This window comes from Microbacterium gawkjiense (assembly GCF_031932225.1).
Classification (GTDB): domain Bacteria; phylum Actinomycetota; class Actinomycetes; order Actinomycetales; family Microbacteriaceae; genus Microbacterium; species Microbacterium gawkjiense.
In genome coordinates, this window is sequence record NZ_JAUZVV010000001.1 from 675,460 (window position 1) to 732,451 (window position 56,992).

52 protein-coding genes and 1 tRNA gene (2 of these 53 running past the window's edge) are annotated in these 56,992 nt (G+C 71.0%); 27 read left to right on the plus strand and 26 right to left on the minus strand.

The features are described 5' to 3' along the window. The 4 genes in view from Q9S71_RS03295 to Q9S71_RS03310 are tightly spaced (at most 18 nt apart) and all read right to left on the minus strand, a layout consistent with a single transcriptional unit that may run on beyond the window. On the minus strand, positions 1-784 hold the 5' portion of the coding sequence (locus Q9S71_RS03295; protein ID WP_311860483.1) for a hypothetical protein. It extends 590 nt beyond the left edge of the window; the window shows 784 of its 1,374 coding nt (coding positions 1-784); its start codon is at positions 782-784; its stop codon lies off the left edge, out of view. Continuing rightward, the gene (locus Q9S71_RS03300; protein WP_311860484.1) at positions 781-1,827 is read right to left on the minus strand and encodes a LacI family DNA-binding transcriptional regulator; all 1,047 of its coding nucleotides are present in this window, start codon (positions 1,825-1,827) and stop codon (positions 781-783) included. The genes Q9S71_RS03295 and Q9S71_RS03300 overlap by 4 nt, the downstream gene beginning before the upstream one ends. 18 nt (positions 1,828-1,845) lie before the next feature. Further along, entirely contained in the window at positions 1,846-4,317 is a 2,472-nt protein-coding gene (locus tag Q9S71_RS03305) for a family 78 glycoside hydrolase catalytic domain (RefSeq protein ID WP_311860485.1), read from the minus strand. Next, complete coding sequence (locus Q9S71_RS03310) at positions 4,314-6,545, minus strand: beta-galactosidase (protein WP_311860487.1); 2,232 nt, start codon at positions 6,543-6,545, stop codon at positions 4,314-4,316. Before Q9S71_RS03310 ends, Q9S71_RS03305 begins: the two co-directional genes overlap by 4 nt. Positions 6,546-6,811: 266 nt before the next feature. Between Q9S71_RS03310 and Q9S71_RS03315 the strand changes: the two genes are divergently transcribed. The 3 genes from Q9S71_RS03315 to Q9S71_RS03325 are packed head-to-tail and all read left to right on the plus strand — an operon-like array spanning position 6,812 to position 9,826. After that, entirely contained in the window at positions 6,812-7,681 is an 870-nt protein-coding gene (locus Q9S71_RS03315) for a carbohydrate ABC transporter permease (protein WP_311860488.1), read from the plus strand. Then, the gene (locus Q9S71_RS03320; protein WP_311860489.1) at positions 7,678-8,499 is read left to right on the plus strand and encodes a carbohydrate ABC transporter permease; all 822 of its coding nucleotides are present in this window, start codon (positions 7,678-7,680) and stop codon (positions 8,497-8,499) included. The genes Q9S71_RS03315 and Q9S71_RS03320 overlap by 4 nt, the downstream gene beginning before the upstream one ends. Before the next feature lie 55 nt (positions 8,500-8,554). Next, positions 8,555-9,826 carry an ABC transporter substrate-binding protein gene (locus Q9S71_RS03325; protein WP_311860490.1) on the plus strand — a complete coding sequence of 424 codons (1,272 nt, stop codon included), beginning with the start codon at positions 8,555-8,557 and terminating at the stop codon, positions 9,824-9,826. 84 nt (positions 9,827-9,910) lie between these two features. On the opposite strand, the gene Q9S71_RS03330 is transcribed toward Q9S71_RS03325, so the two are convergent. From Q9S71_RS03330 to Q9S71_RS03345, 4 genes are all read right to left on the minus strand, one after another. Continuing rightward, positions 9,911-11,110, minus strand: coding sequence for a glycosyltransferase family 4 protein (locus Q9S71_RS03330; RefSeq protein WP_311860491.1), 1,200 nt, complete (start codon positions 11,108-11,110; stop codon positions 9,911-9,913). Further along, positions 11,107-11,919, minus strand: coding sequence for an ATP-grasp fold amidoligase family protein (locus tag Q9S71_RS03335; RefSeq protein WP_311860492.1), 813 nt, complete (start codon positions 11,917-11,919; stop codon positions 11,107-11,109). Before Q9S71_RS03335 ends, Q9S71_RS03330 begins: the two co-directional genes overlap by 4 nt. A 68-nt stretch (positions 11,920-11,987) precedes the next feature. After that, positions 11,988-12,323, minus strand: coding sequence for a hypothetical protein (locus tag Q9S71_RS03340; RefSeq protein WP_311860494.1), 336 nt, complete (start codon positions 12,321-12,323; stop codon positions 11,988-11,990). Between the two features lie 62 nt (positions 12,324-12,385). Continuing rightward, a complete protein-coding gene (locus tag Q9S71_RS03345) occupies positions 12,386-12,844 on the minus strand; it encodes a GNAT family N-acetyltransferase (RefSeq protein WP_311860495.1) in 459 nt (152 codons plus the stop codon). A gap of 87 nt (positions 12,845-12,931) precedes the next feature. On the opposite strand from Q9S71_RS03345, the gene Q9S71_RS03350 reads away from it, so the two are divergent. Further along, positions 12,932-13,135: a hypothetical protein gene (locus Q9S71_RS03350; RefSeq protein WP_311860496.1), complete on the plus strand. Its 204-nt coding sequence runs from the start codon at positions 12,932-12,934 to the stop codon at positions 13,133-13,135. A 13-nt stretch (positions 13,136-13,148) separates the two neighbouring features. Here Q9S71_RS03350 and Q9S71_RS03355 read toward each other — a convergent pair whose 3' ends face one another. Both Q9S71_RS03355 and Q9S71_RS03360 read right to left on the minus strand, forming a co-directional pair. After that, positions 13,149-14,534, minus strand: a complete 1,386-nt coding sequence (locus Q9S71_RS03355) for a cytochrome P450 (protein ID WP_311860497.1) — start codon at positions 14,532-14,534, stop codon at positions 13,149-13,151. 72 nt (positions 14,535-14,606) lie between these two features. Further along, positions 14,607-15,290, minus strand: a complete 684-nt coding sequence (locus tag Q9S71_RS03360; RefSeq protein ID WP_311860498.1) for a hypothetical protein — start codon at positions 15,288-15,290, stop codon at positions 14,607-14,609. 115 nt (positions 15,291-15,405) lie between these two features. Here Q9S71_RS03360 and Q9S71_RS03365 point away from each other — a divergent pair, with 115 nt between their 5' ends. From Q9S71_RS03365 to Q9S71_RS03400, 8 genes are all read left to right on the plus strand, one after another. Beyond that, positions 15,406-16,356 (plus strand): phosphodiester glycosidase family protein, encoded by a 951-nt coding sequence (locus tag Q9S71_RS03365; RefSeq protein ID WP_311860499.1) that lies wholly within the window; start codon positions 15,406-15,408, stop codon positions 16,354-16,356. A 3-nt stretch (positions 16,357-16,359) separates the two neighbouring features. Then, the gene (locus Q9S71_RS03370; protein WP_311860500.1) at positions 16,360-17,499 is read left to right on the plus strand and encodes a GtrA family protein; all 1,140 of its coding nucleotides are present in this window, start codon (positions 16,360-16,362) and stop codon (positions 17,497-17,499) included. Beyond that, positions 17,496-18,116: a DUF4956 domain-containing protein gene (locus tag Q9S71_RS03375; RefSeq protein WP_311285165.1), complete on the plus strand. Its 621-nt coding sequence runs from the start codon at positions 17,496-17,498 to the stop codon at positions 18,114-18,116. Before Q9S71_RS03370 ends, Q9S71_RS03375 begins: the two co-directional genes overlap by 4 nt. Further along, positions 18,113-18,916: a polyphosphate polymerase domain-containing protein gene (locus tag Q9S71_RS03380; protein WP_311860501.1), complete on the plus strand. Its 804-nt coding sequence runs from the start codon at positions 18,113-18,115 to the stop codon at positions 18,914-18,916. Before Q9S71_RS03375 ends, Q9S71_RS03380 begins: the two co-directional genes overlap by 4 nt. Continuing rightward, on the plus strand, positions 18,901-20,676 hold the full coding sequence (locus Q9S71_RS03385; RefSeq protein WP_311860502.1) for a carbohydrate-binding domain-containing protein: 1,776 nt from the start codon (positions 18,901-18,903) through the stop codon (positions 20,674-20,676). The genes Q9S71_RS03380 and Q9S71_RS03385 overlap by 16 nt, the downstream gene beginning before the upstream one ends. Before the next feature lie 76 nt (positions 20,677-20,752). Continuing rightward, positions 20,753-21,481: a response regulator transcription factor gene (locus Q9S71_RS03390; RefSeq protein WP_311860503.1), complete on the plus strand. Its 729-nt coding sequence runs from the start codon at positions 20,753-20,755 to the stop codon at positions 21,479-21,481. After that, positions 21,478-22,944: a sensor histidine kinase gene (locus Q9S71_RS03395; RefSeq protein ID WP_311860504.1), complete on the plus strand. Its 1,467-nt coding sequence runs from the start codon at positions 21,478-21,480 to the stop codon at positions 22,942-22,944. The genes Q9S71_RS03390 and Q9S71_RS03395 overlap by 4 nt, the downstream gene beginning before the upstream one ends. 76 nt (positions 22,945-23,020) lie before the next feature. Then, positions 23,021-24,262 carry a maltokinase N-terminal cap-like domain-containing protein gene (locus Q9S71_RS03400; RefSeq protein ID WP_311860505.1) on the plus strand — a complete coding sequence of 414 codons (1,242 nt, stop codon included), beginning with the start codon at positions 23,021-23,023 and terminating at the stop codon, positions 24,260-24,262. Positions 24,263-24,284: 22 nt separating this feature from the next. Here the strand turns inward: Q9S71_RS03400 and Q9S71_RS03405 are convergent, their stop codons facing one another. Together Q9S71_RS03405 and treS are read right to left on the minus strand one after the other, a co-directional pair. Continuing rightward, a complete protein-coding gene (locus Q9S71_RS03405; protein ID WP_422880328.1) occupies positions 24,285-24,584 on the minus strand; it encodes a DUF3072 domain-containing protein in 300 nt (99 codons plus the stop codon). A gap of 62 nt (positions 24,585-24,646) precedes the next feature. Further along, positions 24,647-26,932: a maltose alpha-D-glucosyltransferase gene (gene treS / locus Q9S71_RS03410; RefSeq protein WP_311860506.1), complete on the minus strand. Its 2,286-nt coding sequence runs from the start codon at positions 26,930-26,932 to the stop codon at positions 24,647-24,649. 447 nt (positions 26,933-27,379) lie between these two features. Between treS and Q9S71_RS03415 the strand changes: the two genes are divergently transcribed. Then, entirely contained in the window at positions 27,380-28,468 is a 1,089-nt protein-coding gene (locus Q9S71_RS03415; protein WP_311860507.1) for a hypothetical protein, read from the plus strand. A 74-nt stretch (positions 28,469-28,542) separates the two neighbouring features. Here Q9S71_RS03415 and Q9S71_RS03420 read toward each other — a convergent pair whose 3' ends face one another. Together Q9S71_RS03420 and Q9S71_RS03425 are read right to left on the minus strand one after the other, a co-directional pair. Then, entirely contained in the window at positions 28,543-30,417 is a 1,875-nt protein-coding gene (locus Q9S71_RS03420; protein WP_311860509.1) for an FAD-dependent monooxygenase, read from the minus strand. A 44-nt stretch (positions 30,418-30,461) separates the two neighbouring features. Beyond that, a complete protein-coding gene (locus Q9S71_RS03425; protein WP_217529728.1) occupies positions 30,462-31,844 on the minus strand; it encodes an MFS transporter in 1,383 nt (460 codons plus the stop codon). 111 nt (positions 31,845-31,955) lie between these two features. Here Q9S71_RS03425 and Q9S71_RS03430 point away from each other — a divergent pair, with 111 nt between their 5' ends. From Q9S71_RS03430 to Q9S71_RS03455, 6 genes are read left to right on the plus strand one after another with little or no spacing between them, the layout of a single operon-like run. Next, complete coding sequence (locus tag Q9S71_RS03430; RefSeq protein ID WP_311860511.1) at positions 31,956-33,446, plus strand: fumarylacetoacetate hydrolase family protein; 1,491 nt, start codon at positions 31,956-31,958, stop codon at positions 33,444-33,446. Beyond that, positions 33,428-34,126 carry a GntR family transcriptional regulator gene (locus Q9S71_RS03435; protein WP_311860512.1) on the plus strand — a complete coding sequence of 233 codons (699 nt, stop codon included), beginning with the start codon at positions 33,428-33,430 and terminating at the stop codon, positions 34,124-34,126. Before Q9S71_RS03430 ends, Q9S71_RS03435 begins: the two co-directional genes overlap by 19 nt. Before the next feature lie 22 nt (positions 34,127-34,148). After that, positions 34,149-35,660, plus strand: coding sequence for a 5-carboxymethyl-2-hydroxymuconate semialdehyde dehydrogenase (gene hpaE / locus Q9S71_RS03440; protein WP_311860513.1), 1,512 nt, complete (start codon positions 34,149-34,151; stop codon positions 35,658-35,660). Between the two features lie 28 nt (positions 35,661-35,688). Next, positions 35,689-36,837 (plus strand): 3,4-dihydroxyphenylacetate 2,3-dioxygenase, encoded by a 1,149-nt coding sequence (gene hpaD / locus Q9S71_RS03445; protein ID WP_311860515.1) that lies wholly within the window; start codon positions 35,689-35,691, stop codon positions 36,835-36,837. 17 nt (positions 36,838-36,854) lie between these two features. Then, positions 36,855-37,640, plus strand: coding sequence for a 2-keto-4-pentenoate hydratase (locus tag Q9S71_RS03450; RefSeq protein ID WP_311860516.1), 786 nt, complete (start codon positions 36,855-36,857; stop codon positions 37,638-37,640). After that, on the plus strand, positions 37,625-38,425 hold the full coding sequence (locus Q9S71_RS03455; RefSeq protein WP_311860517.1) for an HpcH/HpaI aldolase family protein: 801 nt from the start codon (positions 37,625-37,627) through the stop codon (positions 38,423-38,425). Before Q9S71_RS03450 ends, Q9S71_RS03455 begins: the two co-directional genes overlap by 16 nt. Positions 38,426-38,471: 46 nt before the next feature. Here the strand turns inward: Q9S71_RS03455 and Q9S71_RS03460 are convergent. Further along, positions 38,472-38,562, minus strand: a tRNA-Ser gene (locus tag Q9S71_RS03460). 145 nt (positions 38,563-38,707) lie between these two features. Between Q9S71_RS03460 and Q9S71_RS03465 the strand changes: the two genes are divergently transcribed. Then, positions 38,708-39,478, plus strand: a complete 771-nt coding sequence (locus Q9S71_RS03465; RefSeq protein WP_311860518.1) for a DUF429 domain-containing protein — start codon at positions 38,708-38,710, stop codon at positions 39,476-39,478. Between the two features lie 36 nt (positions 39,479-39,514). Here Q9S71_RS03465 and Q9S71_RS03470 read toward each other — a convergent pair whose 3' ends face one another. After that, positions 39,515-40,192 (minus strand): DUF899 family protein, encoded by a 678-nt coding sequence (locus Q9S71_RS03470; protein WP_311860520.1) that lies wholly within the window; start codon positions 40,190-40,192, stop codon positions 39,515-39,517. Between the two features lie 104 nt (positions 40,193-40,296). On the opposite strand from Q9S71_RS03470, the gene Q9S71_RS03475 reads away from it, so the two are divergent. Both Q9S71_RS03475 and Q9S71_RS03480 read left to right on the plus strand, forming a co-directional pair. Next, a complete protein-coding gene (locus Q9S71_RS03475; protein WP_311860521.1) occupies positions 40,297-41,673 on the plus strand; it encodes an MFS transporter in 1,377 nt (458 codons plus the stop codon). Positions 41,674-41,726: 53 nt separating this feature from the next. Next, a complete protein-coding gene (locus Q9S71_RS03480) occupies positions 41,727-42,680 on the plus strand; it encodes an L-lactate dehydrogenase (RefSeq protein ID WP_311860522.1) in 954 nt (317 codons plus the stop codon). A 6-nt stretch (positions 42,681-42,686) separates the two neighbouring features. Here the strand turns inward: Q9S71_RS03480 and Q9S71_RS03485 are convergent, their stop codons facing one another. Next, positions 42,687-43,337 carry a trimeric intracellular cation channel family protein gene (locus Q9S71_RS03485; protein WP_311860523.1) on the minus strand — a complete coding sequence of 217 codons (651 nt, stop codon included), beginning with the start codon at positions 43,335-43,337 and terminating at the stop codon, positions 42,687-42,689. A gap of 31 nt (positions 43,338-43,368) precedes the next feature. Beyond that, positions 43,369-44,064: an alpha/beta fold hydrolase gene (locus Q9S71_RS03490; RefSeq protein WP_311860524.1), complete on the minus strand. Its 696-nt coding sequence runs from the start codon at positions 44,062-44,064 to the stop codon at positions 43,369-43,371. A 146-nt stretch (positions 44,065-44,210) separates the two neighbouring features. Between Q9S71_RS03490 and radA the strand changes: the two genes are divergently transcribed. After that, positions 44,211-45,569: a DNA repair protein RadA gene (gene radA, locus Q9S71_RS03495; RefSeq protein ID WP_311860526.1), complete on the plus strand. Its 1,359-nt coding sequence runs from the start codon at positions 44,211-44,213 to the stop codon at positions 45,567-45,569. Between the two features lie 26 nt (positions 45,570-45,595). On the opposite strand, the gene Q9S71_RS03500 is transcribed toward radA, so the two are convergent. The 3 genes from Q9S71_RS03500 to Q9S71_RS03510 form a co-directional block, all read right to left on the minus strand. After that, entirely contained in the window at positions 45,596-45,997 is a 402-nt protein-coding gene (locus Q9S71_RS03500; RefSeq protein WP_217529765.1) for a dehydrogenase, read from the minus strand. Positions 45,998-46,290: 293 nt separating this feature from the next. Next, positions 46,291-47,010, minus strand: a complete 720-nt coding sequence (locus Q9S71_RS03505; protein WP_311860528.1) for a hypothetical protein — start codon at positions 47,008-47,010, stop codon at positions 46,291-46,293. 45 nt (positions 47,011-47,055) lie between these two features. Beyond that, positions 47,056-47,568: an amino-acid N-acetyltransferase gene (locus Q9S71_RS03510; RefSeq protein WP_253034521.1), complete on the minus strand. Its 513-nt coding sequence runs from the start codon at positions 47,566-47,568 to the stop codon at positions 47,056-47,058. 88 nt (positions 47,569-47,656) lie between these two features. Here Q9S71_RS03510 and Q9S71_RS03515 point away from each other — a divergent pair, with 88 nt between their 5' ends. Genes Q9S71_RS03515 through Q9S71_RS03525 form a run of 3 tightly spaced genes read left to right on the plus strand, consistent with a single transcriptional unit; the run spans position 47,657 to position 51,347 of the window. Then, positions 47,657-50,167, plus strand: coding sequence for a circularly permuted type 2 ATP-grasp protein (locus tag Q9S71_RS03515; protein ID WP_311860529.1), 2,511 nt, complete (start codon positions 47,657-47,659; stop codon positions 50,165-50,167). Then, positions 50,164-51,045, plus strand: coding sequence for a transglutaminase family protein (locus Q9S71_RS03520; protein WP_311860530.1), 882 nt, complete (start codon positions 50,164-50,166; stop codon positions 51,043-51,045). The genes Q9S71_RS03515 and Q9S71_RS03520 overlap by 4 nt, the downstream gene beginning before the upstream one ends. Positions 51,046-51,095: 50 nt before the next feature. Next, positions 51,096-51,347, plus strand: a complete 252-nt coding sequence (locus Q9S71_RS03525) for a hypothetical protein (protein ID WP_311860531.1) — start codon at positions 51,096-51,098, stop codon at positions 51,345-51,347. A 96-nt stretch (positions 51,348-51,443) separates the two neighbouring features. On the opposite strand, the gene Q9S71_RS03530 is transcribed toward Q9S71_RS03525, so the two are convergent. Genes Q9S71_RS03530 through Q9S71_RS03550 form a run of 5 tightly spaced genes read right to left on the minus strand, consistent with a single transcriptional unit; the run spans position 51,444 to position 56,405 of the window. Further along, positions 51,444-52,157 (minus strand): FadR/GntR family transcriptional regulator, encoded by a 714-nt coding sequence (locus tag Q9S71_RS03530; protein WP_311860532.1) that lies wholly within the window; start codon positions 52,155-52,157, stop codon positions 51,444-51,446. Then, positions 52,154-52,927, minus strand: coding sequence for a 3-oxoacyl-ACP reductase (locus Q9S71_RS03535; protein WP_311860533.1), 774 nt, complete (start codon positions 52,925-52,927; stop codon positions 52,154-52,156). The genes Q9S71_RS03530 and Q9S71_RS03535 overlap by 4 nt, the downstream gene beginning before the upstream one ends. A 19-nt stretch (positions 52,928-52,946) precedes the next feature. Beyond that, on the minus strand, positions 52,947-54,302 hold the full coding sequence (locus Q9S71_RS03540) for an aldehyde dehydrogenase family protein (RefSeq protein ID WP_311860534.1): 1,356 nt from the start codon (positions 54,300-54,302) through the stop codon (positions 52,947-52,949). Beyond that, positions 54,299-55,069 carry a gamma-glutamyl-gamma-aminobutyrate hydrolase family protein gene (locus tag Q9S71_RS03545; protein ID WP_311860536.1) on the minus strand — a complete coding sequence of 257 codons (771 nt, stop codon included), beginning with the start codon at positions 55,067-55,069 and terminating at the stop codon, positions 54,299-54,301. The genes Q9S71_RS03540 and Q9S71_RS03545 overlap by 4 nt, the downstream gene beginning before the upstream one ends. Beyond that, the gene (locus Q9S71_RS03550) at positions 55,050-56,405 is read right to left on the minus strand and encodes a glutamine synthetase family protein (protein ID WP_311860537.1); all 1,356 of its coding nucleotides are present in this window, start codon (positions 56,403-56,405) and stop codon (positions 55,050-55,052) included. The genes Q9S71_RS03545 and Q9S71_RS03550 overlap by 20 nt, the downstream gene beginning before the upstream one ends. A gap of 159 nt (positions 56,406-56,564) precedes the next feature. Between Q9S71_RS03550 and Q9S71_RS03555 the strand changes: the two genes are divergently transcribed. Continuing rightward, on the plus strand, positions 56,565-56,992 hold the beginning of the coding sequence (locus Q9S71_RS03555; protein WP_311860539.1) for an amino acid permease. 1,117 nt of this gene lie beyond the right edge of the window; 428 of the gene's 1,545 nt are visible here — the first part of the coding sequence; it begins with the start codon at positions 56,565-56,567; its stop codon lies off the right edge, out of view.

The window sequence follows — 56,992 nt, forward strand, 5'->3', positions numbered from 1 at the left end:
ACTCGTTGAGGTACACCGCAGGCAGGGACCGCCCGGCCCCGTGGAACAAGTCGCGCAGCGCGTCGAGCTGCAGGTGGTCGGCAGGGTGTGGGTCGTAGACGTGGTAGCTCGCGAACTGCAGATCGCCGGCCGGGATGCGTCCGTCACGCAGGAGGGGACCGATGCTGCCGAAATCGCCGCCTCGCCGATCCTCCCCTGTACCACCGACCCGCACGTGATGGTCGACACGACGGATCGCGCGCGACGTGTGGAGGTAGACCTCCACGGCGGCGGTTTCGGCCGTCGCGAACGCGCTGCCGTCGATGTCGATCATCGCCGGCGTGAGCGGTTCGTTGAGGATGTCGACCTCGTCGATGTGCGTCCCCCACCGCCGCAGGATCTGCTCGACGATGCTCTCCCACACGCGCCAGTCGACGGGGAGACCTGTCTCGCGCCCGTTGTGGGACAGCCACGGGGGCGTGTGGAGGATGTTCAGCTGCGTGCGCATGCCCGCATCCTTCGCCCGCGTCAGCCAGGAGAGCGCGCCCCAGTCCCAGGTGTCGGGATCGATGAGCGACGCATCACCCGACCTCCACTGCGCCAGGGTCGCGCGGGGATGCGTGTCTGCGAACAGACGGTTGGTGTGGATCGTGCCCCGCTGGAAGCGGATACCCGCCGCCTGTAGCAGCGGGTACACATCCGCGGCGTGGTCGCGTGACGGCTCGTTGGCGACGCCGAAGAGGAGAGGATTCGCATCGGTGTTGCTCGGCGAGCGGAAATCCACCCGAGCGCGGATTCCGCTCACCGTCGCGTCGAGTCTCGGAGCACGACGTCGGTCGCCAGGACCCGGGTACGAGCAGTGTCGCCCTCGATGGCTCCGAGGATCTCCTCGACCATCACGCGGGCGACGCTCGACACCGGCTGATGGACCGTCGTGAGGGCGGGCTCCGCCTGGGTCGCCGCCGACGAGTCGTCGAATCCGGCGACGGCGACGTCCCCGGGCACCGCAAGACCCGCCGCGTGGAGCGCATCGATGACGCCGAGCGCCAGGAGGTCGGAGGTGGCGAAGATGCTGTCGAGTGTCCGACCGCTCTGCAGGAGTTCCACGGCCGCCGCACGACCCGCAGCCCGGGAGTACTCCATCGCGGACTGGACGTGGATCGGCCCGTCGCCGTAACCCGCGGCGAACCCGCCGATGCGTTCAGCCGGCCCGGAGGTGTGCGGGTAGGCCGCGACGACGGCCGGATGCCGCAGTCCCGACGCGCGGAAATGCTCGCCCAGCGCGCGGGAACCGGTCTCATCGTCCGCATAGACCATCGGCAGACCGACCGACTCGCTGAAGGGATTGCCGCAGACGACGACGGGGAGATGCCCCTCCTGGAAGAAGGCGACGAGAGGGTCGATCGTCGGTTCCGCGGGCGAGATGAACAGCACACCGTCGACGTGCCCCGCACGGAGGTATCTCGACACCCGCTCCCGGGCGGGACCCGTCGCCGCTGTCAGGAGCACGAGCGAGTAGTCGGCATCCGCGAGGGCGTCGGTGGCTTCCTCGAGGATCAGCGCGTAGTTGGGATCCTCGAACAGCTTCGTGGGCTCCACACCCAGAACGAGCGCGACGCTCTGCGCGCGCTGGGTCACGAGGGACCGCGCGCGGGCATTGGGGACGAAGCCCGTCGACGCGACCGCGTCCATGACCCGCGCGCGGGTCTCGGGCTTGACCCAGTTCCGGTCGTTGAGCACACGCGAGACCGTGCCGATCGACACCCCCGCCCGTGTCGCCACGTCCTGGATCGTCACGGTGTTCTTCTGCCGCCGTCGTCGGGGTGCGGTGTAGACGGGGTCCGTCATGTCGTGTCCTTCCCGCCGTCAGCGCCGCTGCATCATCCTGGTGGTGGAGATCTCCCCCCACTGCCAGGGGCGGGCGATCTCCACCCTAGAGCCGGGTGGTGCCGTCACCGTCAGCTCCGAACCCCGCGCGCTCCTCTCCCACGCCACCTCGTACATCCCGAAGGGCGATTCGTAGCGCACGGCGGCTCGGTCGACCCCGGGCACCGTGGCGGGGTCGACGACGACCCGCCGCCAGCCGACGTCGTCCGGGTGCCGCCGCAGCCCGCCGACACGGCCGATGATCCATCCGTCGATGGCTCCGAGCATGAAGTGGTTCTGGGAGATGACGCCCGCCTCACCGTCGGAGCCGTGCCATGACTCCGGGAGCGCCGTCGCGCCGCGCGCGAGCTGGCGACCGTACCCCGGCACGTCGGTGCGTGAGATGACGTCCATCACGACATCGTCGCGACCCGCCGCGCTGAGGGACCGCACGAGCGCGGGGAGGCCGATCTCACCCACGGTGAACGAGTTCCGGGCCCGCTGGACGGCAGTCAGGAGCGCCGCCGTGAGGGAGGCGCGCTCTTCATCAGGGACTGCGCGCGAGTCGAGAGCGAGGGCGAGGGATGCCTGACTCCCGGAGCCCCAGGAGCCGGGGTCCTCGTCACGGAACTCCTGCCGCCACCTGCGCCAGACCCGGTCGGCGTGCGCCGAGTAGGCCCGGCGGGCGTCATCGTGGTGCAGGAGCCCCGCGAGCGCCGCGGCGCCGTCGAGCGCCTTCGCGTACCCCCATGTCGCCACCAGTTCGACGGGCGTCGACTCGTCGATCTCCACCCAGTCGCCGAGCCCGTGGCGCAGCAGCCCCGCCTCCTCCCGGGTCTGCAGATAGGACAGGTATCGCTGCGCGGCGGGCCAGGCCAGCCGGGCGGCGGCGACCTCGCCGTACTGCTCGTGCAGCCGCAGAGGCACCTCGACGATCGCGCGCCCCCAGTTGACGTCGTCGCGGAAGGCGGTGATGTCGCCCTTGTGCGGCCAGTAGTCGAAGACGACATGCTCGGGTGCGATGTTGGGGATGAGCCCCTCCGGCGTCTGCGCGGCGACCATCTGCCGCACGGCGTCGGTGAGATGCGCACGGACGTCGTAGCCGTATGTGAGCGTGTCGAAGCAGAGGTGCTGCTGCTCGAGCCAGCCGAGCTTCTCGCGGTGGGGGCAGTCCGTGAACGTGGTGAACATGTTCGACTGCACCGCGCGATCGACCGCACCGTGCAGGCGGTTCAGGAAGTCGGACGAACTCGAGAACCGCAGCAGGGACTCGTTCCCGGCTCGGAGAACCTGCCACGTCGCCGTGGTGCCGGCTGGAGCGCCCTCGACATCGAGGTACCGCCCTCCGTGATAGACGAATCGTGGCGACCACGACCGGCGCGCCGGTCCGAGGACGGCCCTGTCCCAGATGGGCGAACCGGTCGTCGACTGATCGACCCGACCGTCTGTCCCCCGGATCTCACCGGGGATGAGTGTGATCGTGGCCGCCTCGTCGCCGGGGACGGTGATCCGGGGCCGGCCGGCGGTGTTCACACCGAAGTCCCACTGCTGCTTCCCTCCCCGGTCGCGGACGGGGGTGCCGTCGAGTTCTGCCACGACCCTGACCGAGGGCGCGGCTCGCCAGTGGTGCGGCGGCGCGGCGACCTCCACAGCCGGCGTCCATGCATCGCCGCCCGGCCCGTCATCCACTTCCCCGCCGTACCAGTGCGCAACCGTCGTCCCCGACGACCGGGCGTCCCAGTCCGCGCTCGTGACGACGGTCTCCCGAGTTCCGTCGACGCGCCAGATCTGGATGAGTGCCCGCACCCACAGCGACTGATCGGTACGCAGGTACTTCGTGTAACGGCCCGGCAGATCCGGCAGGTAGGCCATCCCGCCGCCCAGTGCCAAGGCGAGTCGTCGTTCACCCGGCGGCAGGGCCTCGGTGATGTCCCACGTGACCGCGGGGGTACTCCTGCCGGGCTGCGCGTACCCGGGCTCCAACTCCCCCGCGATCGCCGTCCTGCCGTCGACGAGCGGGACGACGACTCCGTTGCCGGTGAACGACAGGAGCACGCGGGTGACCGTGTCGTCGATCAGCAGCGATGTCGCGAGCTCCGGCATCCCGACATCCGCGCGGGGGTCGACCCACGCGGGGTGGGTGATCGCGGCTGCGGCGCCCAGATCCCACACCGGGGCTTCGATCCGTGCGGCATCCGACCACTTGATGCCCCCCTCCGCCCGCGTGCCGACCTGCCAGTACACGACCTCGCCGTCGCTGAGGGGCTGCCGGGGCCACTCGAAGAAGGCGCCCGGCACCGGGTGCCCGGCAGCGGCGGGCAACTCGTCCGGGGAACCCGCGAGGCGAACGACGAACCCCTCGAGGTCGCCCGCAGCGCCGCCCACCCGCCACGACAGGGGCGGAGTCGGACTGTGGATGCCGACGGGATCGGTCCACCCGCCGGCTTTGAGAGCGTACGCGCGCGGCGTCATCGGTGTCGGCGTCGTTGATCGGCCGCCTGCGCCCTGACCGACGTCACCCCGTGGGAAGGGGCCTCGGCCAGCCTGCGGCGGGCGACCGGATGCAGCCAGACGGCCGCGTCGGGGTGGAAGCCCAGGACGTGGAGCGTCAACCGCGACGTGCCCGCCGGCACTCGGACGGTCCACGGCGTGCCGTCCCAGAAGCGGTCGCTCAGGATGACTCCGTCGGCGTGGACGACCGCGACGTCGCCGATCCAGTCGATCGTCACCTCGAGCGCGTGCGCACGCAGATCCGCAGGCACCTCCACCGTGTACTCGTCACCATCCTCGATGACGCGTTGGGTGCCCGGTGCCGCAGCCCGGCCCTCGCGCGCGCCGTAGGTCGCGGCGGGCCCCGCGCCCGTCGCTCCAGCGACGACGGCCAGGTCGCGCGCCGCGAGGACATCGGGGCCGGTGGGCTCAAGAGTGCGCACGCGGAGGCTGTCGAGGTCGAACCGGCGGACGGGGTCACCCGTCCGAGCCCACGCGATGACTCCCTCGGGGTCGACGTCGAGCTCGTCGCGACTCAGATAGAGCTGATCGTCGATCAGCCAGACGTCGAAGGTGTGCTCCGAGGCGAGGACGACGACGGCGTCGTCGCCGACGACCCACGCCCACGTCGAGCCCGTCGCCTCCCGCACCTCGCCTCCGATCTGGACGCGAGGCGGAATCCCCTCGTGCGCGAGCAGGACCAGCACCGAACCGCCACCGGGGCGGTCGAGGAGAGCCAGCGGACTCGCCGTGGCCCAATCGACGAGCGTCTGCCCTGCCGACAGGCCGAACGGGAAGCGCGCGACGGTGCCCCGCGGGATCCCGATCGGCTCATCCGGGAACACGAGGTCCCGTTCGGGTGTGCGGATGTGGAATCGGATGGAAGAGATGTCATCGAGCGTGTCGTGCGGCTGCTGCCAGTTCACGAAGACGACGCCGGTCGTGCCATCCGATCGCACCGCCCACCGCGGCGTGGACCCGTCGCGCACATCGCGAGGACCGGAGTCGGGGAGGGTCGACGGCATCTGCACGAGGTGAGACCCGAAGTGCCGGAGGAACGCGTGCTGGGTCCGCAGCAGAGCATGCGTGCGGGTGGGTCGACCGGCCGCACCGATGGGAGCGTGGAAGTCGTAGTCGTACTCCGGCATGTCGTTCGGATAGGCGGTCACCAACGACTCCTGCAGCCCGGGACCCGGGTTCAGACCTCCGGCGTACATGTAGTACCCCTGCCACGCCGAGCCGTTACCGATTTTCGCGTTGGCCACCGCGGCGATGTCCGCCGCGTCGAGGACCGGTCGACGGTGGTAGGCCGTGGCCATTCCCCCGCCCAGCTCGCAGGTCACGGCGGGGAACTCGTCACTCGGCGGTCGCCGATCCGCCGGGGCCTGCGTGTCGTGCGCAGCGCGGACGTCGGCACCGATGCCGGGATCGTCCCAGACGTGGGTAAAGAAGAAATGCTCGCGGAACGTGTCGTCCCACGGCGCATCGGCGTCGACCCAGAAGCCGTCGGCGTACCCGCCGAACATGGGCAGCACCTCGTGCGCGGGCAGCTGAGCACCGCCCCATGCCGTCGCCATGTACAGGGGGGCGACGAGCCCCGCCTCCACGGCCATGGTCTTCAGCGTCGTGATGTGGCCGGGCTGATCGTAGAGCTCGTTCTCGATCTGGATGCCGATGACCGGGCTTCCCTCTCCCAGGCGCCCGGCGAGCTGCGCACCGAGCGCCTCGAACCACGGCCGTACGAGCGCCAGGTAGGCCGGGTCGTCCGTCCGGTGCGCGACCTCCGCGTGCTGCACCCAATCGGGGAATCCACCGTTGCGCACCTCGCCGTGGCACCACGGTCCGACGCGGAGGATGACGTCCAACCCCGCGCGGGCGGCCGCGTCGACGAAGCCGGCGACGTCGCGGGTGTCGTCGAAGGCGGGCGGGTCGTCGGGACGCGGCTGGTGGTGGTTCCAGAAGATGTACGCCGCAACGGCGGTGAGTCCGCCGTTGCGCATCAGTCGCAGCCGCCGGTCCCACTCGCTCCGCGGGACGCGGGTGAAGTGGAATTCACCCGACACCGGGAAGTACGGGGCACCGTCCCGGGTGAGGTAGCGGTTGGTGAGGCCCGGGCCTGTCGAGGCGGCGGGTGTCATCGGATGCGGGCGAAGAGGCGTTGTCCACGGCTGGACCTCGGCCATCAGAGTCGTGGCGACAGTCGTTGTCACAGGGCACCCTTTCGTGCGGCGGTAGGCGTGGCCACCCTAACCTAAAACCGGTTTTAGTTTCTCGTTGACAAGCCCCTCGGGAACGTTCTATCGTCGCGGCTTGAAACGTTTTTAGTCCGCGCCATCGTGGTGCCGGTCGAGGGAGATTCGGTGCGAAGCATCCACTGTCCGTTCCAGGTCGCGTCGTGACCGTGCAGGTGGGCTCGTTGCCGTCCGCACGACAGGCGGAACCGTCTGCGCCCGGAGTGCGGAAGAAGCGGATGCCGGTGGCCACCGGCATCAGCCCGCCGTTCTGGTACGTCGTGCCGGCCCTCGCGCTGTACACGGCGATCGTGCTGTGGCCGAACGGTCAGGGCCTGTTCTACTCGTTCACGAACTGGGACGGCCTCGGCTCGGTGTGGGACGCGGTCGGCATCGAGAACTACACCCGCGTCCTCTCGGACCCGAACTCCATCCGCGCGATCATCAACACCTTCCTGCTCACGATCGTCGTGACGGTCGGGCAGAACGTCGTCGGTCTGCTCCTCGCCCTCGGCCTCAACGCCCCCATCAAGAGCCGCTACGTCCTCCGACTGGTGTTCTTCCTCCCCGTCGTGCTCACCCCGATCGTGGCCGGGTACCTCTGGCGGTATCTGCTGACCCCCAACGGCACCGTCAACTCCTTCCTCGAGAGCGTCGGACTCGGTGCGCTGCAGCAGAACTGGCTCGGCGACCCCGACATCGTCATCTACTCGATCTGCGCAGCGATCATCTGGCAGGGGGCGGGTTACTCGATGGTCATCTACCTCGCGGGGCTGCAGGCCGTACCCGCCGAGGCTCTCGAAGCCGCCGCCATCGACGGGGCGGGCTCGTTCCGCCGGACCTGGTCGATCACGCTCCCGCTCATCAACGGCGCGATCGTCGTGAACCTCCTGCTGACCCTCATCGCCAATCTGAAGCAGTTCGACACCGTCTTCGCCATGACGGAGGGCGGACCCTCGGGCGCGAGCGAGACGATGGCCACGCTCGTCTACAAGACGGCCTTCACCTATCTGCAGTACCCGAGCGCGCTCGCGCAGGGTGTCGTGCTCACGGTCCTCGTCGGCGTCATCGCTTTCGCCCAGTTCCGACTCACCCAGCGGAAGGCCCTCGGATGAACCGCTACACGACCCGCACGCTCGCCCTGGAGGTCGTCCTCGTCGCGGTCGCCGTGATCTTCATGATCCCGATGTTCGTGTTGCTCGCTGTGGCACTGCGTGATCCGAACGGGACCGAGGGATTCCTCGGCTTCACGTGGCCGCTCAACCTCGGCAACCTCGCGACGGCGTGGAACGAATCGGCGATGGGCCCCAGCATCGTCAACAGCGCCGTGATCACCACCGTGTCGGTGGCACTGATCATCGGCCTGTCGGCGACGGCCGCGTACACCCTGACCCGCCGACTGCAGCGGCTCTCGCGCGGCCTGTTCTACCTGTTCCTCGCGGGATTCCTCTTCCCCGGCCAACTCGCCATGCTGCCGCTCTACCTCAGCTTCGCCTCGCTCGGCCTGGTGGGGAATCCCCTCGCGGTGATCCTCATCAACGTCGGCGGCTTCCTGCCGTTCGCGATCTTCCTGTACTCCGCCTTCCTGCGCGACCTCCCCCGCGATTACGAGGAGGCGGCGACGCTCGACGGCGCGCGGTCGCTGCGGATGTTCTGGTCGGTCGTGTTCCCCCTGCTCCGTCCCGTGACGGGGACCATCGGCATCCTCACCGCACTCTCGGTGTGGAACGACTTCTTCACGCCCCTCCTCTACCTCGCGGGCAGCAGCAGCCAGACGGCCCCGCTGTCGGTCTACACCTTCGTGAGCGTCTACAGCGCCAATTGGCCGCTCGTCTTCTCGGCTCTGATCACCTCGGTCATCCCGATCCTCATCGCCTACTTCCTGATGCAGCGCTTCATCATGCAGGGCTTCGCATCAGGTCTCAAAGGCTGAACACTCCCGTTCCGCCGCTCCTGCACCACCACCCGAAAGGCACACCATGCTGTCATTGAAGACATCGACTCGCGCGGGCACTGCAGCCCTCGTGATCGCCGTGAGCGCCGCGGCGCTCTCGGCGTGCTCCACCTCGCCCGCAGGCACGGGAGGCGGGGGCGGGGACGCCCAGACGCTCACCGTCGGCACCAACGGCGGCAACGCGATGAAGTCGGTCATCGACGACTTCATGGCCGCGAACCCGGGCGTCAAGGTGGAGGTGCGCGACTCCCCCGAGAACTACCAGCAGATCACGGCGACACAACTGACCGGCAACACGGCGCCCGACGTCATCCAGGTCTTCCCCGGTACCGGCAACAACGTCAGCGTCAAGATCGCCGGCGACAAGGGCTTCCTGGCCGACGTCTCCGACGCCGGCTGGGCGGCGGAGATCCCCGACGCGGCGCGCGATCTCCTCAGCACCTCCGACGGTGCTCTCGTGGCGGTCCCGATGACGTTCTCGTCCATCGGCGGCATCTACAACCAGGGCGAGCTGGATGAGCTGGGCCTCGCCATCCCGACGACCTGGCAGGAGGTGCTCGACTTCTGTTCCGCCGCATCGGACGCCGGCAAGGTGCCCTACGGACTCGGCCTCGCCGACACCTGGACCACGCAGCTGATCCCCTACGCGCTGACGGCGACGCTCGTCTACGGCACCCAGCCCGATTTCGCCCAGCAGCAGGTCGACGGTACGGCCACGTTCGCCGACTCGGCGTGGGCCGATGCCCTCGACAAGTACCTCGAGCTGGACGACGCGGGGTGCTTCAACGAATCCCCGAACGGCACGCCGTACTCCGAGGCGCAAGACGGCATCCGCAGCGGTGACACGCTCGCGACGGTCAGCGTCGCGGCCGAGACGGCGGCCATCGCCTCGACCGGCCCCGACGACCTGCAACTCACCTACGCCGCGTTCCCGGCGACGGACAACGCGGAGGACACGTACCTCTCCGCGACCACCGGCCCGTCCTTCGCCGTCAACGCGAAGAGCCCGAAGCTCGATCTGGCGAAGAAGTTCCTCGATTTCCTCGCCAGCCCCGAGACGCAGATCGCCTACGCGACCTCGTACGGAGACACCGCCGCCCTGCCGGGCGACCTCACGCAGGACAGCCAGGTCGCCGAGCTCGTGAGCGGGTACGTCTCCGAGAACAAGATCTCGACGTGGCCCGACCAGCTCTGGCCCAGCACCACGGTCCAGCCCGCCATGTTCGACGGCGTGCAGGCTCTCTTCAGCGGTCAGGACACCGTCGACGGAGTCCTCTCGAAGATGGATGCCGCCTTCCAGCAGTGACCGGGGCCCGGGCGACATGCCGCACTCTCCGAAGGAGGGTGCGGCATGTCCGCGCTCAGCCCGGATCGACGCCTCGGCGCGGGCTCACGCCGCGACGACGGCACGCGAAAGGAGCCGGCCCACCGCCGCGCGGAGGTCGTCGGCGACCGGCGCGGGAGCGAACCGGTCGACGGCGGCCGCGGCCCGCGCTGCCCGTCTGCGCGCGGCGTGCGGATCCTCGATCACGTGGGAGAGGGCGACGGCCAGTGCGTCGGGGTCGGCGGGAGGGACGACCAGACTGTCGTCCCCGTCGGCGCAGAAGTCGTCGAACCCGCTGCCGCCGGTCACGATGAGCGGTGTCCCCACTGCCTTGACCTCGACGGCGACATTGCCGAAGCCCTCCCACCGGGACGGGCACATCACGACGTCGGCCGCCGCGATGGCCCCGTAGAGCTCCTCCCCCGCGACGTGACCGAGGAACGTCACCCGGTCGCGCGCCGCCGAGGGCACGCGCTCGAGCAGGGCCGCCCGCGAGGGCTCGAACCGGTCGTCGCCTCCGGCGCCCGCGAGCGCCAGCCGCGCGGCGGGATGCCTCGGCGCGATCCGCGCGAACGCGTCGACACCGTCGAGGACACCCTTCCGCCGTTCGATGCGCCCCAGGAACAGGACGGTCGGCCCGTAGGACTCGGGCCAGTCCGCCGGCGGCCCACTGACGGCAGCCGCGCGGCGGACCGCGGCGACGTCGACGCAGTTGCGGACGACCTCGACGGGCGGCATCCGGTTCCAGATCTGCGGGGCACGGGCGGCCATCGCGTGCGAGATCGCGACGATCCCCACGGAGCGCCGCACCTGCCGAGCCTCGAGGACCGCCTGGAGCACGACCGCCGGCCGGCTCCGTGCGGGCAGGTCCACGAGCCGCAGCCCGGAGATCTCGTGGGCGAGGCGGACGCCCGTCGCGAGGTTCGTCACCAGCGGGGCGTCCGACGGGAGCAGGGACCCGAGCCCCATCCACTCCGGCAGGAACACGCGGTCGTACGCCCGACTGCGGAAGACACGGCGCACCGCCCGGGCGCGGTGGACCAGGGCGGCGGCAGGCGGCATCCCTTCCGTCGGGACGACGATCAGCCGACGGATGCCGGGCGCCACCCTCGCCGCGACGGGACCGTCCGAGAACACCACGAGGTCGATCCCGACCCCCTGGGCCGCGAGCGCCGGCAACAGCGCAGCATAGTGCCGACCGATCCCGCCGGTGTAGGAGGTCACCCCCGCGTACTCGGTCGTCGCGACGAGCCAGCGCTCGGTCACCGGTACCGCCTCGGTACCGTCCAGTGGCGACCGAACTCGGTGTTGAACGAATCGGGGTGGAACGGACTGTCACCGCCGGCGGGAAGGCTCGTCAGCTCGCCGAACACGACGCGACCATCGACGTCGTAGAGGTCGACGCGGACGAAGTCGGTGCCCTCGGCGAGCGCCTCCGCGACGCGGATCATCTCGGCGAGCGCTGTTGGCCGGGGCGGTATGGGATCCGCCCACGGCGGGCCGCCGCTGAGGGGCAGGTGGGTCCAGTCGCGATCGAAGAAGTCCTGCGTGCGCCCGGCGAAGCGCCCGGCGTCCACCTGGACGTACTGCACCCGGCCATGGAAAACGAAGAGTTTGATGTCGTCGGGGATGCGGTCGGCCTCACCACCCAGCATCTCCTCGACGATGAGCCGGCGCGGCACCCGTCCGTACACCCACTCCCGGTTGGGGCCCTGCCCGTAGAGCTGACTGAGCCACTCTCCCGCGATGCGCACGAGGTGCCCGCGCGGAGCGTGCTCGGGCCGGACGTGGCGGTAGACCCAGCTGCCGTCCTCGGGCAGTCGCGCGTCGACCGGCGCCGTCGGCGACACGATGATCGCCGTCCCGCTGCCGTGAGTGGGCTTCAGCACGAACGCGTCGGGCAGCTCGAGCGAGAACAGGTCGTCCGGGCTCTCCAGGATGGTCGCGTCGGGAAGGTACTGCGAGCCGACGCGGTCGGCGACGTGGTCGCGCACCGCCGCCTTGTCGGCGAACGTGACGACCAGGGGCCGGTGATCCCGGAGCATCTTGTAGCGGACCTTCTCGCGGAAGGTCACCGGCCGCCGCGTCCGCCACAGCCGCCAGAGCCGGACGACGCGGCTGCGCTCCCGCCAGCGTGCGCGCCTCAGAACGACTCCTCGTACCAGGGGTCGTCCTCTTCGTACGGGTACTCCCCCGTCGTCTCCGGCGGGTGGAGCAGGCGGTCATTGCGGCTGAGGAGATCCATGACGGATGCCTCGTCGTCGAGGGATGATGAGGACCCGACGTGCGGCGTCGTGTACAGCTGGCTCGCGGGTCCGAGGAGCATGGAGGAGGTCGCCGGTCCCTCGGGCGTCGAGATGGGCACGGTGACGAGGTCGGACGTCCTCTGCTCGGCGAGGCTCCGCGCGTACCGCAGTACAGCGTCCGCGATCGCGTCCGTCGTGACGACGTAGCCATCGGAGTAGTGGAGCTCGAGCATTGCTCGATGGTGCCCGCCGATCGTCGCGGATCGATGGGGGTCGCGCCCCCGGCATCCGTCTCTTACACTGCGGCGTCCGCGGCGCGCGTCATCGGCACATGCGGGATGCGGTCCTCGATGTACGACGGGCCCGAGGTGACGAAGCCGAAGCGGCCGTACCAGCCGGCGAGGTGCTCCTGCGCGTCGAGGACGAACGGGCGCGCCGGGTCGAGGCCCGCCGCGTGGTCGATGGCACGCCGCATGAGGTCGGCGCCGACTCCACGGCCGCGCGCCGCGGAGCTCGTGACGACCCGGCCGATCCGCCACTGCTCGCGCTCGTCGAGCAGCCGCAGGGTGCCGAGGATCTCACCGCCCTCCTCCGCCCATCCGATGAGCGCACCGGGCTCGATGTCGCGGCCGTCGAGCTCGGGGTACGCCGCCTGCTGCTCCACGACGAACACGCTCACCCGCAGCCAGAGGATCCGGTAGAGGGTCGCCGGCGGGATCTCGGCGAGCGGGGACAGATGGATGCCGACGGTCACCGCTTCACGCTACGCGACAGGGCACCACACCCGCCGTCCGCTCGCAAGCCCCTGCCGCGAGCGGCGACACCGGCGGAGCGTGTCGGTATGAGTGAATCCGACGACATCCGACAGCCACTGGACCACCTGCCCAAGAAGGAGGACCGCGACCGCGCGATCGAGATCGAGGAGCCCTCCTACCCCGGAACGGACTCCCCGCACGGAGGTTCCACCGCATCGCCCGCCACGGCCGCCGAACCGGACGAGCCGAACCGTCACGGCGTGGCGAAGTTGCCTCCCACCGGCCGTTGAGCCCCTGCTCTGTCTAGTGACGGTGGAACGGGCAGCGCGCGCCGTCGGACGACCCCGCGGCCCGGACGCGCCCACCCGAGCGGGGCTTCGTCGGCATCCGTCGCTCGTTCACCTCGAGACCCGCGGGGAGGACCTCGAGTCGGGGGTTGCTGAGGGCGCTGATGGATGCCGCGAGTCCCGCGATGGCGAGCTTCTCGCCCGGACAGCGGTGGCCCGTGGCGACGTCCGCACCGCCGTGCGGGACGAAGGCCGCGACCGCCTCGTAGTCGTCCACGCCGAGGAAGCGCTCCGGGTCGAACACGTCGGGACGCTCCCAGGACCGGTCGTCCGTGTCCGTCCCGAGGATGTCGAGCACGATGCGACCACCGGCGCGCACCGTGCGACCGTCGACCTCGATGTCCTGTGTCGCGAACGCCGGCAGCATCGGGACGAAGGGCGCCGTGCGCCGGATCTCCTGAGCGAAAGCGGTCGCAAGCGGGCCGTCGACCAGTGAGGCACGCTCGGCGACCTCCGCGGCGATGCGCTCGCGCCATTCGGGCAGCTCCTGCAGCCGCTTCGCGGCGAAGGCGGTGAAGCGGGCGACGGCGATCATCGGGCGGAAGCTGTTCTGCAGTTCGATCCCCGCGAGACGCGCGCCGAGAAGCCGCCCGTTCCGGTCCTGGTGCCACGCCCACGCTGACAGCGCGGTGTCCGGATGAGCGTCGAGCCGGCCCGCGCGGACGGCGCGGATGAGCTGCTCGGCGTGGCGGTCCGACCAGCGTCGGTTCAGGGCGGACAGCACGTACTCGGGCGAGTAGGGCACGCCGAACCCGTCGACGATCTGCGCCTGACGCCGCGCCCACCGGGTCTTCGCCTCGCCGGTGCCGGGCAGACCCGCCCACCGCATGATCGCGCGGCCCAGGGCGCCGACGGCGGCGTCGTACGCCGACCGTTCCCCGCCGGCGATCCAGGCGTCGACCTCGTGCCGCCACTCCCGTTCGAGGTGCGGGCGCAGCCGCGCGACCTGATCGTCCTCGTAGAGCGCCGAGACGAAGGTGGCCTTGCGATGCCGGTGATCGTCCCCGTCGAGGCTGTGCACCGACTCATGCCCGAACAGCGTCTCCTGGATGAAGGGCGGCATGGCGCCGTGCCGCGCGACGCGCGCATCGTCGTAGAACGCCGCGACGCCCTCCGCGCCGCGGACGAGGAGCGCGTCCGAGAAGAGCAGGCGCATCGGTGCGGACCGCGCGCCGTCCGGCACGCGTCGCCAGATGCGCTCGCCGAACCGGTAGCCGCGGGTCAGCAGCGAGGCGGAGTCGTCGCGCCACGCCGGTCGCGCGACGACACCCCGGGTCGGGTCCGCGGTGTGGCCGGCGCGGGCGTCGGGAACGGGCGTCGAGATCTCATTGGTGGTCGACATGCTTCGACGCTCGCAGGGCTCACCCCGACGGGACAGGGGCCTGCGGCAGCGAACGGCGTATGGTAACCGGGGTCACTCGCAGTCGCCGGAAGGACCGTCGAAGTACCAGACGCCGCCCTCTGGCGCGGCCACGGTGCGGTCCACACCGAGGGCGGACAGCGTCACCTCGGGGCTCTGCGGCCGATACCCGGAGCAGGGCTCGTAGGAATCCGCATCCGCCTCATCCGCTTCGAGCAGGACGGTGAGGACCTGGCTGCCCCGCGCGGGAACCGTCAATTCGTCGACGGCGAAGACGGCGGCATCCTCGGAGTCGGCCAGCCGCACCTGACCGTTCGGGTTCACGAACAGGGGCTTCACGAGGGACAGGAACGATCCGCCCATCGACGGCAGCGCGACGGTGCGGACGTCGACGTCGCTCCACCCCTCGTTGACGACGTGCAGGCGCAGGCCGCAGGTCATCCCGGGCACGACACCCACCACCGGCTCGTAGAACTGCTCGTCCCCCGCGAGCGCATCCTCCTCGCGGGAGGCATCCGCGGCTCCGGAGGGGTGGAGGCCGACCTCGGCCCCCTCGCAGACGATCGGCCGCGCGTCGTAAACGACGCGCACGCCGCCAAGGGCCGACCGCGCGGCGATCTGCCACCCGAGCACGACGACCAGGACCGCGGCGACCACGATCGCGGTGACCACGACGACCCTCCGCTGCACGAAGGGTCGGGCACCGGCCTGCGCCGTGTCCGCGGTCTCGTCCGTCATCGTCCCCCCCTGGGCCGATCATGACACAGCCCGTTGCGCGTCGCCGCTGCGTCGTTAATCCCGTTCTCAGGATCGGTCAACATCCGCCCGACCTCGCGTCCGTACTCCTGGAGGCATGCCTCACACCACGGAACCGCGCCACCTTCGGACCGCCCTCATCGCCGGCGGCCTCACCGTCGCCCTCGCCGTCGGAGGGGCCACGGCGTGGGCCGCTGACCGCTTCCTCGTCGAGCACGTCGAGATCTCCGACGTCTCGGCATATGAGGCCGAGAACTCGGCCATCGAGCCGACGACGTCGGCGACGAACCCGGCGGGTGTCGTCGAGGGCGACACCTATTCGGACGGCGAGACCACCGTCACCGTGTCGCAGGTCGTCACCGGTTCGGGCGACGACACCCTCACGTACTACGTCGCCGATGTGGTCCTCTCAGAGGCCACCCGGTTGCGCTCCGCGTTCGCGAAGGATCAGTTCGGCGAGAACATCACCGAGACCACGAGCGGGATCGCCGAGGACAACGACGCCGTGTTCGCGATCAACGGCGACTACTACGGCTTCCGCGACACCGGCATCGTCATCCGCAACGGGGTCGTCTACCGCGATTCCCCCGCCCGCGCCGGGCTGGCCTTCTACGCCGACGGAACGGTGCAGGTCTACGACGAGACGGCCACGAGCGCCGACCAGCTACTCGCCGACGGGGTCTGGAACACCCTCAGCTTCGGCCCCGCACTCGTCGACGACGGCGCCGTCGTGGCCGGGATCGAGGACGTCGAGGTCGACACCAACGTCGGCAACCATTCGATCCAGGGTGAGCAGCCGCGCACCGCCGTCGGCGTGATCGACGACAACCATCTCGTCTTCGTCGTCGTCGACGGCCGCAGCGAGGGCTACAGCCGCGGAGCGACCCTCACCGAGCTCGCCCAGATCATGATCGACCTCGGCGCCGAGACCGCGTACAACCTCGACGGCGGCGGGTCGTCGACGATGTTCTTCGACGGCGAGGTCGTGAACCGGCCCTCCAACGGCGGCGAGCGCGGCACGAGCGACGTCCTCTACATCGCGGAGTGAGCCGTGATCATCCTCATCCCGGCCTACGAACCCGACGTCGCCCTGACCGACCTGGTCGGCGCGCTCACGATCTCCGCCCCCGGCATCCCGATCGTCGTCGTCGACGACGGCAGCGGACCCCGCCATGCCGCCGTCTTCGACGACGTCGCGTCGCTCGGGGCGACGGTCCTCGGACACGTGCGGAACCAGGGGAAGGGCGCAGCGCTGCGCACGGGGTTCGGGCACGCGATGAGCGCCTTCCCCGGACATTCCGTGGTCACGGCCGATGCCGACGGCCAGCACACGGTCGCCGACATCCTGAACGTCGGCGCCGCCACCGTCGCCGCGGTCGACTCCGGCGCGCCGGTGATGGTGCTCGGATGCCGCGACACCGGCCGACGCGGCAATCCGATGCGCAGCAGGCTCGGCAACGCGGCGGCGCGGGCGACGTTCCGTCTCGCGGCGGGATGGACCCTCTCCGACACCCAGACCGGGCTGCGCGGCATCCCGCCCGTCATGCTGCCCTGGCTGCTCGCTCAGCGCGGCGACCGCTTCGAGTACGAGCAGAACGTGCTCCTGCGCTGTCACCGCGACGGGTGGGAGACGTGCGAGGTCCCGATCGAGACCGTCTATGTGGCGGGGAACGCGTCGAGCCACTTCCGCCCCCTGGTCGACACCCTGCGCGTAGGGGTGCCCTTGCTGCTGTTCGCGGCCTCGTCGCTGTTCGCGTTCGCCGTCGACACCCTGCTGCTCCTCGTCCTGACCGCGGTGACGGGAGCCTTGATCCCGTCCATCGTCGCCGCCCGGGTCGTCAGCGCGACCGTGAACTTCGTCGTCAATCGGCACGTCGTCTTCCGTCGCGACGGTACCGGTGCGCTGCGCCGCCAGGCGACACGGTACGCGCTCCTCGCCGGCGCACTGCTGGCCTCGAACGTCGCCTGGATGACGATGCTCACCGCGGCCGGGATGCCGCTGCTCGCCGCCAAGCTCGTCACCGAGGCGGCGCTGTTCACGCTCGGCTACCTCATCCAGCGGAGCGTGGTGTTCGGCCGGAACCTGCGCGGTTCCCGCCTCGAATCGGCGGTCAATGCGCCTCTTAGGAACGGTGAAGGTGCCGCCACTCGAATGGAGATCGTCACCACATCCCCACGGAGGAACCCATGACCATCGCCTCGATCTCGCTCATCGCGATCGACCTCGCCGCCGCCCTCATCCTCAGCCTGGGGCTCTACTACCGACGCCACCGCCGCCGCGACCTGGTCGTCGCCTTCCTCGGGGTCAACGTCGGGGTGATGGCCGTCGCGACCGTCCTCGGCACCGCCGAGGTCGCGCTCGGACTCGGCCTCGGGCTGTTCGGCGTGCTCTCGATCATCCGGCTCCGGTCGTCGGAGATCTCGCAGCGCGAGGTGGCCTACTACTTCGCCGCACTGGCCACAGGCCTCATGGCCGGCCTCCCGACCACCGACATCCTGCCCGTCACCGGACTCATCGCGCTGATCCTCGTCGTGATGTGGGCGGCCGACCACCCGCGTCTGCTCTCCCGCAGCCGCCACCAAGTGGTGCGCCTCGACCGTGCCGAGGCCGACGAGACCGCGCTCCGCGCCCTGGTCGGGCAGCGGCTCGGCGGAGAGGTCACCTCGCTGACCGTGCAGGAGCTCGACCTCGTGAACGACACGACCACCGTCGACGTGCGCTACCGCATCGCGGACAACGATCGCCCCGCCCCCGACTCGACGGGGTCGCAGGTGGACGGCCGCCTCGCAGCCGGAGCGGTCCGATGAGCCCCGACGCCCTCGCCCGCTTCGACGGGGTGAGCCTCGAGGACATGGTGGCCGAGGCGGCACTCCTGGCCCGCGTCGACCGCAAGTACGTCGTGCCCCAGTCCGCACTGGACGGCCTGCTCTCGCGGGTCGACGAGCGCACCCGCGTCCTCGACATCGGCGGCGCCCGCCGATTCGCCTACGAGTCCGTCTACTTCGACACCCCCGACCTGCTGAGCTTCCACATGGCCGCGCAGCCCCGCCGCCGTCGATTCAAGCTCCGTACCCGCACCTACGTCGACACCCACGCCGCCTACCTCGAGATCAAGACGCGCGGCGCTCGTGGGACGACGGTCAAGGAACGGTCGGAGTACGACGTCGCCCAGCGCGCCGTCCTCACCCCCGAAGCCCAAGAAGAGGTCGCCGCCGCCTTCGCCACGATCGGCGTCGACAGCGGTCGCGTCGACGAGCTGGATGCCACGCTCGTCACCCGGTACGCACGTGCCACACTCCTCGCCCCCGACCAGTCGTCGCGGGCGACCATCGACACCGACCTGCGCTGGGACCGCCCCGACGGCTCCGGCTTCTCCCTCCCCGATCTGGCGATCGTCGAGACGAAGTCGCCGTCGTCGGCATCCGCCCTCGACCGACTGCTGTGGCGCGCCGGGCACCGTCCCGTCTCGGTCAGCAAATACGCGACCGGACTCGCCGCGATGAGCCCCGAACTCCCCCGCAACCGATGGGGACGCCTCCTGCGCGGCCCCTTCTCCCCCGCTACCACCACCATCCACACCGAGGAGCTGCCATGCGCCGCCGCCTGATCCTTCCTGCCGTCCCCCTCGCCCTCGCCGGCCTCGTCCTCGCGGGGTGCGCCGTCACCGGCGTCGCCTCGACCGACGCGAGCGGGACCACATCCACGACGGACGACTCCGCCACCGTCGCGGTCGCCGACATCGACTCCGACCTCGACCCGACGGCCGTCCTCGCCGCGAACGAGGACGCCACGGTTGTGGAGGATGACGAGTGGTCGGCGGGCGACGCGATCGACGTCACTCTCGAGGGATCGACCGCGACGGCGTCCGGCGACGGCGTGAGCGTCGATGGCGGCACGGTCACCATCTCGGCCGCCGGCGTCTACCGGCTCAGCGGCGACCTCGCCGGATCTGTCGTCGTCGCCGCACCCGACGACGCGCAGGTCGTCCTCATCCTCGACGGCGTCGACATCACGAACGACGACGGCGCCGCCATCTCGGTCACGACGGCCGACGACGTCGCCATCTCGCTCGCCGACGGCAGCGAGAACTCGGTCTCGGACGCCGCGAGCTACGACGACAGCGCCGCAGCGAACGCGGCGATCTACGCCGATGCCGACCTGACCATCGGTGGAACCGGTTCGCTCGTCATCTCGGGGAACGGCAACGACGGCATCGCCAGCACGGACGACCTCGCGATCATCGGCGGGACGATCACGGTGGATGCCGCCGACGACGCCCTCCGCGGCAAGGACGCCCTCGTCATCTCGGGCGGAACGCTCGACGTCACTGCCGGCGGCGATGCGCTGAGGAGCGACGACGACGAAGACGCCACGCGTGGGTACGTCTGGATCTCCGGCGGTGACATCACCGCCACCAGTGGCGACGACGGCATCGCCGCAACCACCGATGCCGTGATCACTGGCGGGACGGTGTCGATCAGCGCCGAGGGCGCGGCGGACGCCGGCTCGAAGGGCATCAGCGCGGGGGTCGTCGTCGCGATCGGCGAGGGCTCGGTCGACGTGTCCGCCGCGGACGACGGTCTGCATTCGGACGGCTCGATCGGGATCCTCGGCGGAACGGTCACGATCAGCGCGGGAGACGACGGTGCGCACGCCGAGGCGGCGCTGGAGATCGGTGGCGGCACGGTGACCGTCGGACAGTCGAACGAGGGACTCGAGGCGACCAACATCACCATCAGCGGTGGTGACGTCGCGGTCACGTCCTCCGACGACGCACTGAACGGCAGCGGCGACGCCGGCGCCGCAAGCGCCGACCAGGGCGGCATGGGGGGCGGCATGGCCGACACCGGTGAGACCATCACGATCTCGGGAGGCACCCTGACGGTGGATGCCGGCGGCGACGGCATCGACTCGAACGGCTCCGTGACCGTGACCGGCGGCGACATCGTCGTCTGGGGTCCGACCTCGTCCGGCAACGGCGCGCTCGACAGCAACGGGGGCTTCGATGTCTCCGGCGGCACGCTCCTCGCCGTGGGCAGCTCGGGCATGGCGGAGTCGCCCGACAGCGGCAGCGCACAGGCGTGGATCGCCGCGACCGTCAGCGGCTCTGCCGGCGACGAGATCCAGATCACGGATGCCGACGGCACGGTCGTCTTCTCCACCACCGCGGAGAAGGAGTTCCAGACCGTGGTGTTCTCCTCGTCCGACATCGACGCCGACGGCACCTACACGGTGTCCGCGGGCGGCGCGTCGGTCGCGGTGACGGCCGGTGAGGCCGTCGCCGGTGGGATGGGAGGCGGAATGGGCGGCGGCCCCGGAGGAGGCACCGCGCCCGACGGTGCCCCCGGCGCCGGCGCACGCTCCTGATCCCGCGACCGTGCGGTGTGCCTGTCCGGGCCGTCGCACGGTCGCATTCCCCCCTCGAAAACGGAAAGCTGATGCCATGAACGCCACCCGCCCGACTCCGATGACCCGCATCGACGGCTCCCCGATCCGCGTGCTGGTCGTCGACGACGAGGCGAACCTCAGCGATCTGCTCCGCATGGCGCTGCAGAACGAGGGCTGGGACGCCCGCACCGCCGCGAACGGCCAGGAGGCCCTCACCCTGGTGCGCGAGTTCGCCCCCGACATCCTCGTGCTCGACATCATGATGCCGGGCATCGACGGCATGGAGGTGCTGCGCCGCCTGCGCTCCGCCGGCAACGACGTTCCCGTCCTGTTCCTGACGGCGAAGGATGCGGTGGAGGATCGCATCGCCGGCATCAGTGCGGGCGGCGACGACTACCTGACCAAGCCGTTCAACCTCGAGGAGGTCGTCGTGAGGCTGCGCGCCATGGCGCGTCGTCACGTGGCCGCGACCGCCGCGGCCGAGACGCGTCTGCGGGTGGGCGACCTCACCCTCGACGAGGAGACGTACGAGGTGGAGCGCGGCGGCATCCCCATCAAGCTGACGGCGAAGGAGTTCGAGCTGCTCCGCTACCTCATGCAGAATCCGCGGCGGGTCCTCTCCCGGTCCCAGATCCTCGACCAGGTGTGGAGCTACGACTTCGGCGGCACGTCGAGCGTCGTCGAGATCTACATCTCCTACCTCCGCAAGAAGATCGACACCCTCGGCGAACCTCTCATCCACACCGTGCGCGGCGTCGGGTACACGATCAAGACGGCCTCATGACGGAGGCGGCTCGCAGCGGTCGGAGCCGCTGGACGCTCCGGCGCACCCTCGTCGTCGGCACCGGTGCGCTCGTGGCGATCGCGCTGCTCGTCACGGGCCTGGTGACCTCGCTCGCCCTGCGGACCTTCGTCTACGACAGGCTCGACGGGCAGGTGCTCGAGGCCCTGCAGATCGTCCGCGTCGGCGGGGGGATGCCGGGGGGATCCTTCCCGTCCGACGGCGCCCCCGGTGACCGCGAAGGTCCCGCACCGCGCATCGGCTCGCTGCACGCCGTGTTCGCCTCGGACGGTTCGGTGGTGTCGTCGAGCTACACGGGCGACGACGGCCAGGAGACGACGCTCGACGAGAGTGAGCTCGAGGCGATCACACGCGCAGAGCTCCCCTCGCGCACACCCGAGACGGTCGACCTCGGCGAGGGCCTCGGCGAGTTCCGCCTGGCGGCTCAGGAGGAGAACGGGATGCGGGTGGTCGCCGGCATCTCGCTCGCCGAGGTGACCGCCACGACATCCGCCCTCACCGTCATCCAGGTCGCCGTGGCCGGGAGTGCGCTGCTGCTCGTCCTCATCGGCCTCTCGCTCGTCGTCCGCCGGACCCTTCGTCCGCTGGACCGTGTCGCCGCCGTCGCCGACCGCGTGGCGGCGCGCCCGCTCGCCATCGGCGAGGTCGAGATCCCCGAGCGCGTGCCCGACCGCGACACCGACCCGGCGACCGAGGTCGGTCGGGTGGGTCATTCCCTGAACGTCCTGCTGGCCCACATCGAGTCGGCGCTGACCTCACGCCAGCACAGCGAGGATCAGCTCCGGCGCTTCATCGCCGATGCCAGTCACGAGCTGCGTACGCCTCTCGCGTCGATCCGCGGGTACGCGCAACTCTCCCTCGGCGAGAACGCGCCGATGACACCCACTCAGCAACGCGCCTTCGACCGGATCGCCTCGGAGTCCACCCGCATGGCCGACCTCGTCGAGGACCTGCTGCTGCTCGCGCGGCTCGACGCCGGTCAGCGGCTGCGCCGCGAGAGCGTGGACCTCACGATGCTCGCGATCGACGCGGTCAGCGACGCCCATGCCGCGGACCCGTCGCGGACGTGGCTGCTCGACCTCGGCGACGACGACACGATCGAGGTGACCGGCGACGAGAATCGGCTCCGGCAGGTGGTCGCGAACCTCCTGCGCAACGCCCGCACCCACACACCACCCGGTACCCGCGTGGTCCTCGCCCTCCGGCTGGACGGCGAGCATGCGGTGCTCGAGGTGACCGACGACGGACCCGGCATCGCGCCCGACATCCGCGACAGGTTGTTCGAACGGTTCGCGCGGGGCGACGTTTCGCGCAACCGGGATGCCGGGAGCACCGGGCTCGGCCTGTCGATCGCCGAAGCGATCGTGGCCGCCCACGACGGCTCGATCGGTGTCGAGAGCACCCCCGGACACACCGCGTTCACCCTCCGCCTGCCGCTGGCGTGACCGCCGTCCCCTAACGTCTCGACGATTCCTCGTCCACCCCTTCCGCGGGGCGGCGTGCTCGGGCCAGGCTGGACGTGTGGAATTCGACGACGACCTCGGTGCCTGGGTGGCGCGGCAGCGCTGGTATGCGGGCAAGAGTCACGATCCGCAGTTCCGCGTGCTCGACACGCAGACCGTGGCGGGGGCGACCCGGTACCTCCTCATGGACGACGCCGGCGCGGTGCCCACGCTCTACAACGTGCCGCTCGCCGAGGTGAGCGACCCCGGCGACCTGGAGGTCGTCACCACGACCGCGGAAGGGCATGCGGTGGTGGATGCCACGCGGCATCCCGCCTTCACCGTCGGCCTCCTCGCGGACATGGGTGTCGATACGAGCCGCGTGACGGGCTCGCGTGTGCTCACCGGCGAGCAGTCGAACACCTCGATCGTCTACGACGTCGACGGCGCACCCGCCATCATCCTCAAACTCTTCCGGACGCTGCACCACGGCGAGAACCCCGACGTCACGGTGCAGCGCGTGCTGAGCGAAGCCGGCTCGCCGTACGTGCCGCGCTTCTACGGCAGCGCGGATGCCGAATGGCCCGACGTCGGCCGCGACTCCGGCGCGGCACGCGGGACCCTCGGGTTCGCGCAGGAGTTCCTGCCCGGCGTACGCGACGGGTGGGCGATCGCACTCGACGCCGCCCGCGAGGGCCGCGACTTCACCGACGCCGCCCACGACCTCGGGGTCGCCGTCGCCGGGGTGCACGGCGCGCTCAGCGACGCCCTCGAATCGATGGATGCCTCGCCCGACCAGCTCGCCGCGGTGGGCCGCGCCTGGCGCCGACGCCTGGCGATCGCCTCCGCCGAAGTCCCCGCCGTCGCCGACCGGCTCGCGGCGATCGACGCCGTGTACGCCGCCGCGCTCGACCGCCCCTGGCCGAGACTGCAGCGCATCCACGGCGACCTGCACCTCGGACAGGTGCTCGCCGTGCCGCACGGCGGCTGGCGGATCGTCGACTTCGAGGGCGAACCCCTGCGCCCCATGGCCGAGCGGGCGATCCCCGACCTCCCGCCGCGCGACGTGGCCGGAATGCTGCGTTCCTTCGACTACGCCGGCGCCGTCGGGGCAGGACCGGATGCCGCGGCCTGGGCGGCGGCCTGCCGCGAGGCCTTCCTCTCCGCCTATACCGCCGCGCCCGGGGCGATCGCCCTCGACCCCGTGCTGCTCCGCGCACTCGTGCTCGACAAGGCCGTGTACGAGTCGATCTACGAGGCCCGCAACCGTCCGGACTGGCTGCCCGTTCCGCTCGCCGGCATCGACGCCGCGCTCGCCTGACCGAGCGCGGCGCCGTCGCCGATCAGTCGGAGGCGCCGCGCCCCGTCGCCTGCTGCAGGCGGTCGATGTGCTCCGATGCCTGCGCCTTCGTGAGGTCGGCGGGGATCTGCTCGCCCGCCTCCCGCGCGAGGGTGTCGAGGTAGCTGCGCTGCGCGCCCGTCATCGGCTCGTCGCCGGTGACCCACTCCTCGGGGTCCTTGACCGCGGTGTCTCCGCTCGGCCCGCCGAGCATCTCGCCGGGCTGCCCGGTCTCGGGCGGAAGGGAGTGGCTCTCGGCGGGGCCGGTGGCGTCGTTCTCGGAGGGGATGCTCTGGTCGCTCATGCGACGACGCTACGCACCGCTCCCGACATCACGAGAGGGCTTGCGCACCGGCATCCGATCGGTCACTCCTCGTCGGGCTGGGGCTCGAGCAGCAGGAACAGGGCCCCGTAGGCGGGCAGCGACACCGAGAAGCTCTGCAGGTCGTCGACCCGGCCGACGACCTCGTCGGCCGCCGCGTCGCGCACCTCGCTCTGCGGGGCCAGGTGCTCGGACCGCACGGTGCCCTCGATCGGCTCTGACGAGAAGTTCAGGACCGTCACCTGCACGGGCGCGTCGGCATCCGGCACCCCCTCGTCCAGCCGGTGGACCAGAACGAGCATGCCGGCGTGCGCCACCTCGGGGATGTCCACCTGGGTCGCCGTCGCGACGCCGTGCGCGCGGCGCAGGTCGATGATCGCCGACAGACGCGACGCGAACGAGCCCGGGTCCTCGAGCTGCGCGGGCAGCGGACCGTAGAGCGCCCGACCGCGCGGCATGCCCGAGGTCGACCGCGTCGCCCCCGGGTCGACGTCGAGCAGGTCGTGCGCGCCCCGCTCGATCCAGCGGGTGTCGCCGGCGCCGATGAGGTCGGCGACCTCGTCGCCGGGCAGCGTCAGCATGCCGACGAGGTCCCAGCCCGACAGGCCGAAGACACCCGGCTGCCAGGCGTTGTAGGCGCAGAGCAGCAGATGCGCGTCGCGGATCGCGGGGACGTCGTCGTCGGTGATGTCGTCGAGGGACGGGATGCCGCGGGTCGCCGCGATGAGCGAGGTCGATGTGCAGGCGATGCCGTTCTGCGTGAACACGCGGTTGTAGTCACCGGCATCCACCAGCTTCTCGGTCAGCTCGGCGCGCACGACCTCGGCGAGCTCGCCGCCGGTGATGACGTCGCCGCGGAAGGCGTACTCCTCGTCGGCGTGCCGGGTGGCCCAGTGGACGAGCTCGTAGGTGAGCTCGTCGTGGTTCTGCAGCCCGTGCACGAGCTGCACGGGGGCGACCCCGAGCTCGAGCGACGAGGTGAGCGCCAGCCGCAGGAATTCGGTCTGCCCGGTGGCGAGGGCGTGGTGGTAGCCCGGCCGTCCGATGAAGTCGTACGACAGGTCGGCGCCGACGGCGCCCGTGTCGCGGATGTCCTCCATCGTGAGGTTCAGCTCCTGGAAGGTGAAGCCGCCGACCTTGCGCACCATGCCCGCGATGATGTGGTTCGCCGCGTGCGAGAGCGGATGCCCCTCCGACCACGCCGGCAGACCCTCGGCGCTCTTCTCCACCCCGAGGAAGCCGTTCGCGTCGAGGCGCAGCGCGCTCGTGCCGAGCTCACCGAGCGAGTGCAGCGCGTCGCCGATCACGAGGCGCATGCCGGCGAACGTCGGGTCGAGCCAGTTGATCGAGGGCTGGCCCTGCTTGAAGTAGTGCAGGTACACCCAGCGGCGGGTGACGCCGTCGGGCCCGATCGCCGGCGCCGTCGCACTCCAGTTCGTCTCCTTCACGCCGGGCGTGTAGAAGATGACGCGCTGCAGCGCCCCGATGATGTACCCGTGCTCGGCGAGGGTGTGCTCGGTCGCCGGGTCGAGGTTGACGCTGTCGTAGCCCTCGGGCACGTCGGGGAGGAGGTGCCAGTCCTCCGGCGGGATCGCGACCATGTGGTAGATCCCCGGGTAGTCCTTGAAACCCATCTCAGCGAGGCGGAAGTCCGCCCCCTTGCCCGTGTGACCGGGGACGATGTCGTCGATGATGCTGCCGCCGTGGGAGTCGGCGACGTCGCAGAGGGCGCGGAACTCGTCCTCCGTCCCGAACGCGGGGTCGATCGCCGTGCTGATGCGGTCGAAGTGGCCGTCGACGCTCGGAGTCTCACCCCAGCCCTCGATGCCGCCGGCGCGCTTGACGGGCCCGGTGTGGATGGCGGTGATGCCGATCCGCTCGAAGACCGACCACAGCTCGTCGTCGCCGAGGGCCGACAGGAACGACTGCCCGGGACGCGTGATGAGCGAGATCGGGTAGGCGGTGAACCACACGTCGCTGGTCGCGATGGCCCGCCGCGCGTCCGGGCGCGCGTAGGCGTTGCGCCACATCGTGGGTTGCCCCGACAGCTGACGGGCGAGGACGTCGGCATCCTTCAGCATCGACTGACGCACCAGCCACTCGACGTACGACGGGTTCGTCCCGTTCGCCGTACGCGGGTCGGTGCGGATCCGGCGCACACTGCTGCCGCGCAGGTTGTCGCGCGGGCGGAGACGACGCGGGCGCGCGGGGTAGCGCTGCTCGTCGTAGCTGATCTCGGGCATCTCGAGATCGCCGTCCTCCGCGGCGAGCGCCGACAGGTCGATGGGTCCGGTGTAGAGGTCCTCGGGTCGGTCGTCGTCACGCGCCATGGCTCCACGCTACGAACTCCGCCCCGTCGCCCGGAAGGGGTGGTGCCGACTTTCTCGCCGCGATATGAGCCCCGGCGCTCGGCCCCGAACGCCGAGGCGTCGCACATGGTCGCTCCCCCACCGCTCGCGCGACCATCTGCGACGTCTCGACGTCGCGACCCGGCGCGAAGTGCGGCGTTCGGGGCCGGGATGGGCGCAGGTCGCGTCGGGTCGACGCGGTGACGTGAGTCGTCGGTCAGGGCATCGAGGACGTCCGGTCGCATCCGAGACGACATTCGCCGGCGTGGAGGCGCTCATCGCCGACCTGTCGAGCGGAGGCGCACCCACGCTCGCACTGGGGTGTCCGGGTTCGTCCGGATAGCCTCCGACGACCCGTCCGGTGGATGAGAACTCCCTAATGTGAGGCCGCGTGCGATCGCACGCCCCGTCCCATGCAGGAGGAAACGCATGACATTCCGGTTCACAAAGATCGCGACCACGGTGGGGGTGGCGACCGCGCTCGTGCTCTCATCACTCGTCGCCGCGGCGCCGGCGAACGCGGCGATCGTCAACGCCTGCACGGTGACACTGACGGCGCCGAAGAAGATCTCCGCGGCGTCGCACGAGCAGATCTTCTATGTGGATGTCGCGAAATCCAGCGCCGGGCAGGCGCCCGACTGCCTCGAGAGCGTGACCATCGCCCTCATCCGCAAGAAGGACAACCGTGAGCTGCGCTCGTGGCGGATCGACACGTCGCGAGTCGACTATCAGAACGGCCGGGTCCAGCTCGAGCTCCCCGCCTATCCCGACTTCGCCATCGCCGGCACGTATACCGCCACCGTGCAGGACGCGAGCCTGAGCTACTCCTGGGCGTCGGCCAACGGTGCCGACTACTGGACGGACAGCCCGCGGGTCGTGTTCACGAACGCGACCGTCGATCTGCGTCATGCCGCCGACACCACGATGCGCCTCACCCGCCGGATCGACGGCCTCGCCTTCTCGGGGACGGTGACACGCTTCGACCCGTCGTGCTGCTCTCGCGCCTTCGTGCCGCAGTCCGGCTCCCGCGTCGCGCTGCAGAAGAAGAGCGGCTCGACCTGGGTCACGAAGAAGACCGTCACGAGCAACAGCAAGGGGGCCTACACGGCCGTCATCCGCGACGACGCGAAGGGCACGTGGCGCGCACAGCTCCAGTCCGCGCCGACCCACTGGGCGGATGCGACCGGCGCCAAGACCATCGCGAAGAAGACGACGGGTAAGGCGGCCGGCAAGGTCGGCATCTCGTCCGAGGCGACCTACTCCTGGGGCGCGGTCGTCGCGACGACGTACACCGCCTCGGTCTCCTTCAACGCCGGAGCGGGTTTCACCGCGGCGCCGAAGGACACCACGGTGAAGGTGCAGAAGCGCTCGGCGAAGGGCTGGAAGACGATCGCCACCCGGAAGACGAACAGCTCCGGCAAGGCCTCCTACACCGCGAAGTCGAAGGGCACCTACCGCTTCGTGGTGCCCGAGACGAAGCTCACCAAGACCGTGACCTCCGCCTCTCGCAGCTGGTAAGCACACCGCCGACCCGACGCGATCTGCTGTCTCCGCCGCTCGATGGCAGCAGTTCGCGTCGGGTCGACGACGCCTCAGCCCGCGAACGCGCCGGTGAGGAAGGCGTCGAGCTCAGCGGTGGCCTCGAGCGGCAGCACCGCGGCGACGTACTGGTCGGGGCGCACGACGACGACGGCGCCGCGGCGGTCGATGCCGCGCTCGGCGAAGATGTCGACGGAGTTCCAGGCGCCGGGCCCGGCCGCGTAGACCTTCTCCCAGTCCATGAGGCCGAGCGGGCCGGTCCGCGGCCGGAAGACCTCCGGCACCGCGAGCAGATCCACCTCGTCGTACGACTGCGGGTACACGACCTTCACGTCGAACACCGCGTCGACGTCGGCGCCGGCGGGCGTGAACCGCACCAGCGGTGAATCGGCGGATGCCGCCCACTCCGCCCACGTGCCCAGGGCCGCGGCATCCGGGTCGGCGAAGGCGTAGACCCGCCAACGTCCGTCGGCGCGGGCATGGTGGCCGAGGTGCACGACGTTGCCGTCGCCCACCCGGGTCACCGGGACCGACGCGAAACGCTTGCCGACGGGGTAGCCCTCCGCGAGCGCCTGGTGCCGGTCGTCCGCGACGATCGCCGACGGCTCGTAGCGCGTCATGAACCCCGAGGGGAACTCGGCGGTCGCGAGGTAGTAGTTCGCGAGGTCGTCGGGGTCCGAGATCTCGTGGGGCTTGCGGGCCATGAGCGAGGACCACTCGCGGTCGAAGTCGATGAGCTGCTGCGCGACCGGCTGACGTTCGCCCGAGTAGGTCGAGAGGAGGGATGCCGGGGCCAGCCCGGTGAGGACGTGCCCGAGCTTCCAGCCGAGGTTGAACCCGTCCTGCATCGACACGTTCATGCCCTGCCCCGCCTTCGCGCTGTGCGTGTGGCAGGCGTCGCCGGTGAGGAACACCCGGGGCGTGCGACCGTCGCCGTCCTCGACGTCGTCGAACCGGTCGGTGACGCGGTGCCCGACCTCGTACACGCTGTGCCAGGCGACCTGTTTCACGTCGATCGAGTACGGGTGCAGGATCTCATTCGCGCGGCGGATGATCTCCTCGATGGGGGTGCTGCGCACCGCCCGGTTGTCGGTGTCGGGCACCTCGCCGAGGTCGATGTACATGCGCGAGAGGTACCCGCCCTCGCGCGGGATGTGCAGGATGTTGCCCGCCTCGGAGGTGATCGCGCACTTGATGCGCCAGTCGGGGAAGTCCGTGTTCACGAGCACGTCCATGACGCCCCACGCGTGCGCCGCGAACCGCCCGACGTGCCGTCGGCCGATCGCCTCGCGCACGCCGCTGCGCGCCCCGTCGCATCCGACGACGAACTTCGCGCGGATCGTGCGCTCCTCGCCGGCCCGCGCACCTTCGACGTGGCGCACCCGCACCGCGAGCGGGTACTCGTCCGCGTCGTCCCGGGTGAGTGCGACGAACTCGACGCCGTAGTCCGGGCGGATGCGGCCGGGGCCGAGCGCCGCCGCCTCGGCGAAGTAGTCGAGCACGCGCGCCTGGTTGACGATCAGGTGCGGGAACTCGCTGATCTTCAGCCCGTAGTCCTCCGTGCGGCTGGTGCGGCGGATGCGCGACGGGTCCTCCGGGTCCGGGCCCCAGAAGTTCATGTACCCGATGTTGTAGGCCTCGGCGGTGATCCGCTCGGCGAACCCGAACGCCTGGAACGTCTCGACGCTGCGCGGCTGGATGCCGTCGGCCTGGCCGAGGGGCAGCCGCCCGCCGCGCCGCTCGATGATGCGCGTCGAGACCGCCGGGAACTGCGACATCTGGGCGGCCAGCAGCATCCCGGCCGGTCCCGACCCGACGATCAGGACGTCGGTTTCGTCGGGAAGCTCCTCGGGTCGGTCGATCCCCGTGCCGGCGGCGTTCTCGACGCGAGGGTCCCCGGAGACGTATCCGTGGTGGTGGAACTGCATGGTGCTCGCTTTCGGGAGGACGGTCGGACGCGGCATCCGGGATCTCAGGCCCGGGACACCCCGTAGATCGGGCTCTTCGCCTGTTCCTCCTCGTGATCGGGTCCGAGGGGGATGCCGGTGCGATCACGCAGCAGCAGCGTCGCCAGCAGGCCGAGCACCGTCATCCCCGCCAGGTAGAACGCGACCGACCAGGTCGACCCCGTCGCCTGCACGAGCGCGGTCGCGATGGTGGGGGCGAACGCGCCGCCGAGGATCGCGCCGATCGCGTACGAGATCGAGACGCCCGAGAACCGGATCGAGGCGGGGAAGAGCTCGGCGTAGTACGCGGACTGCTGCCCGTAGGTGAAGCCGAGGCCGATCGCGAGGATCGCGAGGGCCGTGAACAGGAGGCCGAGGTCTCCGGTGTTCACGAGCGGGAAGAGGGTGAACACGCCGATCAGCTGCAGGATCCAGCCGCCGATGTAGGTCGAGCGCCGGCCGATGCGGTCGCTGATCCACCCGGCGGTCCAGGTCGAGGCGAGCCAGAACAGGGCCGAGCCCGTGACGGCCAGGAGCACACCGCTGCGATCCATCGCGAGCGGCCCCTCGGGGTTGGTGGCGTAGTTCTGGATGTAGCCGCCGGTGGTCATGTATCCGGCGGCGTTGTTGCCGGCGAACACGAGCGCCGCGATGACGACGAGGAGCGCGTGCTTGCGGAACAGCTGCACGATGGGGGTGCGCGTGCGCTCCTTGCGCTCGGCGAGCTCGAGGAAGACGGGGCTCTCCTCGACACGGCGGCGGATGTAGTACCCGACGAGGATCAGCACGATCGAGAAGAGGAACGGCACACGCCAGCCCCACTCGAGGAACGCGTCGCCCGGGGCGAGCACCGACATGAGTGCCATCATCCCCGAGGCCAGCAGCAGACCGATCGGCACACCGATCTGCGGCGAGGCGCCGAAGAGTCCGCGCTTCTGCTTGGGGGCGTGCTCCACGGCCATGAGCACCGCGCCGCCCCACTCGCCGCCGGCCGAGATGCCCTGCAGGATGCGCAGGAAGATCAGCAGGATCGGGGCGGCGAGGCCGATGACGGTCCAGGTGGGCAGCAGGCCGACGAGCGTCGTCGCCACACCCATCAGGATGAGCGTCACCACCAGCACCACGCGGCGGCCGTACTTGTCGCCGAAATGTCCGGCCAGGAACGCGCCGAGCGGGCGGAACAGGAAGCTGATGCCCACGGTGAGGAACGACAGGATCGTCGCCGTGCTCTCGCCGAGCGGCGCGAAGAACAGCTGCGCGAAGACGAGCCCCGCCGCCTGGGCGTAGATGAAGAAGTCGTACCACTCGACGGTGGTGCCGACGACGGTCGCGAACACGACGCGGCGACGGTCGGTGGGGCTGCTGATCGTTCCGGTGGGGGTGAACCCCGTGCGCGAGGATTCGCTCATCTTCATTGACTCCTGGTGACGACACTGTCGGATCCGCTGCCCGCGACGGGCGTTGCTGCGAATGCGTTGATAATATACGATTTGGGATATGCCGCAAGAGCGAGGGAGCTCATGACCCACGACATCGAACCGACGACCCCCGTCGATCCGCGTTTCGCCGCCCTTCCTCAGCGCCCGGGCAAGATCGTCGCCGTCCACCTCAGCTACGCCTCGCGCGCCGACCAGCGCGGACGCCGCCCCGCCGCGCCCTCCTACTTCCTGAAGCCGTCGAGCTCGCTCGCCGCGTCAAGAGACGAGATCGAGCGACCCGCCGGCACCGAATTGCTCGCCTTCGAGGCCGAGGTCGCGCTCATCATCGGCACCGATGCGCGCCACGTGGGCGCGGCGGAGGCGTGGGCGCACGTCGGGTGGGTCACGGCATCCGACGACTTCGGTCTCTACGACCTGCGCGCGAACGACCGCGGCTCGAACGTCCGCTCCAAGGGCCGCGACGGGTACACGCCGATCGGGCCGCACCTCATCGACGCCCGCCAGGTCGACCCCGGGGCGCTGCGTGTGCGCGCCTGGGTGAACGGCGAGCTCGCGCAGGACGACACGACCGCCGATCTGATCTTCCCCTTCGCTCAGATCGTCGCCGACCTCTCGCAGCACATGACCCTCGAGCGCGGCGACGTCATCCTCACCGGCACCCCCGCCGGCTCGTCGGTGGTCGTCCCCGGCGACGTCGTCGAGGTGGAGGTGGATGCCCCGGATGCCGCCGGTGCCCCCTCGTCCGGCCGGTTGCGCACGACGGTGGTGCAGGGTGAGCGCCCGTTCGACCCCGCCCTGGGTTCCCTCCCCGCCGCCGACGACCTGCAGCGCGCCGAGGCGTGGGGCTCGCGCGAGGCCGCGGGCCTGCCCGCGCCGGGGCTCGACCCGGAGCTCCGCGCGAAGCTCGAGCGGGCACCCGTCGCCGGGCTGTCGCAGCAGCTGCGCAAGCGCGGCCTGAACAACGTCACGATCGACGGCGTCCGACCCCTCCGCCCGGGCGCGAAGCTCGTCGGGCTCGCCCGCACCCTGCGTTTCGTCCCGAACCGCGAGGACCTCTTCGACTCCCACGGCGGCGGCTACAACGCGCAGAAGCGCGCGTTCGACGCCGTCCGCGAGGGCGAGGTCATCGTGATCGAGGCCCGCGGCGAGTCCGGCTCGGGCACGCTCGGCGACATCCTCGCGATCCGCGCGCACGCGCGCGGGGCGGCGGGCATCGTCACCGACGGCGGTGTCCGCGACATCGACGCCGTCTCGGCCGTCGGTATCCCGGTCTACACGGCCGGTGCGCACCCGGCGGTCCTCGGCCGCCGTCACGTGCCGTGGGATGCCGACGTGACGATCGCGTGCGGCGGCACGACGGTGCAGCCCGGCGACATCCTCGTCGGCGACGCGGACGGTGTCATTGTGATCCCGCCCGCGCTCGCCGCCGAGGTCGTCGACGCCGCGCTGGAACAGGAGATCGAGGACGGCTGGATCGCCGACCGCGTCGCCGAGGGCCACGCGGTCGACGGACTGTTCCCGCTCGCGGGCGAGTGGAAGGACCGGTACCGCGCATGGCGAGCGACGATCTGACGACGGCACCGGGGCTCAGCAAATCGCAGCGCGCGTATCACTGGGTGAAGGAGCGCATCGCGTCGCAGGAGTTCACCCCCGGGTATCGCCTCGTGCTCGGTGCGATCGCCGGAGAACTGGACATGAGCGTCGTCCCCGTCCGCGAGGCGATCCGCCAGCTCGAGGCCGAGGGCCTGGTGACCTTCGAGCGCAACGTGGGCGCGCGCGTCTCGATGGTCGACGACACGCAGTACCGCTTCAGCATGCAGGCGCTGTCGATCCTCGAGGGCACCGCGACGGCGCTGGCCGCACGCCGCCTGACCGCCGACGACCTCCGTCACGCCCGGCAGACGAACGAACGGATGATCCAGTCGCTCAGCGACTTCGATCCGCACTCGTTCACCCGCCTGAACCAGGAGTTCCACGCGACCCTGTACGGCAAGTGCGCGAACCCGCGGATGCTGGAGCTCGTCGAATCCGAGTGGGCCAGGCTCGGGCACCTCCGCGATTCGACCTTCAGCTTCGTGCCGGGTCGGGCGCAGGAGTCGGTGCGCGAGCACGAGCAGATCGTCGCGCTGATCGAGCGCGGCGCGCCCCTCGGCGAGATCGAGCAGGCGGCCCGCCGCCATCGGTCCGCGACCCTCGACGCCTACATGATCCACGAACACCCGGACGAGGCCCTCGGCCTCCCGAACTTCTGACCCTCGAGCAAGGACGCACGACATGACGGACCCCACCCTGGCGGCGCCCCACACGCCCGCAGACCTCCCCACCCGCATCCAGCACTACATCGACGGTGCCTTCGTCGACTCGCACGACGGCGGCACATTCGACGTGCTCGACCCGGTGACCAACCGCGTGTACCTGCAGGCCGCCGCGGGCAAGAAGGCCGATGTGGATGCCGCCGTCGCCGCCGCGCGTCGTGCGTTCACCGACGGACCGTGGCCGCGGATGCTGCCGCGCGAGCGCTCGCGCGTGCTGCACCGGATCGCTGACCTCGTCGAGGCGCGCGACGAGCGCCTCGCGGAGCTGGAGTCCTTCGACTCGGGCCTGCCGATCACGCAGGCGCTCGGGCAGGCCCGCCGAGCGGCCGAGAACTTCCGCTTCTTCGCGGACCTGATCGTCGCCCAGTCCGACGACACGTTCAAGGTGCCGGGACGGCAGATCAACTACGTCAACCGCAAGCCGATCGGCGTCGCGGGGCTCATCACCCCCTGGAACACGCCGTTCATGCTCGAGTCGTGGAAGCTCGGCCCCGCGCTCGCCACGGGCAACACCGTGGTGCTGAAGCCCGCGGAGTTCACCCCCCTCTCGGCATCCCTCTGGGCGGGCATCTTCGAAGAGGCGGGACTGCCGCAGGGCGTCTTCAACCTCGTCAACGGTCTCGGCGAAGAGGCGGGCGACGCTCTCGTGAAGCACCCCGACGTGCCGCTCATCTCGTTCACGGGCGAGAGCTCGACGGGGCAGTTGATCTTCGCGAACGCGGCGCCCTGGCTGAAGGGCCTGTCGATGGAGCTGGGCGGCAAGAGCCCGGCGGTCGTCTTCGCCGACGCGGACCTGGAGGCCGCGATCGACGCGACGATCTTCGGGGTGTTCTCGCTCAACGGCGAGCGCTGCACGGCGGGCAGCCGCATCCTCGTGCAGCGCGAGGTGTACGACGAGTTCGTCGAGCGCTACGCGGCGCAGGCCGCGCGGGTGAAGGTCGGATTCCCGCACGACCCGGCCACCGAGGTCGGCGCGCTCGTGCACCCCGAGCACTACGCCAAGGTCATGTCGTACGTCGAGCTCGGCAGGACCGAGGGTCGGCTCGTGGCCGGCGGCGGCCGACCCGACGGCTTCGACGACGGCAACTTCGTCGCGCCGACCGTGTTCGCCGACGTGCCGCCGACGGCAAGGATCTTCCAGGAGGAGATCTTCGGCCCCGTCGTGGCGATCACGCCGTTCGACACCGACGACGAGGCCCTCGCGCTCGCGAACGACACGAAGTACGGGCTCGCCGCCTACATCTGGACCAACGACCTCAAGCGGGCGCACAACTTCTCGCAGGCGGTCGAGGCCGGGATGGTCTGGCTGAACTCCAACAACGTGCGCGACCTCCGCACCCCGTTCGGCGGCGTCAAGGCCTCGGGCCTCGGGCACGAGGGCGGGTACCGCTCGATCGACTTCTACACCGACCAGCAGGCCGTGCACATCACCCTCGGCAAGGTGCACAACCCCACTTTCGGCAAGAACTGACCTCCCTCACTCACGCAAGGACGCTGACATGAGCCACCGCGACGACATGACTCTCACCTCCTCCGGCTTCTGGGTGAGCCAGGAGTCCCTCATCCGCTCCGACAACCCGATCCCGACTCCCTCCTCGCCCGCCCCCGACGTGCTGCGCTGCGCGTACATGGAACTGGTCGTCACTGACCTCGCGGCATCCCGCGTCTTCTACGTCGACATCCTGGGGCTCCACGTCACGGAGGAGGACGACGAGGCGATCTACCTGCGCTCGACCGAGGAGTTCATCCACCACAACCTCGTCCTGCGGCAGGGCCCGATCGCGGCCGTCGCGGCGTTCTCGTACCGGGTGCGCTCGGCCGAGGACCTCGACAGGGCGGTCGCGTTCTACTCCGAGCTGGGGTGCGACGTGCGGCGCGAGCCGAACGGCTTCACGAAGGGCATCGGCGACTCGGTGCGCGTCGTAGACCCGCTCGGCTTCCCGTACGAGTTCTTCTTCGCGACCGAGCACGTCGAGCGCCTCTCGTGGCGGTACGACCTCTACAGCCCCGGCGAGCTCGTCCGGCTGGACCACTTCAACCAGGTGACCCCCGACGTGCCGCGTGCCGTCAACTTCATGCAGTCCCTGGGCTTCCGCGTGACGGAGGACATCCAGGACGAGGAGGGCACGGTGTACGCGGCGTGGATGCGGCGCAAGCCCACCGTCCACGACACGGCGATGACTGGCGGCGACGGTCCCCGCATGCACCACGTCTGCTTCGCGACGCACGAGAAGCACAACATCCTCGCGATCTGCGACAAGCTCGGCGCGCTGCGGCGGTCGGACGCGATCGAGCGCGGCCCCGGCCGTCACGGCGTCTCGAACGCGTTCTACCTGTACCTGCGCGACCCCGACGGGCACCGCGTGGAGGTCTACACGCAGGACTACTACACCGGCGACCCCGACAACCCCGTCGTCACGTGGGACGTGCACGACAACCAGCGCCGCGACTGGTGGGGCAACCCCGTCGTGCCGAGCTGGTACACGGACGCCTCGCTCGTGCTCGACCTCGACGGCAACCCGCAGCCGGTCGTCGCCCGCACCGACTCGTCCGAGATGGCAGTGACGATCGGCGCCGACGGCTTCTCGTACACGCGCGCCCCCGAGTCCGTCGGCGACGGCGAGTTCAAGCTCGGCAACCAGCTCTGAGGCCTGGAGAAGATCGGATGCTGCCCCCCGAGACCATCGCCACCATCGCCGCCGAGCTCGCCGAGGCCGACCGCACGCGCGGGGTGATCCCCCGCATCACGGCGCGCTACCCCGACGCCACCGTCGAGGATTCGTACGCGATCCAGGGCGTCTGGCGCGACCGCAACATCGCCGCCGGGCGCCGGCTCGTGGGGCGCAAGATCGGCCTCACGAGCAAGGCGATGCAGCAGGCGACCGGCATCACCGAGCCCGACTACGGCGTCATGTTCGACGACACGGTGTACCGCTCGGGCGACGAGATCGAGGCGGCCCGGTTCTCGAACGTGCGGATCGAGGTCGAGCTCGCGTTCGTCCTGCGCGAGCCGCTCGAGGGCCCCGACTGCACGCTCGAGGACGCCCTCGCCGCGATCGACTACGCCGTCCCGGCGCTCGAGGTGCTGAACTCGCACATCGAGCTCGAGGGCCGCACGATCGTCGATACGATCTCCGACAACGCGGCGTACGGCGCGATGGTGCTGGGCGACGTGCACAAGCGTCCCGACGAGATCGACCTGCGCTGGGTGCCCGGTGTGCTCTCGCGCAACGGCGAGATCGAAGAGACCGGCGTCGCCGCGGGCGTCCTCGGCCACCCCGCCACCGGCGTCGCCTGGCTCGCGAACAAGTTCTCGCAGCACGGCGCCCGGCTCGAGGCGGGCGAGATCATCCTCGCCGGGTCGTTCACCCGGCCGATGTGGGTGTCGGCGGGCGACGAGGTACGGTGCGAGTACGGCCCGATGGGGGAGATCACATGTCGCTTCGTCTGACCCCGACCTTCCGCGCCGCGCTGGCGCAGGCCGACCGTCCGCTGGCCGGCATGTGGGTGTGCTCGGGTTCGCCTCTCGTCGCCGAGATCTGCGCGGGCGCCGGCCTCGACTGGGTGCTCATCGACATGGAGCACGCCCCGAACGGGCTCGAATCCGTCCTCGCCCAGTTGCAGGCCGTCGCCGCCCACCCGGTCACCCCGGTCGTGCGGGTGCCCTCCGACGATGCGGTCGTGATCAAGCAGGTCCTCGATCTCGGCGCGCAGAACCTGCTCGTGCCGATGGTGTCGTCCGCCCCGCAGGCCGAGGCGGTCGTCCAGGCGGTGCGATATCCCCCGCGCGGTCGGCGCGGCGTCGGGTCGGCGCTCGGGCGGTCGGCCCGGTGGAACCGGGTCGAGGGGTACCTCGCCGACGCCGACGAGCACGTGTCGCTGTTCGTCCAGGTCGAGACGGCCGAGGGCGTCGAGGCCGCCGCGGCGATCGCCGCGGTGGACGGCGTCGACGGTGTCTTCGTGGGACCGAGCGACCTCGCGGCATCCCTCGGTCTGCTCGGTCAGCAGACGCATCCCGACGTCACCGCCGCCGTTCTGCGGGCCTTCGCCGCGGTGACGGATGCCGGCATCCCGGTCGGCGTCAACGCCTTCGACCCCGAGGTCGCACAGTCCTACGTCGACGCCGGCGCCGACTTCGTACTCGTGGGGGCCGACGTCGCCATGCTCGCCCGCGGGTCCGAGGCGCTGGCGGCGCGCTGGTCGCAGGCCGGCGGCGAGGAGCGCGCGGGCTACTGAAACCGTCTCGGGAAAGGGAAAAACCCCCGACTCGCGGGGGTTTTTCTGGCGGTGACGGTGGGATTTGAACCCACGGTAGGGGGTTACCCTACACAACTTTTCGAGAGTTGCACCTTCGGCCGCTCGGACACGTCACCGTCGTCCAGTTTACGACACGAGAGCGGATGCCGCGAACCAGCGCCCCCTCGCGCTTCGCCGAGGCGTCGCAGATGGTCGCTCCGCGCCCGCGACGGCGACCATCTGGGACGTCTCGGCGCACCGGCGGACGGGTAGCGTCGGCGTGTGATCACCACGGGAGTCGACCTCGCGGCGCAGCCCGCGCGCACCGCCGTCGCCGTCGTCGCCTGGGGTGCGGACGGAGCCGAGCTCACGACGCTCCGACTCGACAACACGGACGCCGACGTCGTGCGGCTCGCGCAGGGCTCCGCCCAGGTCGGGATCGATTGCGCGTTCGGCTGGCCCGACGAGTTCGTCGCCTACGTCAGCGCACACGCGCGCGGCGAGCCGCCGCATCCCGACCTCCGCGGCATCGCCGGGCGCCGGCGCCTCGCCTACCGCGAGACCGACCGCGTCATCCAGTCGCTCACCGGACGTCTGCCGCTCAGCGTCTCGACCGATCGCCTCGGACTCACGGCGATGCGCTGCGCCGATCTGCTCGCCGCTTTCGCTGACACCGGCGACGACGTCGACCGCTCCGGCGCGACCGGGCGCCTCGTCGAGGTCTACCCCGCCGTCGCGCTGCGCACCTGGCGCGTGGACGTGACCGGATACAAGACGGATGCCGCGGCCCGCGTCTCCGCGACGGCGAACCTCCTCGACGCGGCGCCGTGGCTCACCCTCTCCCCCGCGCAGCGCGCGCTGATGGAGGCCTCCGACGACGCGTTCGACGCCGTGGTCGCTGCGCTCATCGCCCGCGCACACGCGCTCCGCGCGACGCATGCCGTCCCACCCGCCCGCACCGCTCAGGCCCGCCGCGAAGGCTGGATCGCCCTACCCGCGACCCCCCTCACCGACCTCGACCCGACGCGAACCGTCGCTTCGACCCCCGGGTGACGACCGTTCGCGTCGGCTCGGCGGCGAATCGGGGACTCATACGCCGTACAGCCGGGCATACTCCTTCGACGAGAAGCCATGCTCATAGGTGCCGCGCTGCGGCCAGCCCTCAGGCACGTCCTGCCAGCCCTCTTGGCGCCCCCAGGGCAGGACGTCGATCAGACCGTGCAGATGGCCGAGCTGCTCGGTGCCGCGTCCGTCTGTGTGCCAGGTGCGGTAGACGGTGTCGCCGTCGCGCAGGAAGACGTTGACGGCGAACCCCGCATCCGGCGGTGCACCGACGTCCGCCCCGAACGGACTGTGCGCCGTGGAGTACCACTCCATGCGGTTGCCGACGCGCTCCTTGTACGCGAGCGCCTCACCGATCTCGCCCTGCGTGACGATGACGAAGCGCGCGTCGTAGTCGTCGAGGAAGTCGAGCCGTGTGAACTGCGAGGTCCAGCTGGTGCATCCCGGGCACTGCCAGGTCTTCCCCGCCGACCACATGTGGTTGTAGACGATGAGCTGCGAGCGTCCCTGGAACACGTCGACCAGGCGGACCGGACCGTCCGCGCCCTCGAGCACGTAGTCCGGCAGCTCGACCATGGGCAGCCGGCGGCGGGCCGCCGCAACGGCGTCGAGCTCGCGGGTGGCGGCCTTCTCGCGCTCGCGCAGCCGATCCAGCTCGCGCCGCCAGGTGGCGGCGTCGACGACGGGAGGCAGGGATGGCGACATGGCGACTCCTTCGTGACCGTGCCAGGAGGCTACGCCGCACCGGCGACGCGGGCCAGCCCCCGGCATCCGCCCCGCATGTCCCACCGCGGGTCTACGGTGAGGCTGTGAGCGCATCGACGACCCCGCGGTTCGGACTCATCGTCGCGATCGCCGCCCTCGCCTCGGCGGTGGCCTTCCTCGACGGCACGATCGTGAACGTCGCCCTGCCCGCGATCGGCGAGGAGCTCGGCGGGGGCCTGTCGACGCAGCAGTGGACGGTGGATGCCTACCTCCTCACCCTGAGCTCGCTCATCCTGTTCGCCGGTTCGGTGAGCGACGCGTTCGGCCGCGTGCTCGTCCTGCGCATCGGACTCATCGGTTTCGGCATCGCTTCGATCGGCGTCGGGCTCGCTCCCGACCCGATCGTCCTGATCATCGCGCGGGCGCTGCAGGGCGCGGCGGGGGCGTTCCTCGTGCCGAGTTCGCTCGCCCTCATCACCTCCCTCCTGAACGGTCCCGCGCAGGCGCGGGCGATCGGTCAGTGGACGGCGTGGACGACCGCCGCGAACCTCGCGGGCCCCCTTCTGGGCGGACTCTTCGTCGACCTGCTGTCGTGGCGGTTCGCGTTCCTCGTGCAGATCATCCCGATCGCGATCACCTTCGTCCTGCTCGCCCGCCTCGGCCACATCGACCACCGCCGCGACGACGCGCACCTCGACCTCGTGAGCGCGACCCTCTGCACCCTGGGACTCGGCGGGGTGGTCTTCGCCCTCATCGAACAGCCGAACCTGGGGTGGGGTCATCCGGCGATCTGGATGCCGCTGGTCGCCGGCATCGTCATGTTCGCCGCGTTCCTGCTGCGGCAGCGGACGGTGCGCTCGCCGATCCTCCCGCTCGACATCTTCCGCGTGCGGAACTTCTGGACCGGCAACCTGGCCACCCTCTTCATCTACGCCGCGCTCACGCTCAACGGGTTCGTCGTCGGCGTCTACCTGCAGCAGGGCGCGGGGCTCAGCGCCACCCTCGCCGGGCTCGCCAGCCTTCCCGTGACCGTCGCGCTCATCGCGTTGAGCTCGGTCGTCGGCGGCTGGACCAACCGTTTCGGGCCACGCCTGTTCATGACCGTCGGCCCGCTCGTGATGGCGGTCGGCTCGCTGATGCTGCTCGCCGTCCGCGAGGACTTCGACTACTGGACGCAGGTACTCCCCGGGCTCGTCGCGTTCGGCCTGGGCCTCGGCGTCACGGTGTCGCCGCTGACCTCGACGATCCTCGGCGCGATCGGCGGGGAGCGCTCCGGCATCGCCTCGGCGACGAACAACGCCGTCTCCCGCATCGCGGGACTCGTCGTCATCGCGATCCTCGCCGTGATCATCGGCGGATCGCTCGACCTCGACGGGTTCCACCGGGCGGCGTGGGTCACCGCGGTCCTCATGGCCGCGGGCGCGGCGGTTTCGTTCCTCGGCATCCGCCGGCCTGCGACGACCGAGGCGCAGCCCGCCTGATTTCTCCGGCCCGATCCGAGCCGCCCGCATCCGCCGGCTGCCACACTGACGGTATGAGCGTCATCGAGAACTCGAAACTCACCGTCGTCGGCGCGGGGGCCGTGGGGTCGAGCGTCGCCTACGCGGCCCTCATCCGCGGGTCGGCCCGCCACGTCGCCCTTTACGACATCGCCGCCGAGAAGGTCGAGGCCGAGGTGCTCGACCTCGCCCACGGCGCGCAGTTCACCGGCTCGAGCGACATCTCCGGCGGGGCCGACATCTCGGTCGCCGCCGGTTCCCACGTCGTCGTCATCACCGCCGGCGCCAAGCAGAACCCGGGCCAGACCCGCACCGAGCTCGCCGGTGTCAACGCCGGCATCCTGCGACGGATGCTGCCGCAGCTGCTCGAGGTCGCGCCGAACGCCGTCTACGTCATCGTCACCAACCCGTGCGACGTGCTCACCGTCATCGGTCAGGAGGTCACGGGCCTTCCGCCCGAGCGGATCTTCGCCTCGGGCACCGTCCTCGACACGTCGCGCCTGCGGTGGAAGCTCGCGCAGCGCGCGGGGGTGTCGACCTCCAGCGTGCACGCCTACATCGTCGGCGAGCACGGCGACACCGAGTTCCCCCACTGGTCGCGCGCGACGATCGGCACCGTCCCGATCCTCGACTGGCAACCGCCCGACGGGCAGCCCACATTCACGACCGAGGAGCTGGACGCCATCGCGGTCGACGTGCGCGATGCCGCCTACAAGGTCATCCAGGGCAAGGGAGCGACCAACTACGCGATCGGTCTGTCGAGCGCGCGGATCGTGGAGGCCATCCTCGGCGACCAGCACGTGGTCATGCCGGTCTCGACGGTGCTGAGCGATTTCCAGGGCGTCGACGGCGTCGCGCTCTCGGTGCCGTCCGTCGTCAGCAGCGCGGGCGCCCGACCCATCCTCGAGACCTCGTTCTCGGCCGACGAGCTGGCGCTGTTCCACCGCTCGGCGGAGGCGCTGCGGACCGTCGCGACGTCGCTGCGCTGACCGGGGTCACGCCTGCTGCCGGCGACGGAACGGAATCTGCTCGGGGAAGGTCCAGTCGAAGACCACCGCGGCCACGCGCACGGCGGTGGTCACGACGATGCAGACGATCCCCGCGACGAGGACGGGCACCGCGAAGGAGTCCAGGACGACGAGGACCGTGACCCCCGCGCCGGCGGCGACGGCGTAGAGCGTGCTCACCTGCAGGAACGAGAACGGCAGGTTGAGGGCGACGTCGCGGAGGATGCCGCCGCCGATCGCGCCGATGACCCCCACCACCACCGCGCCGACCGGTCCGACGCCCAGCGACAGCGCCTTGGAGGCGCCGATGGCGCCGAACATCCCCATGACGATCGCGTCGAGAAGGACGAGGGGCCATCCGACGCGCGAGAGCAGCGGCTGCACGACCATTCCCACCAGGGCGCCGGAAGCGGCGACCAGCAGGTACCAGTTCGCCCAGATCACGACCGGCGGCTGATTGAGCACTACGTCGCGCAGCAGGCTGCCGCCGAGCGCGACGAGCAGCCCGATCACGAGCACCCCGAGCAGGTCGATGCGCTGGTGCCGGTGCTCGGCGGCGAGGAGCGCGCCCTGCGCGCCGCCCAACCCCGCGGCCAGCAATTCGGCCCACAAGGGGACGACGAACGGGACGACGCTCATCTCGATCCTCCTCCTCGACACCCGCCGCGCGTCAGCGCGCTGACTCCGCGGCGTCGGCGATCACCTGCGCGACCGTGTCGGCCTGCGAGATGAACAGTGCGTGGCTGCCGGGCACGTTCGTGATCTGCGCGCCGATCCGCGACGCCATGTGCTGCAGCATCGCCTGGTCGAACGCCTTGTCCTCGGTGGCGATGACGGCCCAGCTGGGCGTGTCGCGCCACGCGGCGGCGGTGACGGCCTCGCCGAACACCGACATGTTGACCGGCACCTGGCTGTCGGCGAGGAAGGCGGCATCCGCCTCGTCGATGTCGGCGGCGAACCCGGCGCGGAAGTGGTCGCGGGCGAGGAAGCCGTAGCCGTCCTCGCGGACGTCGATGACGAACTCGGGGGTCGCGGCGAAGCCCTCGTACTGCTGCGCCGAGGTCTCGCCGACGTCGGGGATGAGCGCCGACACGTACACGAGGCCCGCGACCTTTTCGTGGGTACCGGCCTGCGTGATGACGGTGCCTCCCCAGGAGTGCCCGACGAGGATCGCCGGCCCGTCCTGCTGGTCGAGGACGCGGGTGGTCGCCGCCACATCGGCCTCGAGCGAGGTGAGGGGGTTCTGCACGATCGACACGCGGAATCCGCGGGCCGTCAGCAGGTCGTGGACGCGGCGCCAGCCCGATCCGTCGGCGAAGGCTCCGTGGACGAGGACGACGTTGGTGACGCGGTGTGCAGTGGTCATGGCTCTTCTTCTCTCTGACGGGCCCCGGGGAGCCAGGATGATGAGGGGTGTAACGCAGTGATACGCAATATATTGCATATTCATTGAAGAAGTTCAGAGCGGATGCCGCCAGCGGTGATGTCGGATGCCGCAGCTAGCCTGTCGTCATGGCTCCACGACGTCCCGCCCCGACCGCCGCCTTCCGGTGCACGGAGTGCGGATGGACCACCGCGAAGTGGGTCGGCCGGTGCGGCGAGTGCCAGCAGTGGGGCACGGTCGTCGAGGCCGCCACGCAGACCGGGATCACGGCATCCGTCACCCCCGTGACGCCCACGCGCAGCGCGCGGCCGATCACGCAGATCGACACGCGGGAGGCCCCCCGCCGCACCAGCGGCGTCGGGGAGTTCGACAGGGTGCTCGGCGGCGGCATCGTCCCCGGCGCGGCGATCCTGCTCTCGGGCGAGCCGGGTGTCGGCAAGTCGACCCTGCTGCTCGAGGTCGCCGCGCAGAGCGCCCGCGCCGACCGTCGCGTCCTCTACGTCAGCGCCGAGGAGTCGCTCAGCCAGGTGCGCCTGCGCGCCGAGCGCACCGGGGCGCTGCACGACGAGCTGTACCTCGCGAGCGAAACCGACCTCGCCACGACGCTCGGGCATGTCGACGACGTGCGTCCCGACCTGCTCATCGTGGACTCGGTGCAGACGGTGTCGTCGGGCCTCATCGACGGCGCCGCCGGGCAGCCGAGCCAGGTGCGCGAAGTGGCATCCACCCTCATCCGCGTCGCGAAGGAGCGCGACCTGCCCGTCGTGCTGGTCGGCCACGTGACCAAGGACGGTCAGGTCGCGGGACCCCGCATCCTCGAGCACCTCGTCGACGTCGTCTGCCACTTCGAGGGTGACCGGCAGACGTCGCTGCGGTTCGTGCGGGCGCTCAAGAACCGCTTCGGCGCCACCGACGAGGTGGGCTGTTTCGACATGGCGGGCGACGGCATCGCCGAGGTGCCCGATCCCAGCGCACTCTTCCTCAGCAACCGCCCCAGCGAACCCGGCACATGCGTGACCGTCGCCCTCGAGGGGCGCCGCGCGCTGCCGGTCGAGGTGCAGGCGCTCACGCTCCACACGTCGGCACCCAACCCGCGCCGCATCGTGAGCGGCGTCGACGGCGCGCGGGTCGCGATGGTGCTCGCCGTCCTCGAGAAGCGGGCCGGCATCAAGCTGTCGGACCAGGACGTCTACGTCTCGACCGTGGGCGGGGTGCGGTTGACCGAGCCCGCCGCCGATCTCGCCATCGCGCTCGCGATCGCGAGCGCCGCCACCGAGCGCCCGAACCCCGAGAAGTTCGCGGCGATCGGCGAGCTCAGCCTGTCGGGCGAGATCCGCCGCGTCACGCAGCACGACCAGCGCCGGTCCGAGGCCGCCCGTCTCGGGTACCGGGCGGTCATCGACGCCGGCGCGGGCACCCTGCGCGACGCCCTGGCCCAGCGGGCGCGCCACCACCGCCCACGATCGGACGACCGCCCCGACTTCTGACGGCGGTCATGCCTCGAGCGCGTCGATCAGGCCTCGAGCGCGGCGATCACGTCCGCGGGAGCGGCCTGCATGGGGTGCGGCCCGGCGATGTCGAAGAACACCGTCGTGATCTGCTCGCCGTGGGTGCCGAGGAACGCGCGCAGCCACGCCGGGGACTGCAGTCCGACCCCCGGCGGCAGGGATGCCGGCTTGTTCGCCGCGTCGCTGAACAGCAGCAGCGCGACGTCGCCCGTGGCGGGGTCGCGGTAGGTCCATACCTCCCCCGCGTCGCGGGGATCGTCGCGCGCACCGGGGCGCAGGAGCGGCACGACCGTCGGTCCGTGCCGCAGTGCGAACGCGAGCGCCGCCATGTCCTGCGTCTGGAGCGCATCGGCGAGCTGCGTGTTGCGGAACTCGAGCGGCTTCTTCTCGCGCTTCTTCCCGGCCATCCCCCCAGCCTACGGCGGCGCGGGCCGGCCCGGCGAGACGTCAAAGGGCCCCCTCGAACTCCCCATTGGGGACTGGAGAAGTCGAGAGGGCCCATCACTCACCGGCGGCGGGGGGGGATCCGATCGCCACACCTCTGGGGGGGTCGGTGTGGCTCCGTTGCTGGGGACAACGGGGAAAGCCGCCGGGAGCTGCCCCCAGGGTACGCGGCGAGCGCGAGGCGGCGACAGGTCCCCACCCCGCGAGATCATGAGAATCCTCTCAGAATCTCCTCCGCGCGCGGGGCCGGAGCGGGTCAGCGGATCGTGAACGAGGCGGGTTCGACCGAGCCGATGCCGCCGATCGAGACCGCGAGGTTGTACCACCCGGGCAGCGCCTTCTGCCGGTCGCCGCCGCACGTGTCGACCGACGAACGGGTGCGGTCCCAGACGATCGGCGCCGCGCTCGTGACGGTCTGCCCGGCATCCAAGGTGACGACCTGGTCGCTCGGCTCGGTCTGGCAGTCCGTCGACCGCCACCAGGTGTCGCTGCCGCTCGTGATCTCGAACGTCTGCGCCGCGGTCCCCACGTTGATGAGGCACGGCAGGTCGGTGTCGTTGACGAGCCGGATCGACAGCTGCGGCAGCTCCCCCGTCCCGTAGGAGCTCTTGTCGACGACGGCGCTGACCGTCACGTCGCCGGTCGTGCACGGGGCGGCCGCGGGTTCGCCGTCGGGCTTCGCCCCGGTGTCACCGTCCGCCGACGAGGTGACGCGCGGCGTCGGCGTCCCCGAGGCGGCGGCGGAACCGCTCGGCGTCGGCGAGGGGCCGGCGACCGGAGAAGTGGAGGCCGGGGAAGCGGATGCCGGGGCCCCGACCGTCGGCTGCGGCGCGGCATCCGCCCACGCCCGCCAGGGCTGCCACGCGACCACCGCGACGATGCCGCCCACGATCAGAAGGGCCAGCAGCACGACGGCGAGCCGACGACGCCGGTACACGGCGGGTGTCGGCTTGCGGCGGCGGGTCGGGCTGGTCACGGATCCAGGGTACGCACGGGTCCCCGGCCCGCCCGCCCGGCGCGCCTACAACTGCTTGAGCATGCGGGTGTTGCCCAGGGTGTTGGGCTTGACGTGCGCGAGGTCGAGGAACTCCGCGACACCCTCGTCCGGGCTCCGCAGCAGCTGCGAGTAGACGTCGGGGGCGACCACCTGCTCACCGATCTCGGCGAAGCCGCGCCGCGAGAAGAACGGCACCTCGAAGGTGAGGCAGAACAGCCGGCTGAGTCCCAGCGCACGGGCGTTGTCTTCGAGCAGGTCGACGACCGCACCGCCGACGCCCCGATGCAGCCAGTCGTCGGCGACGATCAGCGTGCGGATCTCGCCGAGGTCCTCCCACATGACGTGCAGGGCGCCGCATCCGACGAGCCGGTCGCCGGCCTCGGCGACGACGAACTCCTGCACGGTCTCGTACAGCGTGACCCGCTCTTTGCCCAGCAGGATCCGGCGCTGCACCCACGGCTCGAGCAGTTCCTGGATGCGGGGGACGTCCGACGTGCGCGCGGGTCGCACGGTGAAGGTGGCGTCCGATCCCGTCATGCCTTCCACTGTATTCGCCCGGCACCGGCGGGAATGCGCGGATCGACCGCGTCGCGTGCCCCTACGCTGGACCCGGAAGGGGACCTGCGTGAGTGTGCTCCGTGATTACGCCGCGGCCGTGTCGCAGCCGACGCTGCCGTTCGCCTCGGCAGCGCCGCGGTTCGACGAGGTCGTCGACGCCGACGGCACGCTGCGCCCCGCCTGGCAGGGTCTCGCCACCCTCGCCCTCGGTCTGACCCGCGAAGAGCTCGACCGCGTCGACGGCGAGATCGCCCGCTTCCTCGCCGACGACGGCGTCTCGTACGCGCGTGCCGGCGCCGAGCTGCAGCCGTGGCAGCTCGACCCGATGCCGTTCGTGATGGATGCCGCCGGCTGGGCGCGCCTGGACGTCGGACTCGCGCAGCGGGCCGAGCTGTTGAACGCGCTGCTCGCGGACCTGTACGGGCCGCAGGTCGTGCTGCGCGAGCGGATCGTGCCGGCCGCGGTCGTCCTCGGCCACGCCGGTTTCGTACGGGCCATGGCCCGCGCCGGCGACGACGCCCCGCCGCCGGATCTGCTGCTGTCGGCGACCGACCTCGGGCGGGATGCGGCGGGCGACTGGCATGTGCTCGCCGACCGCGTGCAGGCTCCGTCGGGGCTCGGCTACGCGGCCGAGAACCGTCGCGTGATCTCCCAGGTGCTGCCCGACCTGCTCGACGAGGGCGCGCTGCACCGGATGGACCCGTACTTCGCGGCCCTCCGCGCGGCGCTCATCGCCGCCGCCCCCGAGGGCGTCAGCACGCCGCGGATCGTCGTCCTCTCCCCCGGCCCGCTGTCGGAGACGGCGTTCGACCAGGCGTTCCTCGCGAACGCACTCGGCTTCCCGCTCGTGCAGGGCAGCGACCTCGTCGTGCGGGACGGCGCCGTCTGGATGAAGCCCGCCCAGTGGCCGTCGCGGACGCCGCGCGAACGCGTCGACGTCATCCTGCGACGCGTCGATGCGGAGTGGTGCGATCCGCTCGAACTCCGCGCCGGGTCGCGGCTCGGTGTCGCGGGCCTCGCCGAGGCGGTGCGCCGCGGACGGGTGCGCGTCGTCAACGGGCTGGGCGCCGGCGTGCTCGAGAACCCGGCACTCCTCCCCTATCTGCCGGCAGCGTGCGAGCGGCTGCTCGGCGAGCAGCTGCGGCTCCCGTCGGTGCCGGCGTGGTGGCTCGGCGACGACGACGCGCGCGCCGAGGCGCTGCCCCGGCTGGATGCCGCCGACCCGGCGATCGAGGTGTTCGACATCGACGATCCCCGCCGGCCCCTCGCCGCGACCGACCCCGCCGTCCGCGGCCGGATCGACCGCGAGCCGCACCGCTTCGCGGCCGTCGAGCGGCTGCACCTGTCGCAGGTTCCGGTGTGGGATGCCGGGGGCGCGGCATCCGCTCGACCCGTCACCCTGCGGGGTTTCGCGATCCGCTTCGGCTCGACCTACCGGCCGCTCGTCGGCGGGCTGGCGACGGTGCGCACCGCACCCGAGGCGGCGCCGCGCACGAAGGACGTGTGGGTCCTGAAGTCGGACGAGGCCGATCCCGACCAGGGGATCGCGGAGGTGGCGTCCCTCCCGACGACGCGCAGCGACCCGACCCTCGCGCCGCGCGCACTGTCGGATCTGTTCTGGACCGGGCGGTACGCCGAGCGCGCCGAGGATCTGCTGCGCCTCATCATCGCGACGCAGGCGGCGCTCGACCAGCCCGGCGCCCACACGGCCGCGCGGGCGGCCGAGAGCGTCCGCGTGCTGCTCGCCGCGCTCGACCGCCTCGCCGGGACGCGCTGGACCGACCCCGAGGCGGAGTTCCGGTCGCTGCTGCTCGACGCCTCCCGCCCCGGCTCGGCAGCGCACTCGATCGCGCGACTGCGCGATGCGATGGAGGGGGTGCGGGACCAGCTCTCGGGCGACACGTGGCGGGTCTTCTCGAACATCGACCGCGCCGTGCGGGCACTGCGGAGTGCCCCGCATCCGCACCGCACCGCGGAGTCCGCCGGACGCATGCTCGCGTCGATGCTGTCGCTGTACGGCGTGACGGCGAACATGATCCGCGACCCCGGCTGGCACATGATGGAGGCCGGTCGCTACCTCGAGCGCGGCCTGCAGCTGACGACCCTGCTGTCGTCGGCGCTGTCGGCCAGCCGCGGTCCCCGCACCGACCGCGAGGTGCTCGAGTCGCTGCTGCTGTCGGCCGAGAGCGTCGTGACGCACCGTCGCCGCTACCGCGGGGCGATGCGGGCGGCCGACGTCGCCGAGCTGCTGCTGCTCGACCGCGGTAATCCGCGCTCGCTCGCGTTCTCGCTGCAGACCCTGCGCGAGCACCTCGCCGCGCTGCCGGCGTCGACGGGGTCGTCGCGGGCCGAGCGCCTGCTCGATCAGCTCGAGACGGGTCTCGCCGAGGTGGAGGTGCTCGAGATGACCGCCGTCGTCGGAGGGCGCCGCGAGCGCCTCGTCGAGGGGCTCGAGAGCATTCGCGCGCAGCTCGAGCAGCTGTCGGACGCGATCGCCGACCTGCACTTCGAGGCGGGGCCCCCGCCGGTGTCGATGACGGAGCTGTCGCTCGTCGAGCTGATGGGCGCGCGCGCATGACCCGCTACCGCGTGTGGCACCGCACGGCGTACACCTACAGCGACGCCGTGCAGGACAGCATCGGCCAGTTCCACCTGCGTCCGCGCGACCTGCCCTGGCAGACCGTGGCGCAGGCCGAGGTCACTGTCGACCCCGTGCCCGGCGACGTCTCGCCGCGCACGGACTGGTTCGGGAACTCGTCGACCTACTTCCACGTGACCGACCCGCACGAGGCTCTGACGATCGAGGCGGCGAGCGAGGTGACGGTCGCAGTGCCCGAGTACGACGCCGAGGCGCTCGCGCAGCCGTGGGAGCTCGCGCGGCCGCTGCGGCATCCCGACCTGCCGGGGGCCGTCGAGGCCACCGAGTACGCGCTCGAGTCGGCGCGGGTCGCGCACGATTCCACCGCGCACGCGTACGGAGCGGAGTCGCTGACGCCGGGACGTCCGATCGGCGAGGCGGCGACAGACCTGATGCAGCGGATCTTCCGCGACTTCGACTACGACAAGACCGCCACCACCGTGACGAGCACGGTCGCCGACGCGATGACGAAGCGGGCGGGCGTCTGCCAGGACTTCGCGCACGTCGCGCTCGCGTGCCTGCGCAGTCACGGCGTGGCCGCACGGTACGTGTCGGGATACCTCGCGACGCAGCCTCCGCCCGGCAAGGAGCGCGTGTTCGGCGCGGACGCCTCGCACGCCTGGCTCGCCGTCTGGCTGCCCGGCACCGACCAGTGGCTCGCGATCGACCCGACGAACAACCAGTGGGCGAACGACCGCTACGTCACCGTCGCCTGGGGACGGGACTACGGCGACGTCTCGCCCGTGACCGGCATCATCTTCACCGAGGCCAAGACCTCGACCCTGCGCGTGCAGGTCGACGTCGCCCCGCTCGACTGAGGGTCGTTGCCGTTCACGGATGCGACAGATCCGACCCGACACGCCGTCGCGTGACCCACGGATGCGGGGTGTCGCCCGGGGTGGTGGCGCTCGCTCTGTTCGTGGCACTCGTCGGCGCGACCGTGACCGCGACGATCCTGGTCGATCAGGTTCCGGGAGCGGACGCGGGGATCGCATCGTCGCCCGCGCTGGACTCCGCCTACGCCACCATGGCGTGGACGCTCCCGGCGTTCGTCGCTGTCGTGCTCATCGGCGTCATGGTCCCCCTGATCGCGCACCGCCGCCGTTCACGGATGCAATAGATCCGACGCGACACGCCGTCGCGGGACCGGGGGATGCCACGTGTCGGCCGGCATCCATTGCATCCGTGAACGCTAACCGAGCCCCGGTCTCGCGCCTCAGCCCAAGAACCCCCGCAGCAGCGCCTCGGATCCGGCGAGGTGATCGAGCACGGCCGCCTCGGCGGCGTCGGGCTTGCCTGCGAGGATCGAGGCCACGATCCTCTCGTGCTGCGCGTCGGAGTGCTCGATGTTGCGCGGCAGCAGGGGGAACGTGTCGAGCCAGGCGTTCACGCGCGCCCGGTTCTCGACGATCAGAGGGAGCAGTGACGGGATGCCGCTGGCCTCCGCGATCGCGAGGTGCAGCAGCGAGTCGAGCCGGCGGTACTCCCCCTCGTCGGCTCCCACGGTCGCGTGATGCCGCTGCTCGAGCGCGGTGCGCGCGGCATCCGTCAGCTCCCGCGAGGCCGCTGCCCGCGCGGCCCCCGCTTCGAGCACACGCCGGAGCCCCAGGACGTCGTCGAGCTCGCCGGTGTCGACGGGCCCGGTCGGCACGGGGAGCGGGTCGGCGACGAACGTGCCGCCGTACCGGCCGCGCCGGCGCACGACGTACCCGGCGTCGGCGAGCTCGCCGATCGCCTGACGCACGGTGTCGCGGCTGACGCCGTACCGGTCGGCGAGGTCGCGTTCGGAGGGCAGCGACTCCCCCGGCGCGACCACGCCGAGCCGCACGGTCTGCACGAGGCGGGCGACGGTGTCTTCGAGCGCGTTGCCGCCGCGCACCGGTCGGTAGACGGTGCGGCCGAGATCCGGCGACGACGCGGCGCGGGTCACAGCGGCGTCACGTAGGCGTTGGTGATGCCGCCGTCGACGACGAAGGCGTTGGCGGTGATGAACGAGGCGTCGTCCGAGGCGAGGAACGCGACGGCGGCCGCCATCTCCTCGGGCTCGGCGAAGCGGCCCATCGGCACATGCACGAGGCGGCGCTGCGCGCGCTCGGGGTCCTTCGCGAACAGTTCTCGCAGCAGCGGCGTGTTCACCGGCCCCGGGCAGAGCGCGTTCACGCGGATGCCCTGCCGCGCGAACTGCACCCCGAGCTCGCGAGTCATCGCGAGCACGCCGCCCTTCGAGGCGGTGTACGAGATCTGCGACGTGGCCGAGCCGAGCAGCGCGACGAACGACGCCGTGTTGATGATCGAGCCTTTGCCGGCCGGCACCATGTGCTTCAGCGCCGCGCGCGAGCAGAGGTAGACGCTCTTGAGGTTGACGTCCTGCACCTTGTCCCACGCGGGCAGTTCGGTCGTCTCGATCGAGTCGTCGTCGGCGGGCGAGATGCCGGCGTTGTTGAAGGCGATGTCGACCGAGCCGAGGTCGGCGGCGACCCCGTCGAAGAGCGCGTCGACGGAGGCCTGGTCGGCGACGTTGACCCGGCGGAAGACGCCGCCCACCTCGTCGGCGGCCTTCTGCCCGGTCTCGGGGTCGAGGTCGGCGATGACGACGCGGGCGCCCTCGGCGGCGAACCGGCGAGCGGTCGCGAGGCCGATGCCGCTGGCACCGCCGGTGATGATGGCGACGCGGTCGCGCAGGCGCTGGGTGAGGTCCATTCGGGGAGGTCCTTCCGGGTCAGGAGGTGGCGTAGAAGACGTTCTTGGTCTGGGTGAAGTGCTCGGCCGCGTCGGGTCCGAGCTCGCGGCCGAGGCCCGAGGCCTTCATGCCGCCGAACGGGGTCGCATAACGGACCGAGGAGTGGGAATTGACCGACAGCACGCCGCTGCGCACGCCCCGGGAGACACGGATGCCGCGCCCCAGGTCGCGCGTCCAGATCGAGCCCGCGAGCCCGTAGACGGTGTCGTTGGCGAGGGCGATCGCGTCGGCTTCGTCGTCGAAGGGCAGCACGGCGACGACGGGTCCGAAGACCTCTTCCTTCGCGATGCGGTCGCCTCGCCCGGCGAGCACGACGGTCGGCGCGAACCAGAATCCGTCACCCTCCGGCGCGGTCCCGCGGAACGCGACGTCGGCCCCGTCGACGTACCCGGCGACGCGGTCGCGCTGCGCGGCGGAGATGAGCGGCCCCATCTCGGTCGACTCGTCGTTCGGATCACCCACGCGCCAGGCGGCGACGGCGGGTTCGACGAGCTCGAGGAACCGGTCGTACACCGACCGCTCGACGAGCAGCCGGCTGCGGGCGCAGCAGTCCTGCCCCGCGTTGTCGAACACCGAGCCGGGGACCGCTGCGGCGGCGGCCTCGAGGTCGGCGTCGGCGAAGACGATGTTCGCGCTCTTGCCGCCGAGCTCGAGCGTGACAGGCTTCAGCTCGCGCGCGCAGCCCGCGGCGACCTGGGCGCCCACCCGCGTCGAACCGGTGAAGACGACCTTGTGGACATCGGGATGCGTCACGAACCGTTCGCCGACGACGGGACCCGCACCGGGGATGACGGTGAACACCCCCTCGGGCAGGCCCGCCTCGACCGCGAGGTCGCCGAGGCGCATCGCGGTGAGCGGGGTGAGCTCGGCCGGCTTCAGGACGACCGCGTTGCCGGCGGCCAGCGCGGGCGCGAAGCCCCACGACGCGATCGTCATCGGGAAGTTCCACGGCACGATGATCCCGACGACGCCGTACGGCTCGTGGTAGGTCACGTCGAGTCCGCCGGCGACGGGGATCTGGCTGCCGATCAGGCGTTCCGGTGCTCCCGCGTAGTAGTTCAGGACCTGCGCGACGTGGGACGCCTCCCACCGCGCGGACGAGATCGGATGCCCCGCCTCGAGCACCTCGAGCTGCGCGAGCTCCTCGACGTGGGCCTCCACTACACCGGCGAACCGACGCAGGGCGTCGGCGCGGGCGACGGGGGCGAGGTCGGCCCACGTGCGCTGGGCGCGGACGGCGCGCGCGATCGCGGCATCCGTCTGCTCCACCGAGGCGAGGTCGACGTCGCGGACGGCGGCGCCGGTGGCCGGGTTCAGGACGGTGAAGGCGCTCACGCGGCGACCCCCCGGTGCAAGGCGGCGTACGCGTCGGCCGCGGCGACCAGCCCCAGGAACAGGCGCCGGTCGGCGGAGTTCTCCTCGGGGTGCCACTGCACCGCGACGAGGTAGTCGTCTCCGGGCGCCTCGAACGCCTGCACGAGCCCGTCGTCGGTGCGAGCCGTGACGACGAGTCCCTCGCCGAGGCGGTCGACGCCCTGGTGGTGGTAGCTGTGCACCGTGTAGGGGCCGGCGCCGATGAGTCCGGCGAGTGTCGTCTCGGCATCCACGTCGACCGTGTTCTCGGCGAAGACGCCGCCGCCGATCTTGTAGCGCTCGGTGCCGAGGGCTTCGGGCAGGTGCTGGTGCAGCGTGCCGCCGTAGGCGACGTTGATGAGCTGCAGACCGCGGCAGATGCCGAACACGGGCATGCCGCGCTCGCGCGCGCCGGCGAGCAGGGCGAGCTCCCACTCGTCGCGGTCCGCGCGGGCAGGGTCGGTGAGCGGATGCCGCTCCGCACCGTACAGCTCGGGTTGCACGTCGAGCCCGCCGGTGAGGATCAGCCCGTCGAGGCCGTCGAGCACGACCTCGGCCGCCGCCTTCGCGGACGGCTGCGGCGGCAGCAGGACCGCGACCCCGCCCGACGCGGTCACGGCGTCGAAGTACTGCTGCGGCAGGAAACTGGCGCGGACGTCCCAGACGCCCTGCACCGCCCGCTCGAGGTAGGTGGTGAGTCCGATGACGGGGCGGCGGCCGCCCGCGGGATCAGAGACGTTCGAAGCCACGGATGCGCTCCCAGTCGGTCACGGCGGCGTCGTAGGCGAGGACCTCGACACGCGCCTGGTGCAGGTAGTGGGCGACGACGTCCTCGCCGAACGCCGCGCGCGCGATCTCGGACTTCTCGAAGAGGTCCGCCGCTTCGCGGAGCGTCTTCGGCAGGTGCTCGACGTCGGAGTCGTAGGCGTTGCCGGTGAGCGGCGCCGGCAGCGGAAGCTCGTTCTCGATGCCGTGGAGGCCGCCGGCGATGATCGCCGAGATGGCGAGGTACGGGTTCACGTCGCCGCCGGGCACGCGGTTCTCGACGCGCAGGGACGAGCCCTTTCCCACGACGCGCAGCGCACAGGTGCGGTTGTCGACGCCCCACGCGATGCCGGTCGGCGCGAACGACCCTTTCGCGAACCGCTTGTACGAGTTGATCGTGGGTGCGTAGAGCAGCGTGAACTCGCGGAGGGTGGCGAGGATGCCGGCGATCCAGTGCTCCGTGAGCGGGCTGAAGCCGTGCTCGCCGTCGCCCGCCATGACGGCCTCGCCGTCCTCACCCCGGACCGACAGATGGATGTGGCAGCTGTTGCCCTCGCGCTGGTCGAACTTCGCCATGAAGGTCAGCGACTTGCCGTGCGCGTCGGCGATCTCCTTCGCGCCGTTCTTGTAGATCGTGTGCTGGTCGGCGGTCTCGAGCACCTCGGCGAAGCGGAACGCGATCTCCTGCTGGCCGTCGTGGCACTCGCCCTTCACGCCCTCGCAGTAGAGCCCCGCACCTTCCATGCCGCGGCGGATGTCGCGCAGCAGGGGTTCGAGACGGGTCGTGGCGAGCAGGTTGTAGTCGACGTTGTAGTCGGTGGATGCCTGCAGTCCGACATAGCGCTTCGCCCAGGCATCCCGGAACGAGTCGTCGAAGACGATGAACTCGAGTTCCGTGCCTGAGTAGGCGACGAGGCCACGGTCGGCGAGGCGCTGACGTTGCGCGTTGAGGATGCCGCGCGGCGACTGGATCACCGCGCCGCCGCGCACGTACTCGAGGTCCGCCATGACGAGCGCCGTGGCGGCCTGCCACGGGATGCGGCGGAGGGTGGACATGTCGGGGCGCAGCACGAGGTCGCCGTAGCCCTTGTCCCAGCCCGACATCGCGTAGCCGTCGATCGTGTTCACATCGACGTCGACCGAGAGCAGGTAGTCGCACACCTCGGCGCCGTGGCCCGCGACCTCGTCGAGCCAGAACCGTCCCGCGACGCGCTTGCCGACGAGGCGCCCCTGGGCGTCGGGGAAGGCGACGATCACCGTGTCGATCTCGTCCTTCGCGATCGCGTCGGCGAGCTCGTCCACCGTCAGATTTCCGGGCATCCGTCATCCTTCCGTCGTGCGCTGGTCGGGTCTGTCACAAGAACGCTACATGCCAAAGGTAGACACGGCATACCAATAGACGCCACACTCTTCCGCAAGGCGTGAGCCAGCGCGCCGACCCGACGGCGCGCTGCGCGCCGACCGCAGCCAGGAGGTCTCATGACGAATCCGAGCACCACTCCGACCACGACGGGCGGCGTCCGTTACGCCCGAGCCGAGGACGGCTACTTCGAGAAACGCACGCTGAAGCGCTCCGCGGGAGTCTGGGGCCTCTGGGGTCTCGCGGTCGCCGCCGTCATCTCGGGCGACTTCTCGGGCTGGAACTTCGGCATCGACTTCGCCGGCTTCGGCGGCATGCTCATCGCCTTCGCCGTGCTCGTGCTCATGTACTACGGCTTGACCTTCTCGATCGGCGAGATGGCCGCCGCCATGCCGCACACCGGCGGCGCCTACTCGTTCTCGCGCTCGGCGATGGGCCCGTGGGGAGGGCTCGCGACAGGCCTCGCCGAGACCATCGAGTACGTCGCGACGACCGCGGTGGTCGTCTACTTCTCGGGCTCGTATGCGAATCAGGCGCTCGAGCTGCT

Coding starts and splice junctions, on each gene's coding strand:
- Q9S71_RS03385 (WP_311860502.1), top strand. CDS start 18,901: ATGCGCCGCCGCCTGATCCTTCCTGCCGTCCCCCTCGCCCTCGCCGGC.
- Q9S71_RS03485 (WP_311860523.1), bottom strand. CDS start 43,337: ATGAGCGTCGTCCCGTTCGTCGTCCCCTTGTGGGCCGAATTGCTGGCC.
- Q9S71_RS03375 (WP_311285165.1), top strand. CDS start 17,496: ATGACCATCGCCTCGATCTCGCTCATCGCGATCGACCTCGCCGCCGCC.
- Q9S71_RS03455 (WP_311860517.1), top strand. CDS start 37,625: ATGTCGCTTCGTCTGACCCCGACCTTCCGCGCCGCGCTGGCGCAGGCC.
- Q9S71_RS03305 (WP_311860485.1), bottom strand. CDS start 4,317: ATGACGCCGCGCGCGTACGCTCTCAAAGCCGGCGGGTGGACCGATCCC.
- Q9S71_RS03350 (WP_311860496.1), top strand. CDS start 12,932: ATGAGTGAATCCGACGACATCCGACAGCCACTGGACCACCTGCCCAAG.
- Q9S71_RS03430 (WP_311860511.1), top strand. CDS start 31,956: ATGACCCACGACATCGAACCGACGACCCCCGTCGATCCGCGTTTCGCC.
- Q9S71_RS03320 (WP_311860489.1), top strand. CDS start 7,678: ATGAACCGCTACACGACCCGCACGCTCGCCCTGGAGGTCGTCCTCGTC.
- hpaD (WP_311860515.1), top strand. CDS start 35,689: ATGAGCCACCGCGACGACATGACTCTCACCTCCTCCGGCTTCTGGGTG.
- Q9S71_RS03355 (WP_311860497.1), bottom strand. CDS start 14,534: ATGTCGACCACCAATGAGATCTCGACGCCCGTTCCCGACGCCCGCGCC.
- Q9S71_RS03535 (WP_311860533.1), bottom strand. CDS start 52,927: ATGGACCTCACCCAGCGCCTGCGCGACCGCGTCGCCATCATCACCGGC.
- Q9S71_RS03360 (WP_311860498.1), bottom strand. CDS start 15,290: ATGACGGACGAGACCGCGGACACGGCGCAGGCCGGTGCCCGACCCTTC.
- Q9S71_RS03300 (WP_311860484.1), bottom strand. CDS start 1,827: ATGACGGACCCCGTCTACACCGCACCCCGACGACGGCGGCAGAAGAAC.
- Q9S71_RS03390 (WP_311860503.1), top strand. CDS start 20,753: ATGAACGCCACCCGCCCGACTCCGATGACCCGCATCGACGGCTCCCCG.
- Q9S71_RS03340 (WP_311860494.1), bottom strand. CDS start 12,323: ATGCTCGAGCTCCACTACTCCGATGGCTACGTCGTCACGACGGACGCG.
- Q9S71_RS03365 (WP_311860499.1), top strand. CDS start 15,406: ATGCCTCACACCACGGAACCGCGCCACCTTCGGACCGCCCTCATCGCC.
- Q9S71_RS03405 (WP_422880328.1), bottom strand. CDS start 24,584: ATGAGCGACCAGAGCATCCCCTCCGAGAACGACGCCACCGGCCCCGCC.
- Q9S71_RS03420 (WP_311860509.1), bottom strand. CDS start 30,417: ATGCAGTTCCACCACCACGGATACGTCTCCGGGGACCCTCGCGTCGAG.
- radA (WP_311860526.1), top strand. CDS start 44,211: ATGGCTCCACGACGTCCCGCCCCGACCGCCGCCTTCCGGTGCACGGAG.
- Q9S71_RS03450 (WP_311860516.1), top strand. CDS start 36,855: ATGCTGCCCCCCGAGACCATCGCCACCATCGCCGCCGAGCTCGCCGAG.
- Q9S71_RS03415 (WP_311860507.1), top strand. CDS start 27,380: ATGACATTCCGGTTCACAAAGATCGCGACCACGGTGGGGGTGGCGACC.
- Q9S71_RS03435 (WP_311860512.1), top strand. CDS start 33,428: ATGGCGAGCGACGATCTGACGACGGCACCGGGGCTCAGCAAATCGCAG.
- Q9S71_RS03520 (WP_311860530.1), top strand. CDS start 50,164: ATGACCCGCTACCGCGTGTGGCACCGCACGGCGTACACCTACAGCGAC.
- Q9S71_RS03425 (WP_217529728.1), bottom strand. CDS start 31,844: ATGAGCGAATCCTCGCGCACGGGGTTCACCCCCACCGGAACGATCAGC.
- treS (WP_311860506.1), bottom strand. CDS start 26,932: ATGGCGCGTGACGACGACCGACCCGAGGACCTCTACACCGGACCCATC.
- Q9S71_RS03380 (WP_311860501.1), top strand. CDS start 18,113: ATGAGCCCCGACGCCCTCGCCCGCTTCGACGGGGTGAGCCTCGAGGAC.
- Q9S71_RS03395 (WP_311860504.1), top strand. CDS start 21,478: ATGACGGAGGCGGCTCGCAGCGGTCGGAGCCGCTGGACGCTCCGGCGC.
- hpaE (WP_311860513.1), top strand. CDS start 34,149: ATGACGGACCCCACCCTGGCGGCGCCCCACACGCCCGCAGACCTCCCC.
- Q9S71_RS03550 (WP_311860537.1), bottom strand. CDS start 56,405: ATGCCCGGAAATCTGACGGTGGACGAGCTCGCCGACGCGATCGCGAAG.
- Q9S71_RS03510 (WP_253034521.1), bottom strand. CDS start 47,568: ATGACGGGATCGGACGCCACCTTCACCGTGCGACCCGCGCGCACGTCG.
- Q9S71_RS03470 (WP_311860520.1), bottom strand. CDS start 40,192: ATGTCGCCATCCCTGCCTCCCGTCGTCGACGCCGCCACCTGGCGGCGC.
- Q9S71_RS03480 (WP_311860522.1), top strand. CDS start 41,727: ATGAGCGTCATCGAGAACTCGAAACTCACCGTCGTCGGCGCGGGGGCC.
- Q9S71_RS03490 (WP_311860524.1), bottom strand. CDS start 44,064: ATGACCACTGCACACCGCGTCACCAACGTCGTCCTCGTCCACGGAGCC.
- Q9S71_RS03500 (WP_217529765.1), bottom strand. CDS start 45,997: ATGGCCGGGAAGAAGCGCGAGAAGAAGCCGCTCGAGTTCCGCAACACG.